Annotated in this window: 47 protein-coding genes and 1 tRNA gene (1 of these 48 running past the window's edge); 32 read left to right on the top strand and 16 right to left on the bottom strand. The window is 58.2% G+C overall.

The features are described 5' to 3' along the window. Positions 1 to 579, top strand: the final stretch of a protein-coding gene (locus EU556_RS08965; protein WP_135433360.1) for a DegT/DnrJ/EryC1/StrS family aminotransferase. The gene continues 579 nt to the left of window position 1, outside the view; 579 of the gene's 1,158 nt are visible here — the last part of the coding sequence; its start codon lies beyond the left edge, outside the window; it ends in the stop codon at positions 577 to 579. Between the two features lie 109 nt (positions 580 to 688). Here the strand turns inward: EU556_RS08965 and EU556_RS08960 are convergent, their stop codons facing one another. From EU556_RS08960 to atpD, 3 genes are all read right to left on the bottom strand, one after another. Continuing rightward, positions 689 to 1,813, bottom strand: coding sequence for a trans-sulfuration enzyme family protein (locus EU556_RS08960; protein ID WP_135433357.1), 1,125 nt, complete (start codon positions 1,811 to 1,813; stop codon positions 689 to 691). A 134-nt stretch (positions 1,814 to 1,947) separates the two neighbouring features. Continuing rightward, the gene (atpC, locus tag EU556_RS08955) at positions 1,948 to 2,193 is read right to left on the bottom strand and encodes an ATP synthase F1 subunit epsilon (protein ID WP_135433355.1); all 246 of its coding nucleotides are present in this window, start codon (positions 2,191 to 2,193) and stop codon (positions 1,948 to 1,950) included. Positions 2,194 to 2,273: 80 nt separating this feature from the next. Beyond that, positions 2,274 to 3,779 carry a F0F1 ATP synthase subunit beta gene (gene atpD / locus EU556_RS08950; RefSeq protein WP_135433353.1) on the bottom strand — a complete coding sequence of 502 codons (1,506 nt, stop codon included), beginning with the start codon at positions 3,777 to 3,779 and terminating at the stop codon, positions 2,274 to 2,276. Positions 3,780 to 4,046: 267 nt separating this feature from the next. On the opposite strand from atpD, the gene EU556_RS08945 reads away from it, so the two are divergent. The 4 genes from EU556_RS08945 to pth all read left to right on the top strand — a co-directional run bounded on the left by EU556_RS08945 (position 4,047) and on the right by pth (position 6,745). Continuing rightward, a tRNA-Gln gene (locus tag EU556_RS08945) sits at positions 4,047 to 4,119 on the top strand. A 177-nt stretch (positions 4,120 to 4,296) separates the two neighbouring features. Next, positions 4,297 to 5,226 (top strand): ribose-phosphate pyrophosphokinase, encoded by a 930-nt coding sequence (locus tag EU556_RS08940; protein ID WP_135433351.1) that lies wholly within the window; start codon positions 4,297 to 4,299, stop codon positions 5,224 to 5,226. A gap of 168 nt (positions 5,227 to 5,394) precedes the next feature. After that, the gene (locus tag EU556_RS08935) at positions 5,395 to 5,967 is read left to right on the top strand and encodes a 50S ribosomal protein L25/general stress protein Ctc (RefSeq protein WP_135433349.1); all 573 of its coding nucleotides are present in this window, start codon (positions 5,395 to 5,397) and stop codon (positions 5,965 to 5,967) included. Between the two features lie 214 nt (positions 5,968 to 6,181). Next, positions 6,182 to 6,745, top strand: a complete 564-nt coding sequence (gene pth / locus EU556_RS08930) for an aminoacyl-tRNA hydrolase (RefSeq protein WP_135433347.1) — start codon at positions 6,182 to 6,184, stop codon at positions 6,743 to 6,745. Positions 6,746 to 6,919: 174 nt separating this feature from the next. On the opposite strand, the gene metG is transcribed toward pth, so the two are convergent. Then, entirely contained in the window at positions 6,920 to 8,965 is a 2,046-nt protein-coding gene (gene metG / locus EU556_RS08925; RefSeq protein WP_135433345.1) for a methionine--tRNA ligase, read from the bottom strand. Between the two features lie 216 nt (positions 8,966 to 9,181). Here metG and EU556_RS08920 point away from each other — a divergent pair, with 216 nt between their 5' ends. From EU556_RS08920 to EU556_RS08875, 10 genes are all read left to right on the top strand, one after another. After that, positions 9,182 to 9,802, top strand: coding sequence for a hypothetical protein (locus tag EU556_RS08920; RefSeq protein WP_135433343.1), 621 nt, complete (start codon positions 9,182 to 9,184; stop codon positions 9,800 to 9,802). A 132-nt stretch (positions 9,803 to 9,934) separates the two neighbouring features. Then, positions 9,935 to 11,287 (top strand): sigma-54-dependent transcriptional regulator, encoded by a 1,353-nt coding sequence (locus tag EU556_RS08915; RefSeq protein ID WP_135433341.1) that lies wholly within the window; start codon positions 9,935 to 9,937, stop codon positions 11,285 to 11,287. Positions 11,288 to 11,414: 127 nt separating this feature from the next. Beyond that, positions 11,415 to 12,542 (top strand): TlpA disulfide reductase family protein, encoded by a 1,128-nt coding sequence (locus tag EU556_RS08910; protein WP_135433339.1) that lies wholly within the window; start codon positions 11,415 to 11,417, stop codon positions 12,540 to 12,542. A gap of 349 nt (positions 12,543 to 12,891) precedes the next feature. Continuing rightward, positions 12,892 to 12,972, top strand: a complete 81-nt coding sequence (gene kdpF, locus EU556_RS26810; RefSeq protein WP_135434718.1) for a K(+)-transporting ATPase subunit F — start codon at positions 12,892 to 12,894, stop codon at positions 12,970 to 12,972. A 17-nt stretch (positions 12,973 to 12,989) separates the two neighbouring features. Next, positions 12,990 to 14,690: a potassium-transporting ATPase subunit KdpA gene (gene kdpA / locus EU556_RS08900; RefSeq protein ID WP_135433337.1), complete on the top strand. Its 1,701-nt coding sequence runs from the start codon at positions 12,990 to 12,992 to the stop codon at positions 14,688 to 14,690. Positions 14,691 to 14,785: 95 nt separating this feature from the next. Further along, positions 14,786 to 16,831, top strand: a complete 2,046-nt coding sequence (kdpB, locus tag EU556_RS08895; protein ID WP_135433335.1) for a potassium-transporting ATPase subunit KdpB — start codon at positions 14,786 to 14,788, stop codon at positions 16,829 to 16,831. 60 nt (positions 16,832 to 16,891) lie between these two features. Then, the gene (locus EU556_RS08890; protein WP_135433333.1) at positions 16,892 to 17,461 is read left to right on the top strand and encodes a K(+)-transporting ATPase subunit C; all 570 of its coding nucleotides are present in this window, start codon (positions 16,892 to 16,894) and stop codon (positions 17,459 to 17,461) included. A 327-nt stretch (positions 17,462 to 17,788) separates the two neighbouring features. After that, the gene (locus EU556_RS08885) at positions 17,789 to 18,922 is read left to right on the top strand and encodes a porin (protein WP_135433331.1); all 1,134 of its coding nucleotides are present in this window, start codon (positions 17,789 to 17,791) and stop codon (positions 18,920 to 18,922) included. Between the two features lie 17 nt (positions 18,923 to 18,939). Beyond that, positions 18,940 to 20,121: a sensor protein KdpD gene (locus EU556_RS08880; protein ID WP_135433329.1), complete on the top strand. Its 1,182-nt coding sequence runs from the start codon at positions 18,940 to 18,942 to the stop codon at positions 20,119 to 20,121. Positions 20,122 to 20,296: 175 nt separating this feature from the next. Then, complete coding sequence (locus EU556_RS08875) at positions 20,297 to 22,063, top strand: HAMP domain-containing sensor histidine kinase (RefSeq protein ID WP_135433327.1); 1,767 nt, start codon at positions 20,297 to 20,299, stop codon at positions 22,061 to 22,063. Here EU556_RS08875 and EU556_RS08870 read toward each other — a convergent pair. The 3 genes from EU556_RS08870 to msrB all read right to left on the bottom strand — a co-directional run bounded on the left by EU556_RS08870 (position 22,056) and on the right by msrB (position 24,159). Continuing rightward, complete coding sequence (locus EU556_RS08870) at positions 22,056 to 22,421, bottom strand: hypothetical protein (protein WP_135433325.1); 366 nt, start codon at positions 22,419 to 22,421, stop codon at positions 22,056 to 22,058. The genes EU556_RS08875 and EU556_RS08870 overlap by 8 nt on opposite strands. A gap of 172 nt (positions 22,422 to 22,593) precedes the next feature. Continuing rightward, on the bottom strand, positions 22,594 to 23,391 hold the full coding sequence (locus EU556_RS08865) for a DUF3050 domain-containing protein (RefSeq protein ID WP_135433323.1): 798 nt from the start codon (positions 23,389 to 23,391) through the stop codon (positions 22,594 to 22,596). Between the two features lie 192 nt (positions 23,392 to 23,583). Next, a complete protein-coding gene (msrB, locus tag EU556_RS08860) occupies positions 23,584 to 24,159 on the bottom strand; it encodes a peptide-methionine (R)-S-oxide reductase MsrB (protein ID WP_135433321.1) in 576 nt (191 codons plus the stop codon). A gap of 258 nt (positions 24,160 to 24,417) precedes the next feature. Here msrB and typA point away from each other — a divergent pair, with 258 nt between their 5' ends. Then, entirely contained in the window at positions 24,418 to 26,226 is a 1,809-nt protein-coding gene (typA, locus tag EU556_RS08855) for a translational GTPase TypA (protein WP_135433319.1), read from the top strand. 68 nt (positions 26,227 to 26,294) lie between these two features. Here typA and EU556_RS08850 read toward each other — a convergent pair whose 3' ends face one another. Then, positions 26,295 to 26,576 (bottom strand): acylphosphatase, encoded by a 282-nt coding sequence (locus EU556_RS08850; protein ID WP_135433317.1) that lies wholly within the window; start codon positions 26,574 to 26,576, stop codon positions 26,295 to 26,297. Positions 26,577 to 26,683: 107 nt separating this feature from the next. Between EU556_RS08850 and nagA the strand changes: the two genes are divergently transcribed. Continuing rightward, on the top strand, positions 26,684 to 27,811 hold the full coding sequence (gene nagA / locus EU556_RS08845; protein ID WP_135433315.1) for an N-acetylglucosamine-6-phosphate deacetylase: 1,128 nt from the start codon (positions 26,684 to 26,686) through the stop codon (positions 27,809 to 27,811). A 99-nt stretch (positions 27,812 to 27,910) separates the two neighbouring features. Continuing rightward, on the top strand, positions 27,911 to 28,654 hold the full coding sequence (locus EU556_RS08840) for a YqjF family protein (protein WP_135433313.1): 744 nt from the start codon (positions 27,911 to 27,913) through the stop codon (positions 28,652 to 28,654). Between the two features lies 1 nt (position 28,655). Here EU556_RS08840 and EU556_RS08835 read toward each other — a convergent pair whose 3' ends face one another. Next, a complete protein-coding gene (locus EU556_RS08835; RefSeq protein ID WP_135433311.1) occupies positions 28,656 to 29,462 on the bottom strand; it encodes a TrmH family RNA methyltransferase in 807 nt (268 codons plus the stop codon). Between the two features lie 186 nt (positions 29,463 to 29,648). Between EU556_RS08835 and EU556_RS08830 the strand changes: the two genes are divergently transcribed. The 10 genes from EU556_RS08830 (at position 29,649) to EU556_RS08785 (ending at position 39,351) form a co-directional block, all read left to right on the top strand. Then, positions 29,649 to 31,163, top strand: coding sequence for a sensor histidine kinase (locus EU556_RS08830; protein ID WP_135433309.1), 1,515 nt, complete (start codon positions 29,649 to 29,651; stop codon positions 31,161 to 31,163). 31 nt (positions 31,164 to 31,194) lie between these two features. Continuing rightward, positions 31,195 to 31,605, top strand: coding sequence for a response regulator (locus EU556_RS08825; RefSeq protein ID WP_135433307.1), 411 nt, complete (start codon positions 31,195 to 31,197; stop codon positions 31,603 to 31,605). Positions 31,606 to 32,125: 520 nt separating this feature from the next. Next, positions 32,126 to 33,118: a hypothetical protein gene (locus EU556_RS26320; protein WP_210116250.1), complete on the top strand. Its 993-nt coding sequence runs from the start codon at positions 32,126 to 32,128 to the stop codon at positions 33,116 to 33,118. Between the two features lie 65 nt (positions 33,119 to 33,183). Continuing rightward, a complete protein-coding gene (locus EU556_RS08815) occupies positions 33,184 to 33,972 on the top strand; it encodes an endonuclease III domain-containing protein (RefSeq protein WP_245327533.1) in 789 nt (262 codons plus the stop codon). A gap of 70 nt (positions 33,973 to 34,042) precedes the next feature. Then, complete coding sequence (locus EU556_RS08810) at positions 34,043 to 34,243, top strand: DUF5683 domain-containing protein (RefSeq protein WP_135433305.1); 201 nt, start codon at positions 34,043 to 34,045, stop codon at positions 34,241 to 34,243. 9 nt (positions 34,244 to 34,252) lie between these two features. Further along, the gene (locus EU556_RS08805) at positions 34,253 to 34,525 is read left to right on the top strand and encodes a DUF167 domain-containing protein (protein WP_135433303.1); all 273 of its coding nucleotides are present in this window, start codon (positions 34,253 to 34,255) and stop codon (positions 34,523 to 34,525) included. 79 nt (positions 34,526 to 34,604) lie between these two features. After that, the gene (locus EU556_RS08800; RefSeq protein ID WP_135433301.1) at positions 34,605 to 35,402 is read left to right on the top strand and encodes a ZIP family metal transporter; all 798 of its coding nucleotides are present in this window, start codon (positions 34,605 to 34,607) and stop codon (positions 35,400 to 35,402) included. 143 nt (positions 35,403 to 35,545) lie between these two features. Beyond that, complete coding sequence (locus tag EU556_RS08795) at positions 35,546 to 36,916, top strand: ATP-binding protein (protein WP_135433299.1); 1,371 nt, start codon at positions 35,546 to 35,548, stop codon at positions 36,914 to 36,916. Positions 36,917 to 37,079: 163 nt separating this feature from the next. Beyond that, a complete protein-coding gene (locus EU556_RS08790; RefSeq protein WP_167855514.1) occupies positions 37,080 to 38,105 on the top strand; it encodes a tetratricopeptide repeat protein in 1,026 nt (341 codons plus the stop codon). A 37-nt stretch (positions 38,106 to 38,142) separates the two neighbouring features. Then, positions 38,143 to 39,351, top strand: a complete 1,209-nt coding sequence (locus EU556_RS08785; RefSeq protein WP_135433295.1) for a tetratricopeptide repeat protein — start codon at positions 38,143 to 38,145, stop codon at positions 39,349 to 39,351. A 124-nt stretch (positions 39,352 to 39,475) separates the two neighbouring features. Here EU556_RS08785 and EU556_RS08780 read toward each other — a convergent pair whose 3' ends face one another. The 4 genes from EU556_RS08780 to EU556_RS08765 all read right to left on the bottom strand — a co-directional run bounded on the left by EU556_RS08780 (position 39,476) and on the right by EU556_RS08765 (position 44,531). Beyond that, complete coding sequence (locus EU556_RS08780) at positions 39,476 to 40,864, bottom strand: ammonium transporter (RefSeq protein ID WP_135433293.1); 1,389 nt, start codon at positions 40,862 to 40,864, stop codon at positions 39,476 to 39,478. Between the two features lie 426 nt (positions 40,865 to 41,290). Further along, on the bottom strand, positions 41,291 to 42,487 hold the full coding sequence (locus EU556_RS08775; protein WP_135433291.1) for a threonine synthase: 1,197 nt from the start codon (positions 42,485 to 42,487) through the stop codon (positions 41,291 to 41,293). Between the two features lie 65 nt (positions 42,488 to 42,552). Next, positions 42,553 to 43,458: a LysR family transcriptional regulator gene (locus EU556_RS08770; protein ID WP_135433289.1), complete on the bottom strand. Its 906-nt coding sequence runs from the start codon at positions 43,456 to 43,458 to the stop codon at positions 42,553 to 42,555. Positions 43,459 to 43,535: 77 nt separating this feature from the next. Continuing rightward, complete coding sequence (locus tag EU556_RS08765) at positions 43,536 to 44,531, bottom strand: M28 family peptidase (RefSeq protein WP_245327532.1); 996 nt, start codon at positions 44,529 to 44,531, stop codon at positions 43,536 to 43,538. Between the two features lie 80 nt (positions 44,532 to 44,611). On the opposite strand from EU556_RS08765, the gene proB reads away from it, so the two are divergent. Both proB and EU556_RS08755 read left to right on the top strand, forming a co-directional pair. Further along, on the top strand, positions 44,612 to 45,703 hold the full coding sequence (proB, locus tag EU556_RS08760) for a glutamate 5-kinase (RefSeq protein WP_135433287.1): 1,092 nt from the start codon (positions 44,612 to 44,614) through the stop codon (positions 45,701 to 45,703). Between the two features lie 18 nt (positions 45,704 to 45,721). After that, on the top strand, positions 45,722 to 46,972 hold the full coding sequence (locus EU556_RS08755; RefSeq protein WP_167855578.1) for a glutamate-5-semialdehyde dehydrogenase: 1,251 nt from the start codon (positions 45,722 to 45,724) through the stop codon (positions 46,970 to 46,972). Positions 46,973 to 47,155: 183 nt separating this feature from the next. Here the strand turns inward: EU556_RS08755 and EU556_RS08750 are convergent, their stop codons facing one another. Beyond that, entirely contained in the window at positions 47,156 to 47,686 is a 531-nt protein-coding gene (locus tag EU556_RS08750; protein ID WP_135433283.1) for an RBBP9/YdeN family alpha/beta hydrolase, read from the bottom strand. Positions 47,687 to 47,813: 127 nt separating this feature from the next. Continuing rightward, positions 47,814 to 48,122 carry a hypothetical protein gene (locus EU556_RS08745; RefSeq protein WP_135433281.1) on the bottom strand — a complete coding sequence of 103 codons (309 nt, stop codon included), beginning with the start codon at positions 48,120 to 48,122 and terminating at the stop codon, positions 47,814 to 47,816. A gap of 130 nt (positions 48,123 to 48,252) precedes the next feature. On the opposite strand from EU556_RS08745, the gene EU556_RS08740 reads away from it, so the two are divergent. Together EU556_RS08740 and EU556_RS08735 are read left to right on the top strand one after the other, a co-directional pair. Beyond that, positions 48,253 to 53,802 carry an alpha-2-macroglobulin family protein gene (locus tag EU556_RS08740; RefSeq protein WP_135433279.1) on the top strand — a complete coding sequence of 1,850 codons (5,550 nt, stop codon included), beginning with the start codon at positions 48,253 to 48,255 and terminating at the stop codon, positions 53,800 to 53,802. Positions 53,803 to 53,944: 142 nt separating this feature from the next. After that, positions 53,945 to 54,721 (top strand): protease inhibitor I42 family protein, encoded by a 777-nt coding sequence (locus EU556_RS08735; RefSeq protein WP_135433277.1) that lies wholly within the window; start codon positions 53,945 to 53,947, stop codon positions 54,719 to 54,721. Positions 54,722 to 54,812: 91 nt separating this feature from the next. Here EU556_RS08735 and EU556_RS08730 read toward each other — a convergent pair whose 3' ends face one another. After that, on the bottom strand, positions 54,813 to 57,563 hold the full coding sequence (locus tag EU556_RS08730; protein ID WP_135433275.1) for a S8/S53 family peptidase: 2,751 nt from the start codon (positions 57,561 to 57,563) through the stop codon (positions 54,813 to 54,815). Positions 57,564 to 57,671 lie beyond the last annotated feature (108 nt).

Raw genomic sequence — 57,671 nt, 5'->3', positions numbered from 1 at the left:
AAAATACTCACCACGAGCGGGGGCGGCGCCTTAGTTACCAACAACTCAGAATGGGCACAAAAAGCACGCTTCTGGGCTACGCAAGCCAAAGATCCAGCCCCATACTACCAGCACTCCGATATCGGCTACAACTACCGCTTAAGTAACCTACTGGCGGGCATCGGCCGCGGACAGATGGAGCTGTTGGAAGACCGGGTAAAAAAGCGCCGCGAGATACACCAGTGGTATAAAATAAACCTGCAGACGGTACCTAGCCTAACCATTAGTCAGACGGAGCCCACGGGAGGCCGCTCTAACCGCTGGCTCACCACCGTAATCCTCGACCCAATTCAAACTGATACTACCCCAGAACAACTGCGCCTGCACCTGGAGTCGCACAACATTGAGAGCCGGCCGCTATGGAAACCCCTGCATTTGCAGCCGCTCTTTGCCGCTGCCCCCATGTATGGCGGCAGTGTGTGTGAGGAGTTATTTACCAACGGCTTATGCCTGCCTTCTGGATCAGCCCTTACCGAAGCCGACTTAAACCGCATTGCCGCCGCAACTAAAGCTGTTATAAGAAGCAAAGAGGCTCAGTAGAACTAGCACAAAATTTGTCTGGTGAGTACATAAGGTTCCCTAGGCAGTACTAGTAGCACAAAGCTTTAAATTGTTAGTACAAGAAAAGTTGCCTTGGTATAAAAAACACTTATGCGTTGAGGGCTTGCTGCAGATCCTTTATTAATTCCTCAGCCGGCTCAATTCCCACTGATAAGCGGATGAGCCCAACCGTAATACCTAGGTCTTGCTGCTGCTCCGGAGTAAGGTAGCGGTGCGAAGTACCCAGGGGGTACGACAGCGACGAATCTACCCCCGCCAACGAGGGAGCAAACGGGAAGCGCTGGCACCGTTGCATGAAGCCGTTAACAACTTCATTATCGTCGGCTAGGCGGAAGGACATCATACCACCAAATAGCCCTTGGCCCTGTTCCTTTGCCAGGGCATGTTGGGGGTGATCTGCTAGGCCAGGGTAGTACACGGCCCGCACAGCAGGCTGCTCCTGCAGAAACTGGGCAATAGCCAACGCATTATAGCTATGTTCCCGCATCCGCAGGCGTAGGGTTTTAAGGCCCCGCACAGCCAGCCAGCTTTCCATGGGGCTTAGCGTGAGGCCGTAGTACATACCTATTTGCTTGAGCCGGGCGGCTACCTCCGCATCGGCGGCCACCACTACCCCTGCTGTCACATCAGAGTGGCCGGAGATATACTTGGTTACGCTGTGTAGCGTGATATCGGCTCCTAGGCCTAGCGGCTTCGTGATGATGGGTGAGGCAAACGTATTATCCACCACCAGCTTCAAGCCATGCTTATGGCACTCAGTAGCAAGCTGGCGCAGATCGGCCACACGCAGCAGTGGGTTACTCAACGTTTCAGCTAGCAACAGGCGCGTAGTCGGCTGCACGTACTGGCCTAGATCGTAGAGCTGCTCAAAGGGCACATACGTAACCGTGATGCCCATGCGGCTCAGCTCCGCGTTTAGCAGGCTGGAAGAGCCCCCATAAATATCAGCGGCGCACAGCACATGGTCGCCAGCCTTGCAGAAAGCCAGCAGGGCCGCAAAAATGGCGGCCATACCCGAGCCCGTAGCAATAGCTCCAGCACCACCTTCCAACCGGTTTACAGCTTCCGCCAGCTCATCGGAGTTAGGGTTGCCGTTGCGTGAATACATATACCGGCTACCCGGCTCCCCAAAGTATTGCTCCAACTCATTTAAGTCATCAAACTTGAAAACAGAGGTCTGATAAATGGGGGTGATTTTGGGGTGGATTTCCATGCGGAGTGAGAAACCGGAGCTAAGATAGAAAACGGGTAGTGGCGGAGCAGTGGGTGCTACTCTAGGCCAGGGCTTAAAAGCAAAAAAGCCTTTCCCGCAAAGGAAAGGCTTTTTATTATGTGTCTGGGCTTAAACTATACCGAAGCGCCTTCAGCCAGCACGATTACGTTGTTGCGAAGCACCTCAACCACGCCGCCCTCAATACGGAACGACTCGCGGCCGGCGCCACCATTCACCACTACTTCACCGGCCTTTAAGGCCGAGATAAGGGGTGCGTGGTTGTTCAGAACTTCAAACAGTCCATCGGTACCCGGAAACTGAGCCGACGAAACTTCGCCTTCAAATACTTTCCGGTCCGGCGTGATGATTTCCAGATGCATATCGTTGGTTGTTGATTGTTGACAGCTGATTGTTGGAAGCTGAATGACAGGCAATCAACTTCCAACAATCAACAACCAAATTACTTGGCTTCCGCCATCAGCTTCTCACCCTTGGCTACGGCATCTTCGATGTTGCCTACCAAGTTGAAAGCAGCCTCGGGCAAGTGGTCGTGCTTGCCGTCGATGATTTCGTTGAAGCCTTTGATGGTGTCTTTAATGTCAACCAGTACGCCTTTCAGACCGGTGAACTGCTCAGCCACGAAGAAGGGCTGCGACAGGAAGCGCTGCACACGACGGGCGCGGCTTACTACCTGCTTGTCCTCCTCGGAGAGTTCGTCCATACCCAAGATGGCGATGATGTCCTGCAGTTCTTTGTAGCGCTGCAGAATCTCTTTCACGCGCTGAGCGGTGTTGTAGTGCTCGTCGCCGAGAACGGCAGCGTCCAGGATGCGCGAGGTCGAGTCCAGCGGGTCAACGGCGGGATAGATACCCAGCTCGGCAATTTTGCGGCTCAATACCGTGGTGGCATCCAAGTGAGCGAAGGTGTTAGCCGGAGCCGGGTCAGTCAAGTCGTCGGCAGGTACGTACACGGCCTGTACCGAGGTGATAGAACCACGCTTGGTAGAAGTGATACGCTCCTGCATGGCACCCATTTCAGTAGCCAGCGTGGGCTGGTAACCTACGGCCGAAGGCATACGGCCCAGCAGAGCCGATACTTCCGAACCAGCCTGGGTGAAGCGGAAGATGTTATCGATGAAGAACAGGATGTCGCGGCCAGCGCCAGTGCCATCACCATCGCGGAAGCTCTCAGCAATCGTCAGACCCGACAGGGCCACACGAGCACGGGCTCCGGGGGGCTCGTTCATCTGACCGAACACGAGGGTAGCCTGCGACTGCTCCAGCTCCTGCTGATCTACTTTCGAGAGGTCCCAGCCGCCTTCTTCCATCGAATGCTTGAACTCCTCGCCGTAGCGAATGATGTTGGCCTCAATGAATTCACGCAGCAAGTCGTTGCCTTCGCGGGTACGCTCGCCTACGCCAGCAAACACCGACAGACCCGAGTAGGCCTTGGCTACGTTGTTGATGAGTTCCTGGATCAGTACGGTTTTGCCTACACCGGCACCACCGAACAAACCAATTTTACCGCCCTTTACATACGGAGCGAGCAAGTCAATTACTTTGATGCCGGTGAAGAACACTTCCGAGGAAGTAGCCAATTCTTCGAAAGCAGGAGCCTGACGGTGAATTGGCAGGCGCGTAGTGCTGTTCGGCTGCGGAATGCCGTCGATGGCATGACCGATTACGTTGAACAAACGGCCCTTGATGCTGTCGCCGGTGGGCATAGAGATGGGGGCGCCTAGGTCGCTCACTTCAGCGCCACGGGTCAGGCCTTCCGTCGAGTCCATGGCGATGGTGCGCACACGGTCTTCGCCGAGGTGTTGCTGGCATTCCAGAATCACCACCTGGCCGTTGTCTTTCGTGACTTGGAGGGCGTCGAGGATGTTGGGAAGCTTGGAGCCTTCACCCGCGAAGCTTACGTCCACGACGGGACCAATAACCTGGGTGATTTTGCCGGTATTCGCCATTGCGTTCTTATATAAGGGATGGGGTGCAACGTTTGAGGCCGCAAAACTACGGCTTAATCCCGGCATTGCCAAAGCTGCGGACGAGCCGCAGCCACCAACTTTTTTTTTAACGCCTGACAGGCTGAAAATCAGAGCAAAAAGGGCTTTTTCGACCGTATTAGCTTAAACTTTCGCAAAAAATTTTTGCAAGAATATTTGCCTTGAAAAAAAGCCTTGGTACATTTGCACACCGAAACGGCACAACCACTTGGTTACCGCAAGGGAAATTGTCCGATGGTGTAACTGGCAACACGCTTGATTTTGATTCAAGAAAGTCCAGGTTCGAGCCCTGGTCGGACAACCGACTAAGTTAAGCGAAAGGCGCTGATTCTTCCTCTTCCGGAAGAGTCGGCGCCTTTCGCTTTTTCAGTTTTATCCATTCTGAGTGCTGCAAGCAACCTCAACAGTTAATTCTGAGCGGTTTAGGCTGCTTACCGCACGCAGAACGGCTACTTTTCCTCCTCTACCCCCTACCCCCATGTCACAGCAGGTAAAAATATTCGCGGGTAATGCCTCCCGCGAACTGGGTGAACAGATTGCTGCCGCCTATGGCACGACCCTCGGCGACCTGAGCATCCAGCGCTTCGCCGATACGGAGCTTGGCCCCAGTTTCAATGAGAGCGTGCGCGGCTGCGCGGTGTTTCTGATTCAGAGCACCAACCCGCCGGCCGAAAACCTGATGGAACTGATGCTGATGGTAGATGCCGCTAAGCGTGCCTCGGCCTACAAGGTGAACATTGTAATGCCGTATATGGGCTACGCCCGCCAAGACCGCAAAGACAAGCCGCGCGTGAGCATCGGGGCCAAAGTAGTGGCGAACATCGTACAGAGCGTGGGCACCGACCGCCTAATGACCTGCGACCTACACGCTGGCCAGATTCAGGGCTTCTTCGACATTCCCGTGGATCATCTGGATGGGGCCACGGTAACGGCACCTTATATTAAGTCACTCAATCTCGACAATCTCATCTTCGCCTCCCCCGACGTAGGGGGCGTGGTGCGCACCCGGGCCTTCGCCAAGAAATTTGGCGCTGAGATTGTTGTCTGCGACAAAATGCGCCTGCGGGCCAATGAAATTGCCTCTATGCAGGTAATTGGTGATGTAGCCGGCATGAACGTCGTCCTCGTCGATGACATTGTGGATACGGCTGGCACCATCTGTAAGGCGGCAGAGCTGCTGATGGAGCGCGGTGCTAAATCAGTACGGGCGGTTATTACCCACGGCTTGTTAAGCGGCCCCGCTCACGAGCGGATTCGTAATTCCGTTTTGGAAGAACTGGTAATTACCGACACCCTTCCGCTAAAAGAAGAAAACCACAAGATCAAGGTTATCTCCGTGGCTGGCCTCTTCGCGCAAGCCATCCGCAATGTGGTGACTCACGAGTCGATTAGCTCACTCTTTATCTAGGCCTCTGGGTAATTAAGTAGTAAGTCAGAACCTCATACAGAGCGCAGTTGGATGTGCTCTGCATGAGGTTCTTTTATATATAGCCTTTTCTTTCCCAAACTATAGGCCTATCTTTGCGGCCCGTTTACCTGCTGTGGGTGAGCGTTATTTCTTCAAAAGCACACTTTTATGAAAAGCCTCGAGATTGTAGGGTTTAAAAGAGCGAATCTCGGTAAGAAGGACGCCAAGGCGCTGCGCCTGGACTCGTACGTTCCTTGCGTACTGTACGGCGGCACCGAGCAAATTCACTTCTCTGCTCCCGCTATCCTCTTCCGCGAACTGTTGTACACTCCTGAAGTTCACATCGTTGAGCTGAACATCGAAGGCGACATCCGTCGCGCTATCGTGCAGGACGCTCAGTTCCACCCCGTGAACGAAATGCTGTTGCACGTTGACTTCCTAGAGCTGCAGGAAGGCAAAGAAGTGAAAATGGAAGTTCCTGTTAAGTTCGTTGGCGTTTCGCCCGGCGTTCTGGCTGGTGGTAAGCTGGTTAGCAAGCTGCGTAAGCTAAAAGTGAAGGCTACTCCCGAAAACCTGCCCGATTCAGTAGAAGTTAACATCTCGGACCTGGAGCTGGGCAAATCGGTGAAGGTGAACAAGGTTGAGCCTCAGGGCTACACCATCCTCACCAACCCGCTGGCTCCTATCGCCACGGTAACCATCCCACGTGCTCTGAAAGGCCAGATGCAGGCCGACAAATAAATCACGGATTCAGACGGATTTTCGGATTACACGATATCGTGCCCGAGTTCTTCCGTCGACCGAAAAAGCCGTTCTGCTCTCGCAGAGCGGCTTTTTTCTTGTCTGCTCATTGGCGCCGTTGCACTGGCCTAGGCCTCTCCCATGCCTTTGCTGCAGCCGTAAGCCGACACCCGAATCCGTGCCATCCGTTTAATCCGTCTAAATCCGTGATTGTATGAAGTTTCTTGTTCTGTGCCTGGGCAACATTGGGCCGGAGTACGCCGATACGCGGCACAACGTGGGCTTTATGGTGGGCGACTACCTGGCCAAGAAGCACGACGCCAGCTTTGAACTGGGCCGCCACGCCTTCACTACCGAAATCAAGCACAAAGGCCACACGTTTGTGCTAGCCAAGCCTACCACGTACATGAACCTGAGCGGCAAAGCTGCCGCGCACTGGCTGAGCACGCTCAAAATCCCGAAGGAGCAGATGCTGGTGGTAACTGATGATCTGGCCCTCCCCTTCGGCAAGCTGCGCCTGAAGGGCAAAGGCTCGGCGGGCGGGCAGAACGGCCTCAAGCACATCCAGGAAACGCTCGGCTCTGACGAGTACGCCCGCCTGCGCTTCGGCATTGATGCCACGTTCAGCAAAGGCCGGCAGGTTGATTACGTGCTCAGCCCATTCTCAGCCGATGAAAAGATTGATCTGGAAGGCCGTTTAGAGAAAGCGGCAGAAGCCGTACTGCTGTTTGGCACCGTAGGCCTAGAGCGCGCCATGAACGTGGTTAATGTAAAATAGGGACCTCTCCCCCTGCCCCCCTCCTCTATGGGAGAGGAGAAGCCAAATACCCATAAAACAAACAAGCCGCTAATGCATCAGCGGCTCGTTTGTTTACACGGATATGCGCAGTACTAGACTTGAGGGCAGGCTCCCCCCTCTATGGGGAGAGGAGGCTGGCAGATGAGGTACCTTCTAGGCCACTCCCGAACCAGGTCGCACGGGGCTGCTGGGCTGCATGAGGCTCAGCACACCATCGGCGTTTTCGGCCATGAGGAGCATGCCTTGGCTTTGTATGCCTTTGATTTCGCGGGGCGCGAGGTTCAGGAGAACTTGCACTTGCTGGCCTACAAGGGCCTCGGGCAGGAAGTGCTCGGCAATGCCCGAGACGATGGTGCGGGGCTCATCGAAACCAAGGTCTACGCTCAGCTTAAGGAGCTTTTTAGTTTTGGCTACTTTTTCGGCAGCTACGATAGTGCCGATACGTAGGTCCATGGTCTGGAACTGCTCGAAGCTGACGTCTTCCTTAGCTGGTGCAGCTTTGGCGGCGGCCAGTTCGTTAGCCTTTTTGGTATCGAGCAGCTTTTGCACCTGGGCTTCCACGGTGGCGTCTTCAATTTTGGTGAAGAGCAGGGCCGCTTCGCCTAGCTGGTGACCGGCAGCCAGCGCGTCGGGGCGGCCGGCGCTAGGCCAGGTACCGGGCGCGAGGTTCAGCATGTGGCCTAGCTTCTGGGCCGAGTACGGCAGGAAGGGCTCCATGAGCGTTACGAGGCTGGCGGCCAGCTGCAGCGCCACGTGCAGGACCGTACCGGTGCGAGCTTCATCCGACTTGATGAGTTTCCAGGGCTCGGTGTCGGCGAGGTACTTGTTGCCGAGGCGGGTCAAATTCATCAGCTCGTTGAGCGCATCACGGAAGCGGTAGGCCTCAATCAGGTCGCCGATGCGCTGCGGGAACTCCCGCAACTGGCCTAGCACATCCTCGTCCTCGGTGGTGAAGCCCACGGCGGCGGGCACCTGCCCTCCGAAGAACTTGTGGGTGAGCACCAGCGCGCGGTTCACGAAGTTGCCGAGGTTGGCTACCAGCTCGTTGTTATTGCGCGCCTGAAAATCCTTCCAAGTAAAGTCGTTGTCCTTGGTTTCGGGGGCGTTGGCGCAGAGTACGTAGCGCAGTACATCGGCCTGGCCGGGGAAATCCTGCAGGTACTCGTGCAGCCACACGGCCCAGTTACGCGAGGTGCTGATCTTGTCGCCTTCCAGATTCAGGAACTCGTTAGCGGGCACGTTATCGGGCAGGATGTAGTCGCCGTGGGCCTTCAGCATCGTGGGGAAGATGATGCAGTGGAAGACGATGTTATCCTTACCGATGAAGTGCACCAGCTTGGTGCCCTGGTCTTTCCAGTAGGTTTCCCAGGTGTCGGGCAGCAGGTCTTTGGTAGCCGAAATGTAGCCAATGGGCGCATCAAACCACACGTAGAGCACTTTACCCTCGGCGCCAGGCACCGGTACGGGTACGCCCCAGTCCAAGTCGCGGGTCACGGCGCGGGGGTGCAGGCCTTGGTCAATCCAGCTCTTGCATTGGCCGTACACGTTGGTTTTCCAGTCCTGCTTGTGGCCTTCCACAATCCACTCGCGCAGCCAGGGCTCGTACTGATCGAGGGGAAGGTACCAGTGCTTGGTTTCGCGCAGCACAGGCTGGTTACCGGAGAGCATGGAGCGTGGGTTAATCAGCTCGGTCGGGCTCAGCGAGGAGCCGCACTTCTCGCACTGGTCACCGTAGGCATTTTCATTGCCGCAGTTGGGGCAAGTGCCCACAATGTAGCGGTCGGCCAAGAACTGGTCGGCCTTCTCATCATAGTACTGCTGCGAGGTTTGCTCAATGAACTTTCCATCCTCATACAGCTTCTTGAAGAAGCCGCTAGCTACCTCGCTGTGGGTTTTGGAGGAAGTGCGCGAATAGATATCGAACGACACGCCGAAATCCTGGAACGAGTCGCGGATGATGGCGTGGTACTTATCAACTACTTGCTGGGGCGTGACGCCTTCTTTCTGGGCCCGGATGGTAATGGGCACGCCGTGCTCATCGGAACCACAGATGAATTTTACGTCGCGTTGCTGGGCGCGCAGGTAGCGCACATAAATATCGGCGGGCAGGTATACGCCGGCTAGGTGGCCGATGTGTACGGGGCCGTTGGCGTACGGCAGGGCCGCCGTAACGGTATAGCGTTGGGGAATGCTGGACATGTGAGAGAATTCGGAAATTCAGAAATGAGCTAGGCCACCGGGAGCAGACTATTCGGGCGCAAAGGAACGAGTAAAAAAGAGGAAAGGTGCGCGGTGAGTATTCTATAAACAAATGAACCTGCAAATCCTTCTATATTTAACAGACTACTGCGGAGTTTACTCGTATCTACTGCAACCATCCCCCGCACCTGACTACCCCCTCACTCTTATTTCGTCATGAAAAACACCGATCAGGAGAAACCCGCCAAAAAGGGCAAAAAGGAGAAGAACGCCGCGGAAAAGGCGGAGCGCAAGGCGGCGAAAAACGCGCAAGCTGGCACTGCCGAGCTTTCTGACCCCCGCACCGGTAAAAAATCAGATCAGAAGAAAGCGCTCAAAACGGCCGCTAAGCAGTTGCAGAAAGAGCTGGATGCGCGCATGAAAGAAATGGTGAAGCGTATCCGGAAGGAAACCAAAGCCAAGCTCGAGGAAGTGGTGAAGGAAGCCACCCGTCGCCTCGACGCCGATACGGAGCGTCTGTTTGAGCAGGCCCTGCATTCTATTGTGCAACACCGCGAAAACGGCACCCTCGCCGCATCCGACAGCATTTCGACCGATGTAGCTGCTCAAGTGGCTCCCACAACGGCGCCCCGCTCCCGGCCGGCGGCTAAACCAGCCGCAGCACCGCCCGTAGTGGCGGCCCCGACGGCGGCACGGCCTAGGCCAGTGGCTAAGCGGCCGACGGCCACCACCACTAACCGCACTCGCCCTGCAAACAGCAAGTCCGCTTCTCCTAACCAAAACAGCAACGGCGTAGCACAAGCAGGCGAAGGTACCACCTCCGATTCGGTGCAATAATCTCTTGTTGCTGCCAATCTGGCCCGCTGCTCTTGTCTTGGAGCAGCGGGCTTTTTTGTGGTTGGTGGGCCTAGCAGTTGCGTTGGGCTACCTACCTTGCCCGCCAATAGCTCACCCCCCTCTCCTTTTTCTATGCCCACCGGCACTTTGCTACTTATCGACGACGAAACAACGCTTCGCCAGGCCATCAGCCGCATGCTGGAACTGGAGGGCTACACGGTGCTGCAAGCCCCCGATGCCCGCCGGGGCCTGGAAACGCTGCGGCAGTACGCGGAGGAAGTGCTGGTTGTGCTATCAGATGTGAAGCTGCCTGACGGCTACGGCCTCGACCTGCTGCCCCGTTACAAGCAGGTCGCACCGCTGGCAGAGGTTATTCTGCTAACCGCTTACGGCACCATTCCCGACGGCGTGCGGGCCATGAAGGAAGGCGCTTTCGACTACCTGACTAAGGGCGACTCTGATGACCAGCTAGTGGTAGTGGTAGACCGGGCCGCCGAGAAAGCGCGGTTGCAGCGGCGGGTGGCCGACCTGGAAAAGAAAGTAGGCGCGCAGTACAGCTTCGAGAGCATGATAGGCCACTCAGCGGCACTGACGCAGGCTAAAAAGCTGGCTCAACGCGCCGCCCCTACCGACAGTACCGTGCTGTTGGAGGGTCCTACCGGCTCGGGAAAGGAGTTGTTTGCCCAGGCCATCCACCAGGCCAGTGCGCGCCGCAGCAAGCCCTTTGTGGCGGTAAACTGCTCGGCCTTCCCCAAAGATTTACTGGAGTCGGAGCTGTTTGGCTACCGCAAGGGTGCCTTTACGGGGGCGCTGGCCGATAAAAAAGGCCTGCTGGAAGAAGCCAACAGCGGCACCTTGTTTCTGGATGAAATTGGGGAGCTGGAGCTGAATGTGCAGGCCAAGTTCCTGCGGGTACTCGAGACTCAACAGTTTACCAAGCTGGGTGATACCAAGCCTACCACTGTAAACGTACGTATTGTGGCTGCCACCAACCGCAACCTGCGCCAAGAAGCCGAGCTAGGCCACTTCCGCCCCGATTTGTACTACCGTCTTTCCGTATTCACGGTGCCGGTGCCGGGCCTGAATGAGCGGCGCGAGGATGTAGATGAGCTGGCCAACTACTTCCTGCAGTTCTTTGCGGCCAAGCTGCGGCGCCGCCTGAGTGGCCTAGAGCCCGAGGCCCTGGACCAGCTGCGCCGCCACGACTGGCGCGGCAACGTGCGGGAACTAAAGAACGTGCTGGAGCGCGCCGCCATCCTCGCCGACGGTGACACCCTTACCACCGACGACCTGCCTGCCGAGTTTCACCATTTCGCCCCAGAGCCCACCACCGACGAAGCCTCCGACCGCACGTTGCGCACGATGGAGAAGCGGCAGATCAGGCTCGTGCTGCACGAAACCGGCGGTAACAAGATGGAAGCGGCCCGCCAGCTCGGCATCGGAACCAAGACGCTCTACCGCAAAATTCAGGAGTACGGACTGTAATTGAGCTAAATGAAGCCTTATATAGACAAGTCGTATATACTATAACTAAATTTTTCGTTATTTAACTGTCAGGCATTTGGTGCTCATATGCCAGCAGTTGTTTCGTTATATCTCTATTCCCATTCCAATGAAAAAGCTTCTATTATGCCTCCTGCTGTCCACACCATGGGTGGCCAGCGCGCAAACATCTACACCCTTCGTTATTAAGGGTAAGCTTGGCACGCTGAATGCGCCCGCCAAAGTGTATCTGGTGCGAGGAATGACTGTAACGGACTCAGCAACATTGAAAAATGGTGCCTTCGAACTCAAGGGTACAACCGAAACGCCTGTTACCGCCGACCTTGTCTTCCGGCGCAAGGGCCGTTTGACTAGCATGTATGGCCCGCTAGACCGTACCCGCGTTTTCCTAGAGCCCGGCACCTTGCTCGTCACTAGCCCCGACTCATTGGCGCACGCTACCCTCAAGGGCGGCCCGGCCACCACGGACTACATGCGCCTCACGGAATCAATAAAGCCTATTATTGCGAATATTCAGGCTTTCGGAGCCGAGACCCAGAAGGCCACCGAACAGCAGCGTCAAGATCCTGCCTTTAAAGAGCAGCTGAGAACTAAGTTCGAGGCCTTCAACAGGCAGATTGCCAATTCTTACTACGCATTTATTAAGGCCAACCCGGACTCCTGGGCCAGCCTAGATGCTCTGCTAGGCATGCAAATGATGGATTTACCGCAGTACAACACGGTAGGCCCACTCTACGAGTCGCTCAGCCCCACCCTTAAGAACAGTCCCCAGGGTCGGGAGTATGGCGAGTTGGTACGCGGTCTGAAAGCCGTAGCTATTGGGGCTCAGGCCCCCGACTTCACCCAGAAAACCCCCGACGGCAAAACCGTATCGTTGCGCGACTACCGAGGCAAGTACGTACTGGTTGATTTCTGGGCCTCGTGGTGTGGCCCCTGCCGCCAAGAAAACCCATCGGTAGCCAAAGCCTACAACGAGTATAAAGGCCGCAACTTTGAGGTACTGGGGGTGTCGCTTGATAACGAAAAAGACAGGGCTAAATGGGTAAAGGCCATTCAAGACGACCAACTGGCCTGGACGCAGGTATCGGATCTGCGCGGGTGGGAGAATGCCGCCGCCAAGTCGTATGCAGTGCGCGCCATCCCGCAGAATTACCTGGTTGACCCCACCGGCAAAATCATAGCCGCTAACCTGAAAGGCGCAGAGCTGAGAGCCGCCTTGGCCCAACACATTAAATAGCAATACTCCTCAGGCCTCCCAGGCCACTGCGCTACTTCTCACTCGCCTATCAAACCGGGTTATTCTGACCGACACACCGAGTCAGAATGACTCGGTTTTTTGCGTCTAGGCCTCTTGCCTCACTCTCCTATTAAAATATTTATCCCTGTCAATCTGCTAGTTACAATTATAAAACCCACTCTACTGCAAAGCCGGGTCGGGATTGGCAGATGGGTCGGCACATGCTTAACCACACCTGCTTATGGCACCTGCCTTATTGATTCCGCTGCTCACAGCCACAGGCTTGGCGGGCTTCTGGCTCTTCTACAAGTCCGTTGATTTTTTCGATCAGATCTAACCCCGCCGCGCCATGATGGTCACCCTCTTTATTCTGTCCCTTGCTACGTTCGGCTACCTCTGCTACGTGCTCCTCCGCCCGGAGAAATTCTAATTCAGCCTCCTACACTCATGACCAACGAACTACTCGGCATCGGCAGCATGTATCTGCTTACGCTGGTGCTGGCCCTGCCCCTGGGCGCTTATCTGGCCCGCGTGTTTCGAGGCGAGAAGAACTTGCTCGACTTCATGCGGCCCGTAGAAAACGGCATTTTTCGGGTTGCCGGCATTGATGCGCAGCGCGAGATGAGCTGGCAGCAGCACATGCTGGCTCTGCTCACCATCAACCTTGTGTGGTTTCTGCTGGCTATGCTCATCCTCTGTACCCAGGGTAGCCTGCCGCTGAACCCCGATGGCAACCCCAGTATGTCGCCGGACCTGGCCTTTAACACGGCCATTTCCTTTCTGGTGAACTGCAACCTGCAGCACTACTCCGGCGAGTCGGGCTTGTCATACCTGTCGCAAATTGTGGTGATTACTTTCCTACAGTTCGTGACGGCCGCTACTGGCCTAGCTGCCGCCGTGGTGGTGTTCAACGCCCTACAATCGCGCACCACCGAGAAGCTGGGCAACTTCTACAATTACTTTGTGAAAAGCCTCACGCGCTTGCTACTGCCCGGCGCTCTGCTGATAGCACTTGTTCTGGCTTTCAACGGCACCCCCATGACTCTGCAGGGCAAGCAGCAGCTCATCACGCTGCAGGGCGACTCGGTGGCCGTGAGTCGGGGGCCAGTGGCTGCCATGGTGGCTATTAAAGAGTTGGGTACCAACGGGGGCGGCTTTTTTGGGGCCAACTCGGCCCACCCCCTCGAAAACCCCAATTACCTGACCAACGCCGTCGAGAACATTGCCCTCTGCATTATTCCCTTTGCCATGGTGTTTGCGCTGGGTTTTTACCTCCAGCGCCGCCGACTGGCCTACATGATTTTTGGGGTCATGACTATCGGGTTTATGGCCCTGCTGGCACCCACGGTGTACTATGAGTTGCACGGCAACCCCGCCATTACCAGCCTGGGCATCAACCAAAACCTGGGGGCGCTGGAGGGCAAGGAAATCCGCTTTGGGGCGGCGGCCTCAGCGTACTGGAGCATTACCAACACGGTTATCAGCTGCGGGTCAATCAACTCCATGCACGACTCCTTCATGCCGCTTTCCGGCATGAACCAGCTACTAGGCATGATGACGAATGCCTTTTACGGGGGCTGCGGCGTAGGCCTGCTCAACTTCTTTGCCTACCTCATTATAGCCGTGTTCATTGCCGGCCTGATGGTGGGCCGCACCCCGGAGTTTTTGGGGAAGAAAATTGAGGCCCGCGAAATGAAGATTGCCGTCATCGTGACGCTGCTCCACCCCCTGCTGATTTTGGCGGGTACAGCTTTGGCCGCCCACACCTATGCCGGCAACCCCACCGAGTACGCGGGCTGGTTGGCTAACCCTGGCTTCCACGGCTTCTCGGAGATGCTCTATGAGTTTACGTCCTCCTCGGCCAACAACGGTTCCGGCTTTGAGGGCCTCGGCGACAATACACCCTTCTGGAACATCAGCACGGGGGTAGTGCTGCTGCTCTCGCGCTACCTGCCCATCATCGGGCCGGTGGCCATTGCCGGGCTGCTGGCTCGCAAAAAGTACATCCCGGAAAGCGCCGGCACCCTGCGCGCCGACACCGCCACCTTCGGGGTGATGGTACTGACCGTCATCATTATTGTGGCTGCCCTAGCCTTCTTCCCAGCCCTGGCCCTAGGCCCCTTAGCCGAGCACTTCGGTCTGTATTAGGGCGTCTTAGGCCCGAGAAGCGCGAAGAAAGCGCTTAGCTCACTTACTATTCAGGCTTCTCAGCGCTCAGTTCACACTCTGAGTTCAACACTCTCATGTCTTCCAAAGAACAATCTCTGTTTCAACCCGCGCTGGTTTCAGAGGCCGTAAAACAGGCCTTCGTGAAGTTGGACCCGCGCGTGATGTTCCGCAACCCGGTGATGTTCACCGTGGAAATCGGGACGGTGGTCATGCTCCTCGTGACCCTAGGCCTGTTGGTGCGCCCCGATGCGGCCCAGGGCTCATTCGGGTACAACTTCACCGTGTTCCTGGTCCTGTTCCTAACCCTGCTATTCGCCAATTTTGCGGAGGCCATTGCGGAGGCCCGCGGCAAAGCCCAGGCCGAAAGCCTACGCAAAACCCGTGAGGAAACGCCCGCCCGCGTCATCGACGAAAAAGGCAACGTCAGTTCGGTTTCTTCCTCGCAGCTGCAGAAAGGCCAGGTGTTTCTGGTAGAAGCCGGCGAAATCATTCCTACTGACGGGGAAATCATTGAGGGACTAGCTACCATTGACGAATCGGCTATTACGGGTGAGTCGGCGCCGGTAATCCGAGAGGCCGGTGGTGATAAGTCGTCGGTGACGGGGGGCACCAAGGTGTTGTCGGACCGCATTAAAGTGGTGGTGACCACGGCCCCCGGCGAGTCGTTTCTGGACAAGATGATTGCGCTGGTAGAGGGTGCTTCGCGGCAAAAAACGCCCAACGAAATTGCCCTCACCATTCTGCTGGCGGGCTTTACGCTGGTATTCGTGATTGTGTGCGTGACCCTGCAGCCCTTCGCAGAGTACTCCAATACGCCCATTGCCATATCGGCTTTCATTGCCTTGTTCGTGTGTCTGATTCCAACTACCATTGGCGGGCTGCTCTCGGCCATTGGTATTGCCGGCATGGACCGCGCACTGCGAGCCAACGTCATCACAAAGAGCGGCAAAGCCGTGGAAACTGCCGGTGACATCGACGTGCTGCTCCTCGACAAAACCGGAACCATCACTATTGGTAACCGCAAAGCCACCCACTTCTGGCCCGCCCCCGGCGTAGATGAGCGCCAGTTCATAGAATTCGCCACCCTCTCTTCCCTCACCGACGAGACGCCGGAAGGCAAAAGCATTGTGGAACTGGCCCGCGAAAAGCAGGTGAGCCCCGAGGTGCTGCAGCCCCGCCTGCAAGGTGCTGAGCTGATCAAGTTCACGGCCGAAACCCGCAGCAGCGGCGTAACGCTGACGGACGGCGTCCGCATCCGCAAGGGCGCTTCTGATGCCATCCGGCAACTGGCTAACCGAGCCAATCAACCCTTCCCGCAGGAAACTACGCAGCGCGTGGAGGCCATTGCCAGCAACGGCGGGACCCCGCTGGTAGTAAGCGAAAACGATCGGGTACTGGGCGTAGTAGAGCTGCAGGATATCATCAAGCCCGGCATCCAGGAGCGGTTTGCGCGCCTGCGCAACATGGGCATCAAAACCGTGATGGTGACTGGCGACAACCCGCTCACAGCCCGCTTCATTGCCGAAAAGGCTGGCGTCGATGACTTCATTGCCGAAGCCAAGCCCGAGGACAAGATGACCTACATTCGGCGGGAGCAGCAGGAAGGCAAGCTGGTAGCCATGATGGGCGACGGCACCAACGACGCCCCCGCCCTAGCCCAGGCAGACGTGGGAGTGGCCATGAACTCAGGTACCCAGGCCGCCAAGGAAGCCGGCAACATGGTCGACCTCGACAACGACCCCACCAAGCTCATTGAGGTGGTGGAAATTGGAAAGCAGCTGCTCATGACCCGCGGCACGCTCACCACCTTTTCCATTGCCAACGACGTGGCCAAGTACTTCGCCATTGTGCCGGCCTTGTTCATGGTGGCCATTCCGAGCCTGCGCGCCCTCAACATTATGGGCCTGCACTCGCCACAGTCAGCTATTCTGTCGGCTGTCATTTTCAACGCCATCATCATCCCGGCGCTGGTGCCGCTGGCCCTGCGCGGAGTGGCCTACAAGCCCATTGGTGCTTCGGCGCTGCTACGCCGCAACCTGCTGGTATATGGCCTGGGCGGGGTACTGGTTCCCTTCATCGGCATCAAGCTGATTGACCTGCTGGTAGGCCTGTTTGTGTAGCTGCCCCCTCAACTCCTTTGCATTCTCGGACAACGTCTGATCAATTTCCTCGAATACCACATGAAAACGCATTTGCTTCCTGCCTTACGCCTCACGCTAGCCCTGTTGCTGGTGTGCTGCGTGGCCTACCCTGCCCTGGTGTGGGCTGGGGCCCAGTTGGCTCCTAATAGCGGCCAGGGCGAAACCATTCGTCATAACGGCCGCGTGGTGGGCTACGCCAACGTTGGCCAGAAGTTCGACCGGCCCGAGTATTTTAACTCTCGCCCTTCGGCCGTCGACTACAATGCAAGCGGCTCGGCTGGCTCCAACAAAGGCCCCAGCAACCCCGAGTATCTGGCCACGGTGCACACCCGGGTGGAGGCGTTTCTGAGTCAGAACCCTACCGTGAAGCGGGCTGATGTACCCGCCGAACTGGTTACGGCCAGCGGCTCCGGCCTCGACCCTCACCTATCCCCGGCCGGCGCCTACGCGCAGGTGGAGCGGGTGGCGCGCTTACGGAAGCTACCCGTGGCTCAGGTGCGGGCCCTGGTGGCAGCCCACATTGAGGAGCCGCTCATTGTGTTCTTCGGCCCCGCCAAGGTAAACGTGCTGCGCCTGAACCTGGCGCTTGATTCTCTGCAAGGCCGGTAGTGGGTTCAGTGGCCTAGATGACCATACTTGCCCGTCATGTCGAGCGCAGCCGAGACATCTCGCGTGCTGATGTTGTATTGTTAATTCAACAATCCAAGCGAGATGGCTCGCTAAGCTCGACATGACGTTATAAGGTAATTGTTTAGCTACAGATCAACCACCCCCTCTTTACTTGAGTAGGAAGCTGGCTTCTATCTCTAGGTCACTTGTAGCGCCTCCCACTCACTGCATTCACTCTTTATTCTGTTGCTTTAGCGCCTGATTACGCTACAGCTATTTCTTACCTCTTCGCGCCCGCCAACAACTCAGTTACGGCGCACTCTCCTCATGAAAGCTCTTTCGCTTCTTGCCCTAGGCCTGTTCAGCACTTCGGCCGCATTGGCCCAGACCACCCCAACCACCGACTCAACCTTGGCGGTACCGCCGGCGGTGGCTCCTGTAGAGGCTAACACCAAACCGCTCACCACGTACGGGTTTGTGGATGGCTATTACGGCTACGACTTCAAGCACGCCGCCACCAACTCCCGCCCCAGCTTCCTGTACTCGCACAACCGGCAAAACGAGTTTACGGTGAACAATGCCGTGCTCGGGATGCGCTACGATAACGGGCAGGTGCGTGGAGCGCTAGGCCTGCACGCGGGCACCTACGTAGCGGCCAACTATGCCAACGAAGATCAGGTATTTAAGCACATTTACGAGGCCTACGCGGGATTTCGGCCATTTGAAAAAGCCTGGCTAGACGTTGGCATCTTTGGCTCCCACATCGGTTTTGAATCAGCCCTGAGCAAGGATAACTGGACCCTTACCCGCTCCTTGATGGCGGAAAACTCGCCCTACTACGAGGCTGGGGCACGTTTTACCTATGAGGTTGACCCAAAGCTGACGCTAACCGCCCTGGTCCTGAACGGCTGGCAGAACATCCGGGAGAACAATCAGAAAAAGGCCGTAGGAACTCAAATTCAGTGGAAGCCTACCGACAAGCTCCTCATCAACAGCAGCACCTTCTACGGCAACGAGCAGCCCCAGGACCTGACGAAGCGCCGCCGCTATTTCCACGATTTTTACGTGAGCTACGCCGCCACCGACCGCCTGAGCGTGGCGGGCGTTTTTGACGTGGGCAAGCAAGAAAAAGCCACCCGCGGCAGCAAGGCCGATACCTGGCACACAGGCGCCGCCTTTGTACGCTACAAGCTGGCCGACAAATGGGCCGCCGCCGCCCGCGCCGAGTATTATTACGCCGACCATGGCGTCATTATTAACTCCATCTCGCCCAACATCACCGATGCCAACTTCAATGTGAAGTCGGCCTCCCTCAACCTCGATTACCTGCCCACCAGCAACGTGGCGTTTCGGGTGGAGGGTCGCGTGTTTCACTCAGGCCAAGATTTCCTCACCGACCGCAACGGCCAGCCCACCAACAGCTACGGCAACATCACCTCCAGCATTGCCCTTTCATTCTAGGCCACTCTTACCCGCTCATGACACCGCCCGACGACCTATCTGCTGACACTACGCGCGACCAATCGGCGGAGCGGTTTCTGCGGCTGGTGCAGCAGAAGCGCCGGGGGCGGCTGAAGGTGTACCTGGGGCTAGCTGCGGGCGTGGGCAAAACCTACCGCATGCTGCAGGAAGCTCACGAGTTGCGGGAGCACGGCGTAGATGTGGTGCTGGGTTACATTGAAACCCACGGCCGCCGCGAAACGGTAGCGCAGCTTCGTGACTTGCCTCAAGTACCGCGCAAGACGCTGTTTTATAAAGGCCGCGCCCTCGAAGAAATGGATGTGGCGGCCATTGTGCAGCGGCGGCCAGCCGTGGTGGTGGTTGATGAGCTGGCCCATTCCAACGTGCCCAGCTCGCAGCATGATAAGCGCTGGCAAGACGTGGAAGCGCTGGTGAAGGCGGGCATTTCAGTGATTACGGCTATGAACGTGCAGCACCTGGAAAGCCTGCACGACCAAGTGCTACGCATCACGGGCATTGATGTGACGGAACGGGTGCCCGACTTGCTCCTCAAGCAGGCCGATGAAGTGGTGAACGTTGACCTGACCGTGGGTGAACTGCGGACCCGCTTGGAGGAAGGTAAAATCTACGACCCTCAAAAAGTGCCTGCGGCCCTGCAGGGCTTTTTCCGGCCCGACAACCTGCTGCAGCTGCGTCAGCTGGCGGTGCGGGAAGTATCGTTGTTGCTAGGCCACCAGATTGAGTCGGAGGCGGGTGGGGCGGCGCCGGTAGCCCCGGAGCGCCGCAACACCGACCGGCTCCTGGCCTGCATCAACTCCAATGCCGCCGCGGCCAAGGAAATCATCCGCAAAACCTCTCGCCTCGCCGACCGTTTTTCCGCGGCGGCCTGGTACGTGCTCTACGTCCAGACTACGCGTGAATCAGCGGACCGGATTGGGCTGGCTACGCAACGGCATTTGCTGGGCAACCTGCAACTGGCCACAGAACTGGGTGCCCAGATTCTGCGCGTGAAGGACGACGATGTGGTAGGCGCTATTCAACGTGTGGCCCGTGAGAAAAACGCCACGCTGCTCGTGTGCGGTGTCACGGGCGAGAAAGACCTGTGGAAGAAAATCAGCCACCGCAGCGTCACGCAGGATGTGGTGCGGGCGGTGGCCCGCTCCGGTCTGGAGCTGGATATTTTTCTGGTCACGTACTGATGAGAGCGAACAGAGGACCAATTAGAACGTCATGTCGAGCTAGTAATGCGGTAAAGATGCTTCGGCAAGCTTAGCATGACTGATCAAGCATGACAGGGGTTTTTGATCCTCTATTCACACCTTCTAGGCCACCATCCTATTCCATACTTAGCCTGACAATCAAGACTTTTGCATCGTGCAACTCAAAACTAAAATCACGCTGGGCTTCGTGGCTATGCTGGCGCTGCTACTGGGCATAGGGGGCTACGCTTATTTCGCGGTGCAGCGTTTAGATGCCAATTCGCGCACTATTCTGCGAGCGAATTTCTACACCATTGAGCTGGGCCAGCAGATGCTGCGTGCTCTCGACCACATGGAAACGGCTCCGGAGGCCCCCGATGCGTTACCTCAGTTTGAGCGCGCCCTTACCCGCGAGGCCGGCAACCTTACCGAGCCCGGCGAACAGGCCTTGGTTGACTCCCTAACGCAAAATCTGGCCACGTACCAGCGTCTGTTAGTGACAGCGCCGGCCGCCGCTCAACTGACCCAGCTGGAGCGGCTTCGGCGGCAGACGCACCGCGTGATTGACCTGAACGTGCAGGCCCTGACCGCTAAAAACTCTGCCTCCAACCAAGCTACTGAGCGCGCCAGCCGCTACCTGTTGGCCTGCATCTCGCTGGCGCTGCTAGTAGGCCTAGGCCTGGTGCTGAGCGTGCCCGAAGCCGCCGTAACCCCGTTGCGCAAAGTCACGGCCGCCATCCGTCACGCCAGCCGGGGCAATTATCATCAGACTATTCCGGTGGAAAGCCACGACGAGTTTGGAACGGTAGCCAGTGCCTTCAACCACTTGCTGATACAATTGCAGGAGTTTCGGGCCTCTACTACCGCCGACCTGATTACTGAGCGCAACCGCATGGAAAGCCTAGTAAACAGCCTCGATGAAGGCCTGCTCCTGATTGACCAACACCGGCGCATTCTGCTGGCCAACCCCACGGCCGCCGAGCTGCTGGGCGTGCCAGCCGCGCAGCTGGTGGGGCAGCCGGCCGATGAGCTGGCTCAGCAGAATGACCTGCTTCGGTCGTTGCTCGCGCCCCTAGAAGCGCCGCGCCGCCAGCAGGCTCTGGCCGAAGCGCCTTTGCTCACCATCACGCAGCACAACGAAGAGGCCTACTTCCGCCTAACCGTCCACGACATCGTTTCTTTCAATAAAGCCGCTGACGAAATGCAGTTTGTAGGCCACATCCTGGCCTTGCGCAACGTGTCGGATTTCAAGCGGCTCGATCAGGTGAAGTCGAACTTCCTGGCCACGGTGTCGCATGAGTTGAAAACGCCGCTGTCGAGCATGAATATCAACCTGCGGCTGCTGCAGGATGAGCGCCTACCCGCCGAGGAACGCCAGCGCATTACGGGCAGCATCCGGCAGGAAACCCAGCGGTTGCAGCGCATGGTCAGTGAGCTGCTGGACGTTTCCCGCCTCGATGCCGGGGCCGGAATTCAGCTCGACGTGCACCCTACTGATATAAGCCAGGTAGTTAGCTACGCCACCGATACCGTGCAGGCCCAACTCAACGACAAAAGGCTCCACCTAGAAATCAACCTTCCTTCCAACCTACCCCAGGCCCTCGCCGACGTTGAGAAAACCACTTGGGTGCTTATCAATCTGCTCGCTAATGCCATCCGATACTCTCCCACGGGCGAAACGCTGCTGGTACGAGCGGCGGTAGTAGGCGCGGCTGTGCAAGTGTGCGTGCAAGACCGCGGCCCCGGCATTGCCGCCGAGCACCACGACCGAATTTTCCAACGCTTCGCCCAAATTCCGGACAAGAGCGGCTACCGCGGCGGCTCCGGGCTGGGCCTTAGTATTGCACGCGAGTTTATTACCAGTCAAGGCGGGCGCCTGTGGGTGGAAAGCGAGTTGGGCATGGGCAGCACCTTCTGCTTCACCCTGCCACTGGCTAGTTAGGTGTAACCGGGAGCCGCACGGTATCTACGGCGGCCCCGTTGAGGCGCTGCAGCCGCGTTTCGGGCGCGGTAGTGTTGTTGTCGTTGGTATTCAGGCTTTCAGGGCGCTTGCGGGAGTTGATACCGCTGGCCTGCTCCCGAATAAGCACGCGGCCGGGCGTGGCATCAGGTACCGAGCCGCCGTAGCCGGCGCCGCTGTTATAAGCCGCTTGCCGGTCGGCATCGGTGCGAATTTGGGCGGGCAGGCGCGCGGGACGTTCTTCGGCGCTTTCCTGCGTGGCGGTGCAGGCCGCCAACCACAGGCCTAGCAGCGGCACTAACGCGACCACCGGACGACGGAATAAAACTTGAAACTTCATCACACTATGCAACAAGAGCCCACCCGGCAGTGGATGAGCTCTTGCTACAACGCGCCGCAGCGTTTGTAAGTTGACTTAGTTTGTCATTCCGAGTGAAGCAAAGAATCTGAGTTAGCCTCTAGGCCAAGTAACCGATTCTTCGCTCCACTCGGAATGACAAGCTAGTGTCTTTCTAGGCCACTTCTGGCTGGCCGAGGGCTTCTCTGATTCCGTCCCAAAGGGCCACGCGGGCCTGCATGCAGCGGGTGGCTACCTCACGACTTTCCTGCCAGCGCTGCGGATCGTTGCCGCACAGGTCGCGCACCATTTGCTGGGCCAGCGGGGTGTGCACCTCCTCATCCAACTGAATGTGGCGGTTAAGGTAATACGTAAACGTATCGAGCTGGCCGGGGAAGCGGCGGCTCAAGTCACCGACCAAGTGACGGAACATGTCGGGAATCACATCTTCGCGGCCGAAAGTGAAGGCGGCGGCCACAGCGTGCGGCTTCCCCGACTCAATAATGCGGAACGTATCCAGCACAAACTCACGCACTGAAGCGGGTGCCTGAGCTTGCTCCAGCGCCTGGCCTACCGAAGCTCCTTCGGCCAAAGCAGACAGCAGACGCTCAATGGGCGTGGTATCGGCGCCGCACTCGCGCATAGAGCGCAGGTACAGCTCGAAGTGGCTGGCAGGGTTGCCCTCGGGGTCTACGTCGGTTTCCTCTTCCAACACAATGTCGTTGATGAGGCGGCGCGTGGCGGGGTTGCCGCGCGGCACCCACGGCACTTCCACACAAGTTAGCTCCCGCTGCAGAGCCTTCAGCAGCGACATAAAATCCCAGACGGCAAATACGTGGTGCTGCATAAACACGCGTAAATCGTCCAGGGAGTGCAGCGACTGGTACACGCCGTGGGCAACAAGCTGCTCGCGCGCCGGGGCTAGGGCGTCCTGCAGCTCGGCAATCGAATCAGAATGAATTTGAGTTGACATAAGGCAAAGAGAAAAATACGGCTGAGCTTGCGCTCTAGGCCACTACAAACGAAACGGCCCGCTGGCTTGGATTGCCAGCAGGCCGCCACAAAAGTACTGTTGAGCTATCATTCCGAGTGAGTCGATGCTTCTCTGAATTAATCATCTAACGACTTGCTCCAGATTCGTCGCTTCACTCGGGATGACCTATGGCTACTTCGTTTTCTCGAAGATCATCCCGTCGGAGTCCATGCAGTAGCGCAGGCCGGTGGGCTTGGGGCCGTCGTCGAAAACGTGGCCTAGGTGGCCGCCGCACTTGGCGCACACTAGCTCGTCGCGGCTCATGCCCAGGGTATTGTCGGCGGTTACTTTCAGGCTGTTCTCCGTGGCTGGTGCCCAGAAGCTAGGCCACCCCGTGCCCGACTCAAACTTGGTTTCGGAGGAAAACAGCAGGTTATGGTCGGCGGCGCAGTAGTAGTTGCCCTTCTCGTGGTTGTTGGCATACTTATTTACGAAGGGCCGCTCGGTGCCTTGCTCCCGCAGAATAAAGTACTGCGCGGGAGTGAGCTGCGCTTTCCACTGCGCATCGGTTTTGCGAATAGGGAATTCGTCGGGCTTACCCGTAACGGGCTTGGGTTTAGGATATGCTTTAGCCGAGGCCGACGGGCTGGTAACGGGGCGCGGCGAATCGGCGAGGTCCATTTTCGCGTCGCGCTTGCTCTTGTTTTGTGAGCAGGCAGAGTTCAGCGTCAGGGCCGAAACCAGCAGAATCAGAAGGGAAGAACGCATGAGTTGTAGTGAAGACAAGGGGGTACAGAGGAAGTGGCCTAGCACCCGCAGGTGAGCCATTTCTACAACATACGGAGGAGGTCTACAGTTCGGCCTTAGCTCAGCAGAAAGTTCTAGGCCAGTCCGTTGGGGAACCTCAGCTACCCAAGTAGTTGTCTGGCTAACCGCGCACCGTTTCTTCCTCTCTCATTAACAATTAATTACCCGCAAGTTTTTGCGGTAAACATTCCGTACCTTTGCGCCCGGAAAACCCTTTGTATGCAGAACATTCGCAATATCGCCATCATCGCGCACGTTGACCACGGCAAGACTACGCTCGTGGACAAGATCATTCACGCTTCCAAGCTGTTCGACGAGCACCAGCAGTTCGACGACCTGATCCTGGACAACAATGACCTGGAGCGTGAGCGCGGCATCACCATCGTTTCGAAGAACGTATCGGTACGTTATAAGGACGTAAAAATCAACATCATCGACACCCCTGGTCACGCCGACTTCGGTGGTGAGGTGGAGCGCGTACTGAAGATGGCCGACGGCGTACTGCTGCTCGTCGATGCCTTCGAAGGTGCCATGCCCCAGACCCGTTTCGTACTGGGCAAAGCCATCGACCTGGGCCTGAAGCCCATCGTGGTGGTAAACAAAGTCGACAAAGAAAACTGCCGCCCCGACGAGGTGCACGAGCAGGTGTTCGACCTCATGTTCAACCTGGGTGCTACCGAGGATCAGCTGGACTTCGTGACGCTGTATGGCTCGTCGAAGCAGGGTTGGATGAGCACCGACTGGAAAGTAAAAACCGACAGCATCATTCCGCTGCTCGACGCAGTAGTAGAGTCTATCCCGGCTGCTCCTCAGCTGGAAGGCACTCCGCAGATGCAGGTTACCTCGCTCGACTATTCGTCGTTCGTGGGCCGTATCGCCATCGGCCGCGTGCACCGCGGTACGCTGAAAGAAGGCGCTAACATGAGCCTGATTAAGCGCGACGGCACCATCAAGAAGGTAAAAATCAAAGAACTGCAGGTATTCGAAGGCCTTGGTAAAAACAAGGTAGCCGAGGTTAGCTCCGGCGAAATCTGCGCCGTAACTGGCATCGAAGGCTTCGACATCGGCGACACTCTCGCTGACGCTGAAAACCCCGAGGCGCTGGCTACCATCAGCATCGACGAGCCGACGATGAACATGCTGTTCACCATCAACAACTCGCCGTTCTTTGGTAAGGAAGGTAAGTTTGTGACCTCGCGCCACCTGCGCGACCGTCTGTTCAAGGAAACGGAGAAAAACCTGGCCCTGCGCGTGAAGGAAACCGACCGCGAAGACACCTTCCTGGTGTACGGCCGCGGTATTCTGCACTTGTCGGTACTCATCGAGACCATGCGTCGCGAAGGGTTCGAGCTGCAGGTAGGCCAGCCCCAGGTACTGTTCCGCGAGGATGAAGATGGCAACCGTCTGGAGCCCATCGAGCACTTGGTAGTAGACGTACCCGAGGAGACTGCCGGTAAGGTTATCGAGTTGGTGACGATGCGCAAAGGTGAGCTGACCATCATGGAGCCCAAGGGCGACCTCCAGCACCTGGAGTTCAACATCCCCGCTCGTGGTCTGATCGGTCTGCGCAACAACGTGCTGACCGCCACCGCTGGTGAGGCCATCATGAACCACCGTTTCTCGGCCTACGAGCCCTACAAAGGCACCATCCCCGGCCGTATCTCTGGTTCGCTGATTTCGATGGAAACGGGTCCCGGCACCGCGTATACCATCGACAAGATGCAGGACCGTGGCGAGTTCTTCGTTGATCCGGGCGAGGAAGTATATGCTGGCCAGGTTATCGGTGAGCACACCCGCCCCAACGACCTGACCATCAACATTCAGAAAGGCAAGAAGCTCACCAACATGCGCGCTTCGGGCTCGGATGAAAACGTGAAAATCGTGCCCAAGCGTCAGTTCTCGCTGGAAGAAGCCATGGAATACATCCAGAAGGATGAGTACCTGGAAGTAACGCCTAAGTCGGTGCGGATGCGTAAAATCCTGCTCGACGAGAACGAGCGTCTGCGCTCAGCCAAGAAAGTAGACTAGGTTTTCTAGTTAAGCATACTGAGAGGAGCACAACCAATGGTTGTGCTCCTTTTTGCTTTATATCAGCACTAAGCCTCTCGCTTTACTTCAAATTCCTGATAGCCCTGCACTGAGCCGGGCTGGGCTTCTACTTTATCCACCCGCGCGGCGGGTGGCCCTTGGTGGCACCACGCTTCCAAGGCATCCAAGGCGTCAGATGGCCCTTCAGCTTCAATCGTGACGGTGCCGTCTTCGTTGTTGCACACGGTGCCTGCTAGGCCTAAGCGGCGGGCTTCGGTGCGGGTGCTTTGGCGGTAGAAAACGCCCTGTACGCGGCCGTGCACGTGAATGGTGCGATGTTGGATGGACATGAAATCGGTAGTTTTGATTGGGTGCTTGTACGAAACAATTAGTGAAACGGGTCGTTTGGCCGCTTGCGTCCGTTCTATTCCACCCTACGCCTCATCTCCCCTTGCTTATGCGCTACCTGCTTCGCAACTGCACATTCTACACCGGCACGGCCGTACTTGCCCATCACGCGCTGCTGATTGAAAACGGCAACATCAGCGCTTTGCTGCCTGATTCTGCTAGCCTGCCGACCGATGTACCCGTAGTGGATGGCCGGGGCCTGAACGTAGCGCCGGGTTTGCTTGATTTGCAGATTTACGGTGCGGGCGGGCTACTCTTCTCGGTGGAACCTGACCTAGAAGCCCTGGAGGCGTTGGCGCACCATACCTTCCGGCACGGCACTACCGGCTTCATGGCTACCATGCCCACTAACTCCTGGGAGATGATGCGCACGGCCCTAGAAGTAGGGCGTGAGTTTCAGCGACGCCACCCGACGCTAGGCCTGTTGGGTATTCATCTGGAAGGGCCTTACATCAACCCCATCAAGAAGGGCGCCCATCAGGAGGAATTCATTCATGTGCCCACCGTAGCTGAGGTCGATGAACTGCTGAAGCTGGCTGATGGCGTATTGAAAATCATGACCCTGGCCCCCGAGGTATCTACGCCCGCGGTAGTAGCACGGCTGCGGGAGGCCGGCGTAATACTGTCGGCGGGACATTCTAACGCTACGTATGCGCAGGCCGCGGCTGGTTTCCGGGAAGGGTTTACGGCCGCCACGCACCTGTTCAATGCTATGTCGGCGCTGCAGGGCCGGGAGCCGGGCATGGTGGGTGCTATTTATGACGCCGCTAATGCGCAGGCCAGCATCATTGCCGACGGGGTGCACTGCGACTTCGCCTCGGTGCGCATCAGCCAGAAAATTCTGCAGGAGCGCCTGTTCCTCATCACCGATGCCGTTACCGACAGCCGCCAGGGCGCCTACCGTTTCCAGCTGCGCGACAATTACTACGTGGACGAGCAAGGCATTTTGGGTGGCTCGGCCCTAACCATGCCCCAGGCCGTGCGCAATTGCGTGGAGCACGTAGGTCTGCCCCTAGAAGAAAGCCTGCGTATGGCCACTCTTTACCCCGCCCGGGTAATTACGCAAGACCAGCAGCTAGGCCAGTTACGCGAAGGGTTTGCCGCCGATTTCTTTCTGTTTGATGCTGGCTTGCAGGTACATGCAACTGCCCGCCGCGGCGAGTTGCACTGGCACTAGGACTAGCAGTTGAGCCTACAATTGGCACTCGCTTTTCTTGTCCACGGCGCTGAATCAGTACTATCGTAGCTGAAAGCCTGCTTGCGTTGTTGACTAGACATGCCCGAAACTCACCCCACTCGCCCCACTCGTATTCCGCTGCTGCATCAGCGGTGGAGCAACTTATTATTTGCCCACTGGCCTACTGCACCGGAGGTGCTGCGGCCCTACCTCCCCCCGCGCCTAGAGCTGGATCTGTTTGAGGGGCAGGCGTGGCTGGGCGTGGTGCCGTTTTCCATGAGTGGGGTGCGACCTCCGGGCGTGCCGGCGGTGCCGGGGCTGCGCTCCTTGCACGAGCTAAACGTGCGCACCTACGCCACCCTTGATGGTGTGCCCGGCGTGTGGTTTCTTTCGCTGGATGCCAACAGCTGGCCGGCCGTGGAGCTAGCCCGCAGCCTGTTTCATCTGCCCTACCTGCACGCCCGCATGTCGTTTAGCGAGCAAGCCGATGGCCTGCAGTTCCAAGCTGTCAGAACGCACCGCCAGATGCCGGCGGCGACGTTTGCCGCCTCCTGGACGCCCGGCGTCGCCTTACCTCCGGCCCAACCCGGCTCCCTGGAATACTTTCTCACCGAGCGTTACCACCTGTATACCTCGGGCCCTAACCTCCTGCACGATATTAAAGGCCCGCAACTCTGGCGCGGCACACTCTGGCACGAGCCCTGGCCCCTGCGCCAGGCCACGCTGCACCAGTGGAACTCTACGCTGGTTGAATCACATGGCTTGCCCACGCCCGTTGGGCCGCCACATTTGCTGGCCGCTGATGGGGTTGATGTGCGGGTGATGAACTTGAAGCGGGTGTAGCTTACCCTTCGCGCTGGCGTACGGCTTCGAAAGTGAGGATAGCAGTAGCCGTACTCACGTTGAGCGAGTCGATGGCGCCGCGCATGGGAATGATGATGGTCTGGTCGCAGGCCTGCATGAGCTCGGGCGTGAGGCCGTCGGCTTCGGTACCCATTACCAGGGCCGTGGGGCCCCGGAAGTCGCAGGTGGTGTAGGCCACAGCCCGGTCGGTGAGGGCGGCGGCGTAGGTCTTGATGCCGTTTTGCTTACACCAGGACAGTAGTTCCTCGCGGGTGGTGGCTACGGTGGGCACCGTAAATGAGCACCCAATGCTGCTCCGGATGGCGTTGGGGTTAAACAAATCGGTGCGTGGGTCGCAGACGATAACGGCCGTAGCCTGGGCCGCATCGGCGGTACGCAGAATGGCGCCCAGGTTGCCAGGCTTTTCCACGGCTTCCAGCACCAACAGCAGGGGCGTGGCGGGCAGCTGTAACTGGCCTAGCGTCCGCAGGGGCGGCTTAGCCAGAGCCAGCACGCCATCGGAACCTTCGCGGTAGGCCACCTTCTCAAACACCGCCTTCGATACCTCAAACCACTCGGTTTCGCCTTTGCCAAATAGGGCCCGCAGTTCCTGCTGGCGCTGCTCGCCGGCTAGCTCGGGGCACACAAACAAGGCTGGCACCGCTACTCCGGCGCCGCGGGCAATGGTTAGCTCCCGCAGGCCCTCGATGATAGTAAGGCCCTGCGCCCGGCGCTCCGAAGACTTTTGCTGCAGCTTCAGCAGGTTCTTGATGCGCGGATTCTGGGGGCTGGTGATGGCGTCGGGCATGGGAGCAGCGGGGTGAGAACAGAAAAGGTGGAGGTGCCCGGCGGGCAAGCAGCGCCCGACTAACCGGGCACGTCGGCGCCGCGAAGATACACAGGCCAACCCGCCAGTGCTGCGCTTCGTTGTAGGCCACTACTGTGCTTCAGCTTGTATCATTGTAGCCAAAGCACTTCTCACCTTACTTCCTGCATGCGTTTACAGCTAAACACCAAGATTATTCTGGGCTTTACCATTGCCGTGAGCATGCTGCTGCTGACGTCTTTGCTGGCTTGGTACAGTATTCAGCAGCTCAGCTACTACACCCAACGAGTAGAGCACACCTACCAGGTGCTGCAGCGCACCTCCGACCTGCGCATGCGCATGCGCGATGCCCAAAGCCAAGTGCGCGGCTACCTGCTCCTGAATGACTCCACGCAGAAAACTACGTTTCAGGCGGTGTTGCAGCAGGCTCGCCTAGACCACGACACCCTCCGCGTCCTGACCTCTGATAACCCCTCCCAGCAGCTACGCCTAGATACCCTGAAAACCATTATTGCCCAGGAAACCGACTATCTGAGCAACTTCCTGCAGGAAAAACCCTCAGTATCGGCGGTGCAACGCCTAGTTATCGGCGACCGGGCAATGCAGGAAAAGCTTCGGCTGTTAGTGGAGCACATGAAGGCCGAGGAAGAGGGGTTGTTAAGCCAGCGCCGCCAGCGCCAAGGCATTTATGAGCACACCACCCCCGCGGCCATTATTGTGTCGGCGGTGCTGGCCGCCATCATTGTGCTGTGGCTTTTCAACAAGATTTTTCAGGAGCTTAAGGCCAATGCTGAGTTGCAGCAACAGCTCACGCAAACCAACGAGGAAGTGGCACGCCGGATTCAACTGATTGAGAGCTTGGCAGAGCGCGTGGTGCAGGGCGACTACAAAGTAAAAATCAAGGACCGAGGTAAGGACAGCCTGGGCAACCTGGCTACTTCCCTCAACCGCATGACCCAAACGCTGGATGAGAACTTCACCATGCTCGAAACCCGCAACAAGGAGCTCGACCAGTTTGCCTATGTAGCCTCTCACGATCTGAAGGCACCGTTGCGGGGCGTGGTAACGGTGGTAAAGTGGATTGAGAGCGAGTTGCCCAACGAACTCAGCGACCAGATGCGCCAGTACCTGGACATGATGAAGGGCCGCCTGCACCGCCTCGAAGACCTGATTAATGGCCTACTGGCCTACGCCCGGGTGGGCCGCACCGAGCAGAAACTGGAGGAAGTGCACGTAGGCCAGTTGGTGCGGGAGGTGCAGGAAATGGTGGTACCCGCCAGCTTCAGGGTAGAAATACCTACCAACATGCCCACGCTAGTTACCGACCGCCTAAGCCTGCAGCAGGTGTTTACCAACCTCATGGGCAACGCCGCCAAGTACCACCACAAGCCCGAGGGCACCATCACGGTGAGCTGCCAGGAGTTGAAGAACGAGTACGAGTTCACCGTCCGCGACGATGGACCCGGCATCGCGCCTCAGTTTCACGAGAAAATCTTCCTGATGTTCCAGACCCTGCGCGACCGAAACACGGCCGAGAGCACGGGCATTGGGCTCAGTATCGTGAAAAAAATTCTCGACGAACAAAAAGCCAGTATTCGGGTAGATTCCGCGGAAGGCGAGGGCACGGCCTTTATCTTTACGTGGCCGAAGCCAGCCCCGGTACCAACTTCGGTCGCCTCGTAACTTTATTCGCTAGGCCACACTTCTTCTTTATATGCGCTCCGTACTACTGGTCGAGGACGATTTTTTTGACACCATGACGGCCCAGAAGGCCTTCGAGCGTTTCAGTGTGCCGCATAAGCTGTACACGGCTTTCAATGGCATTGAGGCTCTGGATTTGCTGCTGGGCCGTAACGATGTAGAGCCCATCCGGCCTCTGCCCGAAGTAATTCTGCTGGACCTGAATATGCCCAAAATGAACGGGCACGAGTTTTTGGCGGAGCTGCGCAGCATGCCTGAGTTCAGCCAGATTCCGGTGTTCATCACTACTACCTCGGGCATGGACGTTGACCGCCTCAATGCCCAAAACCTGGGCGTAAGCGGCTACATTCTTAAGCCCCTCGATTTCGAGACCAGCTCGGATATGGTAGACAGCATGAACCTGCTGGAGCGGTTACTGAAATAGGTTCAGCCCACGTACCATGGCTTGCTACAAACCGGCGCGGCATCTCTTCACCAGGGAGGCCCGCCGGTTTTATAGTTTTTTCCCTTGCGGTAGGCCAGGGGCACTGTGCTTTCGCAGCATTTCCTCTTAAGCAGGTTTCTGACTGAAGAGCGCTAGGCCAGTTGGCTGAGGTGCCGCCTACTGCTCAGTTGTTAGGCGGCCACTCAGTGTGTGGCACCTGACAAGTGGCTGGCACACTACCCTGATGCTCTACTCGTTATGCTTGTCATAAAGCCCCCAGGCTCAGCATACTTACGCGCCACTTGCAACTTTTCACCGCGTGGCACGATCCTGCGGCTAGCGGTGTCTCACCAGTTGAGATACCTTCGCTCGGCGGCGCGCAACTTCTGCTTACATTTTTTATGTTGCGCAGGGCGTACGTATGCCGCCTCGGCGGCTTAGTTTGCGAGCGGTGGGGCAGTCTTCACCTGATTTCCACCTCTCCTGGCTTTTTTAGTTTCTTGCTACTTAAAGTTCCTCTATGCAGCTCCGCTCTCTCCTACTAGCCGCGCTCTGCACTGTCTCGGCTTCGGCCCTGGCCCAACAGACGCCCCGCCAACTTAACACACTGCCCGGTGCCCCCACTCCGGCGCCCACTACCACCCCCGTGGTGCCCCCCGCCACCTCGTCACCGGCCGTACTCCCTTCTTCCACCGCTGCCCCTGCCGATACGGCGCGGCGGGTAAGCCCGGCGCAACGCGCCGTGGCGGTCCCGCCCGTCCTGCCCGATTCAGTGCGCGAGCAACAGCAACAGCGCCGGCAGCAAATGGCCATTCCGCCCGCCAATACTACCCGCTACGCCGTAGGTCTGAAGACGGGCCAAGTAGTGCGGGGGTATGATGTGGAAATCAAACAGCCGGTGTTTGGGCGCAGCTTCCTGCTCGTAGATGGCCAGCAGCGCTTCGACCTAGACCAGGTGCGTTACTATGAGGATGAAACCGGCTTCTACGTGCGTACTACCCTGCCCGGCCGCTCCAACCGCGAGTCTACGCTGCGCCGCGACCGGGTAGGCCGCATCAGCCTGTATTCTATTACGAGCACCCAGTACATGAACAACCCCTACGGGGGACTAGGGGGCTTTGGGTATGGCCGCTACGGCTACGGCGGGTACCCGTATGGTGGCTACCCTTACGGCGGCTACCGCACGGTAAAAACCGACTACTTCAGCAAAGACAACGGCCCCATTGAAAACCTGACCATCAAAAACCTGCAGATAGCCACCTCCGACAACCCCGGCAGTGCGAAGCTGCTGCAGGATGCCCGCCGTTACGGCACATACACCACCCTCAGCTACATAGCGGCTGGTGGCCTGATGCTAGCCGGCACGCTCTCCAGCTTTGGGGGCAGCAACGGCTTCTCTGTGTCGCCGCTGGTATACGCAGCCATTCCGCTGGCCATTGTGCCCCTGGTTATTGGTGGAAAGCAGCAGAACAGCATCAAGCAAGCCATTTTACTTTACAACCGCGGACAGTAGCCCCGTTCTTACGCCTGCACCGTGCCCCCACCTGGCCTAGGCCGGGTGGGGGTTTATTTTAGGATTTGCCTAACCTCAACGGCGGCCTAGTGCGTAGCAAGCACGTGAAGCCTTACCCACCCTCCGTAGCCGAGCTAGACACCCGCCGCGAGTTGGCCCTCTGGACCCACGAGCGGCTGTGCGCCCAGTATGGCGCCCCATTCGCTTTTTTCAGTACCAAAGATCCGCTCAGCGAGCTGATCAGCGCCCTGCTGTCTCACCGCACCCGCAACCAGGAGTCGCACCGGGCCTACCAACAGCTGCGGGCCCGGTTTCAGACCTGGGATGCCGTGCGCGATGCCCCCACGGAGGAAGTGCAAGATGCCATCAGTCCCTGCACCTGGCCCGAGCAGAAGGCGCCCCGCCTGCAGCATGTGCTACGTGAGGTAGGCCACCGCTGCGGCGGCCCATGCAACCTGGAGTTTCTGGCTGATATGCCCATTCCGGAAGCCCGAGCCTGGCTGGAGGCGCTGCCCGGCGTGGGACCCAAAACCAGCGCGGCCGTGCTCCTGTTCAGCACTCTGCGCCGCCCCGCCATGCCCGTCGATAGTCACCACCACCGCGTAGCGCAGCGCCTAGGCCTCATTGGGCCAAAGGTAGGCGAGGCCGCCGCCCACGCGCAGCTGGAGGCTCTGTTACCGCCCGGCTGGGATGCCCAGCAGGTGTACGACCACCACGAGGCATTCATGTTTCACGGGCAGAAGTGCTGCTACTTCCACACGCCCGCCTGTGGGCGCTGCGTGCTACTCGAGCGCTGCCCCACCGGCCAGGTCCGCACCCAGCAAACCCCAGCGCCCGAGCTGTCGTTATTTTAACTAGTTTGCTGGCGGATGGCAGTCCTGCGCCACCTCTAGCCTTTTCCGGCCCCTAGCTCCCTTGTCACGCATGAAGCAGACGTATGGATTGCCCGCTCTTCTTTCCCTGTTCGTACCTGGCCTAGGCCAATTGGTAAAGGGTCAGTTTATCAAAGCGTTTTTGATTTGGGCCGTGGGCGGCGTACTGGGCTTTTTGCTGGCCTGGACGCTGGTGGTGCCCTTCCTGATCTGGGCCTGGAACGTGTACGACGCTTATAACTCGCCGTCCTGACCGCCTTACGTGCCCGTTCTTCACCTCAAAGCCAAGCCTAACGCCCGCGCCAACCACCTTTCGGTAGCGCCCGATGGCACTGTAACCATTCGGCTAAAGGCGCCCGCTCAGGATGGTAAGGCCAACACTTGCTTACTGGCCTACCTGGCCGAGGTATTTGGCGTAGCTAAGTCAGCGCTGACTTTGGTATCAGGGCACACGGCCCCGTTCAAAAAAGTAGACGTCTCGGGCCTGACGGAGGAAGCCTTCCAGGCCACGCTGGAGCGGTTTCGGGAGGCCTAGGCCTAGGGCAAAACTCAGTGGCAACTGGGCCGTACGTGAGGGGCAAGATCTATCTTCTCTCCCCTCAACTTTCTATCGTATGAATTTCCCTACCTGGGCCGTGGCCGGCTTTTGGGGCTTGGTATCGGGCTCGGCGCTGCTAGTGGGCGCAGCTATTGGGTACTTTTTGAAGGTACCGCAACGGCTGGTGGCAGCCATCATGGCATTTGGCAGCGGCGTCCTCATCTCTACTCTCTCCCTAGAGCTCATGGAAGAGGCCTACAAGAAAGGCGGCTTCGATGCCACGGCCATCGGGTTCGTGGGCGGTGCGGCCGCCTACACTTTCGCTAACTGGCTGCTGGCCCGCTACGGCGCCAAGCACCGCAAACGCTCCGGCGACCAGCAAAAAGAAGAACGTACCGCTGTGCAGTCGGGCCAGAAAGAAGCCACTGACACTGGCGACGACAACGGCATGGCGCTGGCCATTGGGGCACTGCTCGATGGCATTCCGGAAAGCATAGTTATTGGCTTGAGCATGCTGGCCGGTGGAGCCGTGAGCATGGTGGCCGTAGTGGCCATTTTCTTGTCTAATCTACCCGAGGGGCTGTCCAGCGCCGCCGGTATGAAAAAAGCCGGCCGCACGCCTCAGTATGTGCTGTTGCTGTGGGCCGGCATCATGGTTATTTCGGGTGTCTCGTCGCTGCTGGGCTACACTATTTTCAGTGGGTTTTCGGCCAATGTAGTAGCCGCTACCATGGCCGTATCGGCGGGTGCCGTGCTGGCCATGATTGCCGACACCATGATTCCCGAAGCCTTCGAGGTGGCCCACAACTTTACCGGCCTGATCACCGTGCTTGGGTTTCTGGTGTCGTTTGTACTGAGCAAGCTGGGCAGCTAGGTTTTGGATGCTTGAAATAAAGTGCTGAGGTAATGTAATGGCCTAGACCTATTGCCCTATTAACACTTTGTCATTTCATCACCTCTTTGCCTCAGTACCTCCTCACTCCTTCGTAGCTTGCGGTATCAGATTATACCCGCGCTATGGCCCTTCCTCCCGATCCTGCTGCTATTCAACCGCTATTAGAAGCCCTGGCTTTCTCTCCCGATAACTTGGCCCTGCGCAAGCACGTGGCTGGTTTGCTGCTGCAAAGCGGGCGCCTACTCGAAGCCGAAGAGCTCTACCGCACCGGCCTACGCCAAGCCCCGCAGGATGCCGACCTGCAGCTAGGCCTAGCCGAAGCCTACGCCGGCCTGCGCAAAACTTCAGCGGCTTTTGTAGTGGTAGAGGAACTGTTAGAGGCCCAGCCCGAGCACGCCCGCGCCCACCTGCTGCACGCCCGCCTGCTGGCCGATACTGATCTGGCGGCCGCCACTGAGGCCTACCAAACAGCGTTGTCCTTTAACCCTACCCTGGAGGATGCGGAGCTTTCTTCCCGCCTGCGAGGACGTGCAACAGCCCAGGGTGGCCCGTCTCCCGCATTTTCCGCCTCGCCCAACGACCACGACCTTATCAACGAGCAGACGCTGTTTGGTGGCCTAGAGCAGCCCAGCATCAACTTCTCAGATGTGGGCGGCATGGAAAGCCTGAAGGAGGAAATTCGCCTGAAGATTATTCACCCTCTGCAGTTTCCGGACTTGTACAAGGCCTACGGTAAGGCCACCGGCGGCGGACTGCTGCTCTACGGTCCGCCCGGCTGCGGCAAAACGTACCTGGCCCGCGCTACGGCCGGCGAGGTGAAGGCCTCCTTTATCCACGTTGGCATCAACGACATACTGGATATGTGGCTGGGCAACAGCGAGCGGAATCTGCACCAGATTTTTGAGCAGGCCCGCCTGCAGGCACCATGCGTGCTGTTTTTTGACGAGGTAGATGCCCTGGCCGCTAACCGCCACGACCTACGCCAGAGCGCCGGCCGCACCGTTATCAACCAGTTTCTCTCGGAGCTCGATGGGGCCACGCGCTCCAACGAGGGCGTGCTCATTATGGCCGCCACCAACGCTCCCTGGCAGCTCGATGGCGCCTTCCGCCGCCCCGGCCGCTTCGACCGAATCCTGCTGGTAACGCCCCCCGACGAGCCCGCCCGCGCGGCCGTGCTGGAGCTGCTGCTGCGCGAGAAGCCCGTAGGCCAGTCCCTCAATTTGCAAAAACTGGCCGCCCAAACTGCCGGGTACTCCGGCGCCGACTTAAAGGCCGTAGTAGACGTGGCCATTGAAAGCTGCCTGCGCGAGTCGATGAAGGCTGGCAAGCCCCTGCCGCTGGAGCAACGCACCCTGCAGGATGCCATCGGGAAAGTGCGCCCCAGCACCCGGGAGTGGTTTGCTACGGCCAAAAACTACGCCCTCTACTCCAACGAAGGCGGCCTCTACGACGACATTCTGGTGTACCTCGGCATCAAGAAGCCCTCGGCCTAGGCGGCTCCCGAGTCACAGCATGAAACACGCTGACAACGAGCAATGGCAGGAGGCCGTACAGCATCTGCTGCGGGTGAACCGCCCGGAACAGGCCGAGCAGCTAGTGCTGCGTAGGTTAACGCAGCACCCCCAAGAGGCTGCCGCGCATGAGATGCTATGCCTAGTGCTGCTCAACCAAAAGTGGCGGGCTCATGAGGCGCTTACTGCAATCCGGCAGGCGTTGGCCCTCGATCCGCAGAGCAGCGATGCGCACTACTTCCACAGCATTGTATCACTGCGGCTTGACTGGCCAAGTGCGGCGCTAGAGGCTATCAACGAGGCCCTGCGCTTAAACAGCTTCAATGCCACGTATGTGGGCTATAAGGCCGTAATCCTTAATGCGCAGCAGCAACCGGAGGCAGCACTAGAAACCGCTGCTCAAGGCCTGTTTCTAGATCCAGGGCATGTAGAATGTCTGTACCAACGCATCCGGGCGCTTAAGCAACTGGGCCGTTATGAGTTGGCCAGAGTAACGCTGCAACAGCTAGTACGCTGGCACCCAAATTTAGCGGTGGCTCATGCCCAACTGGGCGAAGAAGCTCTTCGGACGCAGCAGCTATTAGCCGCAGAAAATCATTTCCGCGAAGCTATTCGCCTAAATCCTACAAATGAGCCCACCCAACGGCGACTCTTGCCGCTGTTAGTGCATCTAGGCCAGGAAGCGCAACGCCAGCGAAATCATCAAGAAGCACGCCGGTATTTTCTGGAGGTGTGGCAGCTGAACTCAGGCAATACAGACGCCCGTCGAGGGCTGGAACAACTAGCGAAAGAAAGCTTCTGGTTGAAGCGCCAATTCATGCGCCTTGATGCTTGGTCGGCAAGCTTACAGAATGAACACGCCTGGATTCTTTATTTTTTAGTGCTAACACCTCTAGTCGCGCTCTTTTGCCTTCCGTTGATTTTTCTTTCTATCTGGGCCGCTATACAGTGGCGGTTTCACCCAGATGTGGTCATGTTAAACCAAGGCACTTTCACTGTAGTAAGGGTAGTTTATACTCTCTTTCTAGGAGTGGCATGCCTAGTTATGTTTGCGGGGCTGCTTTGGTTTGTGGTCTGGGTGCAAACTGCTTCTGGCCTTACCATTGGCCTTCTTTTAGTTGCTATGACGGCAGGCATCGCACTCATCATCAGGCATGAGCAACACAGCTAATCTCCTATCTAAACAGTCAGACGCCTGAGATACTCGCATGGAACAAGCCAACTGGCCCGACCGTATTCTGCTGCTGCTCCGGCAGGGCCGCGCCGCGCAGGCCGAGCAGGAGTTGCACCGCGTGCTGCACGCCGACCCCAACGATGCCCACGCGCATGCTCTTATGGCGTTGGCGCTGCTGGAGCAGCAGCGTGCTGAAGAAGCTCTTACGCATGCGCAAACATCAGTAGGCCTGGCTCCAGAGCACGACTTTGCCTATTACCTGCTGAGCCTAACCCAGCAGCGCCTACAGAACACGGGGGCAGCCCGCGAGGCTATTGAACAAGCCCTTTCCCTCGACCCCACCGACCCTAACTATCACCACACGCTGGGCATTCTGCGCTTCACACAGGGCCAGTGGGCTGCCGCCCTACGCGCCGCAGAAATGGGCCTGGCCTACGACCCCGAGCACGTAGACTGCCTAGGCCTGCGGGCCCGCTGTCTGGCCCGCCTCGGCCGCTCCGAGGATGCCGCCAGTTCCCTCACCCAAGCCCTGCACTACGACCCCGACGATGCTGGCACCCACGCCGATGCCGGTTGGGTAGCCTTGGAAACTGGTCGGCACCAGGAGGCCTTAGAGCACTTCCGAAGTGCGCTACGGCTGGCACCTACTTCGGAATATGCGCGCAGTGGCCTAGTAGAAGCCCTAAAAGCTCGCTACTGGTTGTACCGGGTCTTTCTGCGCTTTAGCGTCTGGAGCGAGAACCTGAATGGCATGGCCCGGCGGCTGCTGTTCATTGGCCTGTATATTTTGGTGCGCTTCGTACCGCTGCTGTTGCCTCTGTACCTGCCGCTGGTATTCATGAGCTGGTTTGCCGATCCCTTGTTCAATGGGTTGTTGCTGCTTAACCCTTATGGGCGCCATGCGCTTTCCGATGGGCAACGCCGCCAGGCGCTTGGCTTCCTGGTGATGCTGGTTGGTGCCACGGCAGCCTTCACAACCGCTGCCCTGGCGCGCCAAGCCTGGCTGGGCTCTATTGGCCTGGGCCTGCTGGCCGCCCTCTTTCCCCTCACGGTAACCCTGCGCCCTCGCGTAGCCAAACGGACTCAGCGTTGGGCCTTAGCCGCTACGGTAGCCCTTGTGCTGCTAGGCCTGTTGGGAGCAGGCCTACAGTTGGTTACCCCTGACTCCCAAGCTGCTACCGGCGCCATGGGCTTGCTATTTATCATCTGGCTCCTGTTTATCTGGACGACGGCCTTGAGCTGACCGGCATTTACCTTAGTCACCGCACACGAAAAGGCCACCGGTTCCCCACCCGGTGGCCTTTTCTTTCCCACGCTACTTTCTATATCTGCGCTTTGCCCTTCAGGGGGGAGCTACTGAATGCTTCTTAAAGCGTCACCTTTTCCGCAATTGGCTCGCGGCGGTAGGTGCGCTCAAATTCTTCATCGATGTGGTAAGTAGATTCTTCGTGCTGGCTGAGGTCGAGGCCTAGTTCTTCCTCCTGCAGCTTCACGCGCAGCCCGAAGATGCGGTCCGTAACTTTCAGCAGTACCCACGCTCCGATGAACGAGTAGGCTACTACAATCACGAGGCCCAGCACGTGGTACCCAAACAGGCTGGTTTTGCCGTAGAATAACCCATCGTTGGCGGCGAAAACACCCGTGAGCAGCATCCCCACAATGCCCCCAAGGCCATGGCAAGGAAATACATCCAGGGTGTCGTCGATGGTGGTACGCGAGTTCTGCCAGTGCACAGCGGCGTGGCTCACCAAGGCGCCAATCACCCCAATCAGGATGCTCTGGCCATAATCAACGTAGCCCGCGGCGGGCGTAATGGCCACTAGGCCTACTACCGCACCAGTGCACGCGCCTACGGCCGTGGGCTTGCCGCCCCGCACTATTTCTACCAAAATCCAGGCAATGAGGGCGGCGCCTGAAGCGAGGTTGGTATTCACGAACGACACGGCCGCCAACTCGTTGGCACCCAGCGCCGAGCCGGCATTAAACCCGAACCAGCCAAACCACAGCAGGCCCGTGCCCAGCATTACGTAAGGCACGTTGGGCGTTGAAAAGGAAGTAGGGCGTAGGTTGGCTGAGCGGCGGCCCAGCACCATGGCGCCGGCCAGCGCTGCAACGCCCGCCGAGATGTGCACCACCGTGCCGCCTGCAAAATCCAACACACCCCACTTATGCAAGAACCCCTCGGGGTGCCACGTCCAGTGGGCCAAAGGGCAGTAAATAAACAGGCTAAACAACACCATAAACGCCAGATACCCTTTGAAGCGCACGCGCTCGGCAAATGAGCCGGTAATCAGGGCAGGCGTGATGATGGCAAACTTGAGCTGAAACGCGAAGTAGAGCACAAACGGGATGCTGGCAGCAAAAGCCGGGTTGGGCGCCGTGCCCACGTTGCGCAGCATGGCAAACGTGAAAGGGTTGCCAATGAGTCCGTGCCAGGAGTCGCCGTAGCAGAGCGAGAACCCTACGAAATAGAACAGCACCGAAATCACACCTAGTGCAACAAAGCTCTGCAGCATGGTGCTGATCACGTTTTTGGGGCGCACCATACCGCCGTAAAAGAACGACAGGCCCGGAGTCATGATCAGGACGAAGGCTGTTGCCGTGAGCATCCAGGCTACATCAGCGGCATTGAGTGAGCCCGGTGCTGCCGCCGGATGCGGTACTTGATAAACTGCGGCCAGAATTGCTAAGCCTAATAAGGCAATGAGCGAAAACAAACTATAGCTAGGCCGGAGAGCAAGTGTGTCAGACTTCATTGTACTACTTTTTTGATACCACCCTTTATTTCATAGGCAAGATAAACCAAAATCATCTACATTCTTCTCATACGCCCTAAATTTTAGGGTCATTTCATATAAACAACCCGTATAATTCAATTACACACCCTATAAACAGCACCTATTCAATCTTGGATAGGCATTACAAACTTTTACTACAGTTATTAGCTACAGGTACCTGTTGTCAGGCATAACGACAGACGCTGCTCGCATAATAAGTCATTTGCCATGTAGGTAATTGATGAATGCCTCCTAGCAGGAAGTGACGTTAGCCTACCTCTATGCCTGATTTACTTACACCTTATCTTATACCAGCATGCCCCAAATACAACGGACTGGCCTACAACATCTGGTGAGATGCCGTAGGCCAGTCCGTGAATGGGGAGGTTGTGGAATTGGGGAGTATTAGTAGCGGCCCTCCACGTTGTCGAGGTACTTCTGGCCGGAGCCAGTGTTGAGCAGCAAGATTTGTTCCTCGGGACGCAGCCAGCCCGTTTCTAATAGCTGGCGGGCGGCCATCCAGACGGCAGCCCCTTCGGGAGCGACGAACATGCCCTCTAAGCGGGCAAGCTCGCGCATGCCTTCCAGCATTTGCTCATCGGTGATGGCAATGGCTAGGCCATTTGATTCTTCGAGAACCTGCAGCATTAGCGGCTCACCGAGGGGGCGGGGCACGGCCAGGCCATTCGCAATAGTGGGCTGGCCTACGTAGCTGTGGCAGTTGGCTTGACGGCCAGCGCGGGTTTCCACTAGCGGGCAGCAGTTGGCCGACTGCACTGCCACCATGCGAGGCAGCTTGGCATCAGCGGGGAGCCAGCCCAGGGCCTGCATTTCGCGCAATGCTTTCCAGATGCCAATAAGGCCGGTGCCGCCGCCAGCGGGGTAGAGCAGCACGTCAGGGAGCGTCCAGTTGAGTTGCTCAGCCAGCTCATAGCCCATGGTCTTCTTGCCCTCCAGGCGGTAAGGCTCCTTCAAGGTCGATACATCAAGTAGGGAGTTGTCGGCATTGAGTTCCCGTACTCGGGCGGCGCAATCGTTGATCAGGCCATCTACTAGGTGCACCTCGGCCCCGTACCAGTAGCACTCTTCTTTAAAAGCTTTGGGCGTATGACTGGGCATGGCCACCACGGCGCGCATGCCCGCCCGAGCGCAATAGGCGGCCATGGCCACGCCCGCGTTACCAGCGGTCGGGATGATGCAGCCCGTCACGCCCAGCTCCTTAGCTTTGGAAATGGCCATACTCAGCCCCCGAGCCTTAAAGGAGCCAGTTGGGTTTAAGCCTTCGTCCTTCAGCCGCAGGTCGCGGAGGCCGTAACGGCTGCCCAGACGCTGGAGTTGCAGCATGGGCGTCCAGCCTTCACCCAAACTCACGCGGTTGGCATCGTCGAGGAGGGGCAGCAAGGCATGATAGCGCCACATGGAGTTTTCCGCCTGGTCTATGCCTGAGGCGCGAGTTAGTGGCTCGTGCAGATCGTAACGGGCTACCAGCGGCTGGCCGCAGCAGGCCGATACCCGCTGAAGCTGGTAGGCAGAGTACGGAGTATCGCAGGCGGCGCAGTGCAGATCCTGCAGGCGCGTTTGGGTGTCGAGAAGAGTGTGCATAACGGAGAGTTCAACGCAAAACTCCTCGGCTGCTATTCCTGAAACAAACGGCTATTTGGAATAGGCTATTCCTTTCTGGAATAATATCGTCGCGCGAACTGCACGAAGTCTTTATAAGGCATATTGTTCTCCGTGCCTTTGCGCTGCACAAAATCAAAGTGGCGCATAAGGTTTAGGTCGCGCACTTTCACTTCCATCAGCTCCCCCGAAGCCAGCTCCTTCATTACCGACTGGCGCGGTAGAAACGCTAGACACGTATCTACCCGCACAAAGTTTTTAAGCGCTTCGGTGCCACCCAGCCTCACCTTCACCGGCAGATCAGTGACCTTGATGTGTTTTTCAGCAAGGGCTTCTTCCAGCACCGCCAGCGTACCGGAGCCAGTTTCACGTAGCGCTACTGGCACGCGCAGCAGGTCCCGCGCCTCCAGCTCCTGCCGATACAGCGGGTTGCGGCCCGAGCAAACCGCCACTACTTCATCAGTCAGCAAAGGCGTGTAGGTGACGTTGCTGACTTTATGGATTCCTTCGATGATGCCGAGGTCAATCTCATGCTCCAGCAGCGCTTTCAGGATATTCTCGGAGTTGCGGTTTTTAAGGGTGAGTTGGGTATTTGGGAACTGGCCTAGGTACGCCGACAGCACCGGCGGAATCACGTAGAGTGAGATGGTGGTACTGGCCCCAATGACCATGTGCACCTGAGGCGAAAAGTCGGGGCTGAGTTCGGTAAACTCTTGGTGCAGCTCATGCTGTAGCTGCTTTGCCACCAGCAGTTTGCGGTAGAGTAACTCGCCGGCGGGCGTAAGCACCACACTATTGCCCAAGCGCTCAAACAGGCCGGTTTTGTAGTGCTCTTCCAAGGCTTTTACTTGCTTGCTCACCGCCGACTGGCTCAGGAACAGCGCTTGCCCCGCCTTGGTAAAGCTGAGCTGGCGAGCTACTTCCAGGAATATTTCGTGCGGATGGGAAAGCATGCCTAGGCCAGTTCGGGAGATACAGGAGCGTGAACGTAGGCAAAGGAACAGGATTTATGCGTAGCGCAGCAAGTGGCCTAGAGGCCCAGAATGGCGGCATACGCACCGTTCACCACTTCCGCCATGCGCTTGAAATCGAGCGTTTCGATGGTGTCGGAGGGTTGGTGGTAGTTGGGGTTGCGCAGGAAAGAGGTGTCGTTGATCATGAGGGCCTCATAGCCATACTTCCAGTAGTTGCGGTGGTCGGAGAGGCCGGCTAGGCCCATTTCGGCAGGCAGATTGATACGCTGCACGTCTACGTTGGCCTTGGTTTGCATCAACTCCTGCACTTTCTGCGTGAAACCCTCTTGGCCGGTGCGGCCCACTACCGTGATGAAGTTGCCGGTGTTGGGGTACAGCGCCGCCAGTTGCTCATTGGGGAAGCGCTGGGAGCCAGGCTCATCCCGGAAGTAGCCAATCATCTCGTAGCAGAGCATGGCCCGCACGGGCACACCCGCATCGTGCAGGGACTTGGCGTGTACCGCGCTGCCCATGTATTGGGTGGCGAAGTAGGGTGGCTCCTCGTTGGGGTAGGCCACTAGCTCAACACGGTACTTCAGGTTAGAGCCATAGATGTGCAGCAGGCGCGCGGTTTCCAGCAGGCCCGCTACGGCGCTGGCGTTGTCGTCGGCACCGGGCTGCTCGCCGCACACATCGTAGTGGGCGCCTACCACTAGGCGCGGCGCATCACGCGAGCCAAACGCCAGAATGATGTTGCGGTACTGCCGCCCATCGGCCTTGAACGTTTGCTCCTCCACCCCGCCATCTTCAACTTCCAGCTTCTCAAACTCCGCTTTTATGTAGTCGGCGGCTTCATTCAGCGACCGTAGGTTGCGGTAATGGCGGGCAGGTTTGAGGGACGTTAGAAACTTCACGTCGGCGTAGAGGCGGTTTTGATCGGCACCCATAGTGGTATCAGATTGGGAAGAAAGAGCCCTGGCATGCGGACTGCGCTGCGAGCTGTTGTGCTCGCAGGCCAGGAGCGGTAGCAGTGCTACCAGCAGCCCGTATCCATAGCTTCGGAGAAGATGCATACCTAGTAAACGGGCAGCGGGCTGATATGGCTAACCCATTCTCTCTGCCTACCTTACGGCCCAGACCCTACTGATCAGCTATGGCGCTTCCTTACCACCGGATCATTGTCAAAATCGGTTCTAACGTCCTGACCCAGGCAAACGGCCTGCCTGATCAGGCTCGCATTGGCCACTTAGTAGAGCAGATTGCAGGCCTGAAAAAGCAGGGCAAAGAGGTTATTGTGGTGTCGTCGGGAGCAGTGGCTTCGGGCCGCAGCTTGGTGCAAGTGCCGGAAAAGGCCGATGCCGTAACCAGCCGGCAGGTGCTGGCCGCTGTGGGGCAGGTGAAGCTGCTGGCTACCTACGCCGAGCTGCTAGGCCACCACGAGCTGCTCTGCGCCCAGGTGCTGGTGACCAAGGAAGATTTCCGCGACCGGCAGCACTATCTGAACATGCAGAACTGCTTCAGGGCCTTACTGCAGAACAGTATCATTCCCATTGTAAATGAGAACGACGTGATTTCCGTCACGGAGCTCATGTTCACTGATAACGACGAGCTGGCGGGCCTGGTGGCCTCCATGCTCAATGCCGATGCCCTGCTGATTTTGAGCAACGTGGACGGCATTTTCAACGGCAGCCCCCAAGACCCGGCCGCCGAGCTCATCCCAGAAATTGAGCCGACTACCACCAGCTTCTCGTCGTTCGTGACTACGCAACGGTCGCAGTTCGGGCGCGGTGGCATGATTACCAAGTGCCACATGGCCCACAAGGTGGCGCAGCTGGGCATTGCGGTGCACATTGCCAACGGCAAAACCGAGAACGTGCTGCCCCGCCTGCTGGCGCAGGAGGTGGCAAACACGCGCTTCCTGCCCAACAAAACGGCTTCTAATAAGAAGAAGTGGATTGCCCACTCCGACTTGGCTGCCAAAGGTGCTGTGCAGATCAACGCCGGGGCCAAGGCTGCCCTCACGGAGCCACACAAAGCTACCAGCCTACTGCCCGTGGGCATTCTGGGCATTCTGGGCACTTTTCAGAAGGGCGACATCATCCGCATTCTGGACGAAGCCGGCAAACCACTGGGCTTGGGCTTGGCTGAGTACGGCTCCGACAAGGCCTTAGAGCGGCTAGGCCACCAAAACCAAAAGCCCTTAGTGCACTACGACTACCTGTTTCTGTCGGCCGATATCAGCTAGCCCTTGACTTTTATGCCCATGCACCTCGAAGAAACTTTCCGGGCCACGCAGGTTGCCAGCCGCACGCTAGGCCAGGTCTCGACCGAAACCATCCGAGCGGTACTGCTGGATGTGGCCGCGGCAGCAATAGCTGAAACCCCGTTCATCCTGGCGGAAAACGAGAAGGATCTGGCACGCATGAATCTGCACGACCCCAAGTACGACCGGTTGCGCCTGACCGCGGACCGCGTGGCGGCTATAGCCGAGGATATCCGAACTGTGGCCGCGCTGCCCTCGCCGCTAGGCCAAGTACTGCAGCAGCAAACGTTGCCCAACGGGCTGCATCTGTCTAAAATCAGGGTACCGCTGGGGGTAGTGGGGGTTATTTACGAAGCTCGCCCCAACGTGACCTTCGATGTGGCGGCGCTGTGCCTGAAAACCGGCAACGCCTGCCTGCTCAAGGGTGGCTCTGATGCGGCCCACTCCAACCAGGCTATCAGCACCATACTCCAGCGGGTGCTAGGCCACCACGGCCTCGATGCCAACTGCGTCACCCTCCTCCCCCCCGACCGCCAGGCCACGGAAGCCTTGCTGCATGCCGTTGGGTACGTAGACGTGCTGATTCCGCGCGGCAGTCAGCAACTCATCGACTACGTCCGCCAACACGCCAAAGTACCGGTCATCGAAACCGGCGCCGGTATCGTGCACACCTACTTCGATGAAACCGCCAACCTGCAGAAAGGCCAGGCCATCATTCATAACGCCAAAACCCGCCGCGTCAGCGTCTGCAATGCCCTCGACTGCTTGTTGGTACACGAGGCTCGTGTAGCTGATTTGCCCAGGCTACTGGCCCCGCTAGGCCAGTCGGGAGTACTGCTCTACGCCGATACCCAGGCCTACGAAGCCCTAACTGGCACTTACCCCACCGAACTGCTGCACCCCGCCACCGAGGAGCACTTTGGCACTGAGTTTCTGTCACTGAAGCTCGCCGTGAAAACAGTAACAGGCCTAGCCGACGCCCTAGGCCACATTGCCGCCCACAGCTCTAAACACAGCGAAGCCATCATTTCAGAAGATGCCACTCACATTGAGCAATTCCTAAACCAAGTAGATGCCGCCGCCGTGTACGCCAACGCCTCCACCGCCTTCACCGACGGCGCTCAGTTTGGTCTCGGCGCCGAAATTGGCATCAGCACCCAAAAGCTCCACGCTCGCGGCCCCATGGGCCTGGAAGAACTCACCAGCTACAAATGGCAGGTACGCGGTAATGGTCAGGTGCGCAACAATTAACAAGCTAAGACTAGGATTATAGCTAGGCTCCCCTCCTCAGATGAGGAGGGGCTGGGGGTGGTTGAAAAATTAGAATTAGAAACTAGAGCTAGTGGATGTTCATCAATTAATCAACCACCCCCAGCCCCTCCTCATCTGAGGAGGGGAGCCTAGCTGAGACTCTAGCTTAGCCTGCACTAATTTCTACCCTACCAACTCTCGCAACAGGGCATGGCCTTGCGGCCACAGGCCCAAGCCAGAATCGGAGTTGATGTGGCCTAGTGCCCCCATATTCACGAATTGGCTTCCCCATGCCTGCGCCAGCACCTGTGCCCGCTCCAGCGTCATATACTCGTCGTTTGTGCTAGCCACCACGATGCCTGGAAAAGGCAGCCGCGCCAGCGGTATGGGCGCAAAATTCATTACTTCCGCGGGCATGTCAGGGCGGTCAACATCGGCAGGCGCCACCAATAGTGCCCCTTTAATGCGGTGCGACGCAGTGCTGGCCAAGTGCGCAATAGTGATACACCCTAGACTGTGCCCGACTAATATCACGTCGGGGCCGGCCGCTTTCACGGCGTCTGATAACGTCTGCACCCAATCGGCGAGAACCGGATTATCCCAATTGCCCTGCTGGACGCGCGGGTAACCGTAATGCTGTGTCCAGTAAGTTTGCCAATGCTCAGGACCAGAATTGCCCAAGCCGGGCACGATAAGAATATTAGGTGAGGGCATAGGCACAAAAAGTAACGAGGCGCGTTGCGAGCTTTATACGCTCGGCCTCAGTTTGATGCACACTCTGCCCAGTTTGGTATTGAGCAGACGAAAGTGTTAGAAGGGGGTATAACAGAAGCCAGGACTACTATTGCTCTTCTGGAAACACGTCAATTATTCGAAACTTTGATTCCCATTGCTTTAGAACAATTAGCTGCACGTCTTCTGGATTTTCCCATTCCATAGCACGCATAAATTCAATCAGAGACTTAAGATGTAGATGATTATAAGCCCCAATCAAGATAGAACACTCTAGATTTTTTGATCCACCATACCAGCCTTTTGGCAACTGTTCATCTTCTACAGAAACGATATGAAACGATAAGCCTCTATGCTTGTATTCACGCAGGCTTTTTATAATTCCTACTTCATCTTCACTAGAGCTGAACGTTATCATCAGGTTAGTTACATCACTCATCCAGGCAGGTCTTATTTTATAGATTTATTCCCTCTCAAACCTATACAAAACATAGCAAAAACGCCGTTTTTCTATACCTTCCGGCGTCTATTTAAGCTCCTCCCTATCCATGCTATTCCGTTCCGTTTCTCGCCTGCCGCTGCTGGTGCTGCTGGCTTTGGTGTGCGCCTGCTCTAAGTCGGGCTCCGATGCCAGCCAGGACCCTAATGGTGAGGAAATAGACCCGTACCAGAACTTGGTGTTTCAGTTTGCTGATGCCGTGGCCAGCCCAGAGCAGCAGGACCGCTGGGATACGGTGCAGGTGGTGAAGTTTGAGCCGGCCGTGCGCGGCAAGTTCAAGTGGACTTCGGATAGAGAGTTGATCTTCTCCCCCAGCACGCCCTTCCGGCCTAGCACCGCCTTTACGGCCACGCTGCGCAAAGAGGCCCTGCCGGAAGACAAGCAAGGCGTGGAGTTGCCCGAGAACCGCCAGAAGTTTTACACCCCCTACCTGCAGTTGCAGGAGCCGCAGGCCTTCTGGGGTCGCTCGGAGCGGGCCGCCGGCACGGCCGAAATGCGCGTGGAGCTACCCTTCAACTACAGCGTGAAGCCTTCTGACGTGAAGCCTCTGCTGCGCGTAACCCAGGATGGGCAGCCCGTAGCCTTCGAAGTAGCCAGCACCGAGCCGGGCCAAGTGGTGCGCGTGAGCCTCAACCAGCAGGTGCGGCCCGGCAGCCCCCTCACGGTGGCGCTAGGCCAGGGCCTGCGTGCCCAGGGCAGCGACCAAGCCTCTACTTCCGACTACGAAAAGCAGGTGGAGGTACCCGACCCGGAGGAACTGGAAATACGCTCCATCACCGGCACCCTGCAAGCGGCTGACCCGGTCATCACCATCCTGACCAGCCAGCCGGTCACCACGGGCGACTTGCAGAATGCTCTGTCGGTGTCGCCGCAGGTGGCCTACGAGGTGGAGGAGCTGGAAAGTGGCTTCCGGCTCAAGGGTGGCTTCGAGGTAGGCAAAAGCTACCAGGTGAGCTTGCGCCAGGGGTTGCGGGGTGGCCTAGGCGGACATCTCAGCGAGGATTTCACCCAAACAGTAAGCTTCTCCGATGAGCGCCCGACCATCAGCTTCGCCAGCGCCGAGAAAGCCATGTACCTCGACGCGCTGGGTTCGCGCAATTTGGGCGTGCGCATCAACGAGGTGGATAAGGTGAAGGTGACCATTGCCAAGGTCTACGCCAACAACATCCAGCAACTTCTCCGCGGCGGCACCCAGTACGGCTACCCCGGCTACGATGGGGAAGAATCTGGTGATGAGGAAGAAAGTGAGGAAGGCGGATACGTGGACCGCTCCTACCAGTACTACGATGTAGAAAACCTGGGCAACGTGCTCACAGAACGCACCTACACCGTGTCGGGGCTGCCGAAGGCGCAAGGGCTGCGGCTGCTGAACCTGAACCTCAAGGACCTGGAGTTTTCCGGTGGCCTGAAGGGTCTCTACATCATCAGGGTGCAGGACACGGAGCGCCAGTGGCTGCAGGTGAGCAAGCTGGTGGCCGTGTCGGATATCGGGCTGATTGTGAAGCAAGGCAAGGCCGGCAGCACGCTGGTATTTGCCAACTCTATCCGCAACGCCAAGGCCTTGAGCGGCGTGGAAATGCGCTTTATCAGCACCAACAACCAGGTGATGGGCACCGGCCTCACCAACGGCGAGGGGGTAGCGAAATTTGACAGCACCGCCCAGAATGGCCGCTTCCGGTTGGGCATGGTGATGGCCCAGCAGGGCAATGATTTCACCTTCCTCGATCTGAGCCGCAGCCGCGTAGAAACCTCCCGCTTCGAGGTGGGTGGCCTACAAAGCAATGCCGCCCGCTACCAGGCCTTCCTCTACGGCGACCGGGACCTGTACCGCCCCGGCGACACCATCCAGACCAACACTGTCATCCGGACCGAGGATTGGCAGGCACCGCCCAAGGGCCTCCCGGTGAAAATCAGGCTGCTGCTGCCCACCGGCAAGGAGTACGCCAGCCTGCAAAAAACGCTAAACGCGGCCGGCTCCTTCGAGGCCCGCTTCCTCCTACCCCCGGCCGTAATGACCGGTCTCTACACTCTGGAAGTGCTGACTGGGAACGACGTGCTGCTGACCTCACGCAAGCTCTCAGTGGAGGAGTTCATTCCGGACCGCCTGAAGGTGACCGTGAAGGCCTCTAGGCCAGTTGTGAAGCCCGGCCAGACGGTGGATGCCCAGATTACGGCCCAGAACCTGTTCGGCCCTCCCGCCGCTGACCGCAAGTTTGAGGTGGAGTTTTCGCTCAAGGAAAAAGCTTTCAATCCGAAAAACTACGCCGACTACACCTTCGCCATCAATAGCGGGGACAAGCAGCGCGGCCAATATGGCGACCAGGTTTCCACGCCCATTTCCGACCGGTTCGAGAAGACTACCCGCGAAGGCACTACCGACGCCGCCGGCCGTGGCACCGCCACCTACGAGGTGCCCGATTACAGTGACCTAGGCATTCTGGAAGGCGCCGCTTTCACCACGGTATTCGATGAAACCGGCCGCCCGGTAAACCGCCTCGCCACCTTTGAGGTGCAGACTCAGCCGGTGCTGTTTGGGGTGAGAAATATGGAAGAGCTGGTGCAAACCCGCCAGGCCCTGCCGGTGCGGCTGGTGGCCCTCACACCGGCCGGCCAGCCTACCTCGGCCCAGGCCACGGTGCGCGTGGTGCGCCTGCTCTGGGAAACGGTTATTGAGCGCCAGGGCGGCCGCTACATCTACAACTCGCAGAAGCGCGAGCAGGTGGTCTTGAGCCGCACCGTGACGGTAGCCAGCGGCGGCTCCGATGCGGGTCTGGGCTTCACGCCCACCTACTCCGGCGAGTACGAAATCCGGGTTTCTAGGCCAGGGGCCGTGACCTATGTGGCCCAGCGCGTGTACGCCTACGGCTACGGCGACACCCAGAGCAACTCCTTCGAGGTGAACAACGAGGGCGAGGTGACCATTGAGGCCGACAAGCCCAAATATCAGCCCGGCGAAACGGCCAACCTCCTACTGAAAACGCCCTTCCCCGGCCGCGTGCTCGTGACCGTGGAGCGAGACCGGGTGCTGGACCACTTCTACGTGAACACCGACGAGAAATCGGCCCGCGTGAGCATTCCCATCCGTACCGGCCACGTGCCCAACGTCTACGTGACGGCCACCGCCATCCGCGAAATCAAGGACAACCGCTTACCCCTCACGGTGGCCCGCGGCTTCGTGCCGCTCACGGTAGAAAAGCCTGGCGCCAAGCTGCAAGTGGCTATTAAAGCCCCCGCGCAAAGCCGCTCCCAGACTACCCAAACCATTGAGGTAACCACCGCCCCCGGCGCCCAGGTGACGCTGGCGATGGTGGACGAGGGCATTCTGCAGATGAAGGACTTCCGCACGCCCGACCCCTACAGCTACTTTTACCAGAAGCGCGCCTTGGAAGTACAGGCCTACGACGTCTACCCCTTCCTGCTGCCCGAACTCGGGACCAGCAGCACTGGCGGCGACGGCTACGACCTCTCGCGCCGCACCACGCCCGTGCCCAACCGCCGCGTGAAACTGCTTGCCAAATGGAGCGGCGTGCTCACCGCCGATGCCAGCGGCAAAGTGCGCTACAAACTGCAAGTGCCCCAGTTCAGCGGGGCCGTGCGCATCATGGCCGTGGCCTACAAGAACGACGCCTTCGGTTCCGCCGAGCACACCATGCGCGTCGCCGACCCAGTAGTAATCAGCACCGCCCTCCCCCGCTTCCTCAGCCCCGGCGACACAATTGACGTGCCCGTAACGCTGACTAATACGACTAATCAGGAAATGTTGGTAGAGGTAAAGCCTATACTATCTGGCCCAATCGTTTCAGCTGAGCAAGACCACATTCTTCCTCATACAGAGGGCGGCGTCACTGAGAAAGACGAAAACTATGCAGTTAAGCTTAAGCCTAACAATGAACAACGAGTGACCTTGCATTTCAAAGCCACCTCGGCTATTGGTAATGGGATTGTCAAGATTAATGTCAGGGGTATCAAAGGCATCACCGAAACCTTCACCGAAACCATCGAGCTGCCTATCCGTCCTGCTTCGCCGCTGCAGAAGCGCACGGGGGCGGGGGTGGTGGCGGGCGGTGCGGCTCAGCAGCTGAACCTGCGCACTGACTTTCTGCCTTCGTCGTTGCGGAGCCAGTTGGTGGTGAGCCGCTCGCCCATGACGGAGTTTGCCAAGGACCTGCGCTACCTGCTGCAATACCCCTACGGCTGCCTGGAGCAAACCGTGTCGGCCGCTTTCCCGCAGTTGTATTACGGTGACTTAGCCGCCACGCTAGGCCAGAAATCAGGCAAGCCCGGTAAGGCGGGCCTGTTCAACCCCAACTACCACGTGCAAGAAGCCATCCGGAAGGTGGAAGCCCAACAGATGTACAACGGCTCCTTGAGCTACTGGCCCGGCGGCGACTACGACAACTGGTGGGCCACCACCTACGCCGCCCACTTCCTGCTGGAAGCCCAGCAAGCCGGCTTTGATGTGAACAAGAACGTCCTCGATAGAGTCCTGCGCTACCTGCAGGCCCGGGTGCGCAAGCGCGAAACCGACACCTACAACATCATCCAGACCGGCGGCGTGATTCAGCTCGTTACGCTGGCCAAGAAGGAAGTGGCCTACTCGCTCTACGTGCTGGCCCTTGCCGGCCGCCCCGATGCTGTAGGCCTCAACTACTACAAAGCCAACCGCCCCCAGCTGGCCGAGGATTCGCGCTACCTGCTGGCGGCGGCCTTCGCCCTGAGCGGCAACCAGCGCGGCTACCAAAGCACCGTGCCCACCCGCTTCGGAGCCGCGCCCAGCATTGCCGGCCGCCAGCTCGATGGCGCCTTCTCCTCCCCTATCCGCGACGAGGCCTTAGTGCTCAATGCCCTGCTCGCCGCTGACCCCGCCAACCCCCAGGTAAGCACGTTGGCTCGTCAGCTCAGCCGCCAGGTAAAGCAGGCTGGTTGGCTCAACACCCAGGAACGGTCATTTGCCTTGCTAGCCCTAGGTAAGCTGGCGAAGAAAAACGCGGGTAGCACTGTAGTGGCTAGTTTGCTGGCCGATGGCAAGGCAATTGGCAACTTCTCAGGCAAGGACCTTACGGTAAGCAACGTGGCTAACCGCCAGCTGGCCCTACGCACCAGCGGCAAAGGCAGCCTCTACTACTTCTGGGAAACCGAAGGCATTTCGCCCATCGGCCAGGTGCGCGAGGAGGACGCCTACCTGCAAGTGCGCCGCCAGTTCCTGGACCGCAACGGTAACCCGGTGGGCTCTACCACCTTCAAGCAAAACGACCTGGTAGTAGTTAAAATCACCATCCAGTCGGCTGAAACTGCGGGTGAAGTCAAGAACGTGGCCATCACGGACCTACTGCCCGCCGGCCTGGAAATCGAAAACCCGCGCATCGGGGCCATGCGGGAGCTGACCTGGGCTAAGGACGCCGCCCAACCCGACTACCTCGACGTGCGCGACGACCGGATTAACCTGTTTACTACCGCTACGCCCAAGGCCAAGTCTTTCTACTACCTCTGCCGGGCCGTGAGCAAGGGCACGTTTAAGCTCGGCCCCGTCAGCGCCGATGCCATGTACAACGCCGAGTATCACAGTTACGCAGGCAGCGGCATAGTGCGGGTGCGATAGAGACGCAACAGTTTGCGTCACTGCATCCTGCAAAGCTCAACTGCAGCTTTTTACCCTCACATCCGTAGAATTTCTACCGCAGCCGGCGCTTTCTAAGTAGCCGGCTGTGTTGCTGTTTACACACTATTTCGAGCACCGCGCTATGAAACTGGCATCTCATTTCTCCCTCACTCTGCGCCTAGCGACGGTATTGCTCCTAGTATGCGGCGGGCTTGGTTTTTCTACTCCCGCCCAGGCCGACATTGTAACCCTCAACGCCAATGACAATGGCAAGCAGGTGCAGCTGAACGTAGGCGACCAACTAATTATTCGGCTGCCAACTATTTCGCCGCGGTTTGGTTGGCGCCTGACGCAGGCGTACCCAGGGCAGTTGGCGGTATCAACTGTGCACAGCTTGCCAGGGCTCAGCAGCGGCGTGCCGGGCGCGCCAGCAACGTTCGAGATTCACTTTCAGGCAGTAGGCACGGGTGGCTTAGACCTGGCCTTGGTGTCGGCGCAGCCGGGCACCAGCTATTCTACCTTGAATGGCTTCTTCCACGTATTTGTCACCATCGACAAGCCCGGCGTAGCTAAAAACGTGAACGTTACGGAGTACGGCAACCATAGCCGGGTGAAAGTAAACAAGGGCGACCAACTGGCTATTCGGCTTGATAATACGGCAGGCTCACAATACCAATGGGAGGTGATGCCGATTGCCGATAACGTGATACAGCTGATAACGCCTCCGCCCGCCCAGGCTGGCAAAAAGCCCAAGAAGAAAGTAAAAGCAGGCCGTGAGGAGGACGTAACGTTTCAGTTTCAGGCCCTGAACCCCGGCAAAACCACGCTCCGCTTCCTCTACCGCAACGCCGCCAACAACGAAGCCCCACCCAAGCGCGACTTCGAGCTGGAGGTGGAGGTGCCCGAGCCACCTAAATAAGCACTAGCCAGCCCGAGTGGCCTAGGCCCCTACCACGAAAAAGGCCCGCTTTATGGAGCGGGCCTTTTGTTTGTTGCCAGGTAAGTTTGACTTATTGAAGCACCAGACGTTGGGTAGTAACGGCGGCACCGCTCGTTACTTTGAACAGGTAAGTGCCGCGGGCCAGGTTGGCGGCATCAAACCGCACTTGGTGGTTGCCAGCCGCTTCCACCCCCGATACCAGCGTTTGCACTTTGCGGCCGAGCGTGTTGTATACCTCTACGCTAACGGGGCCGGGCTGAGCTAGGTGGTAGCTGATGGTAGTAGCGCCGCTGAATGGGTTGGGGTAAGCGCCCGTGCTTTGCGCCAGCACCGTTGCGGCAGATGGCGTAGCAACAGCAGTAGCCGAGCTAGCAGTGCCACGCGCAGCAGTGGGTTGCGTTACGGCATCATACTGCGGGAATGTCCGGCTTACGATGACGGCAAAATCAGCGCGCGACACGTTCTGGTTTGGCTTGAAGGTAGCGTGTAGCGTGGGCTGCTGGTCGTAGGCGCCTTGGGTGAGCGAGTAGTAGGCATTGATCAGATTCAGCTCCAGCGCAATGCTGACGTAGCCCTTCAGGGCGGCCGGCACGTTGGCGGCATCATCTACTGGAATGGTTTGCCCATTTACCTGCACCGTCAGGGGCTGGCTGTTGCGGGCCAGCGCCTGCTCCTGGAAGCCCAGGCTCTGCACCAGCGAGTAAGCCAGGGAAGCGCGGTTTACTAGGCCATTTGGGGAGAAGATGCCGGTAGCCGTGGGCTGCATTACACCGCCAGCCACGTTGTACCGGTCGCGCAGGGCGGCTCCTTTGGCCACTACCGATTCGGTTAGCAGTATTTCAGCCGGCGTAGATACATCGGTGAACGTGCGAGCACTGCTGAAGGGAAGCAGTTGCCGGATGCCCTGGCCCATGAGCAGATAGTCGGCGAGCTGAATGCGGGTGAGCGGGGCATCGGGGCGGAAGCCGTTGCTCAGGCCATCTACCAAGCGGTTAGCAACGGCCATCTTGATGGAAGCCTCTGCGGGGTGGCCTACGATGTCGTTAAGGTTGGAGGTGCCGGCGGCCGTCAGCATGGTAATATTACCGCTGATGGTTTCGGGCAGAGCCACACCCTGCAGGCCATCTACTTTCAGCGTCCAGGTGCCGGCTACGGGCGAGGCCACCGCCACGCTGCGGTCGGTGGAGAGTGTGAAGGTGACGGGAATACCCGAGCGGTATTCCACGCCGTTGGGGTCAACCAGAATCAGGTTGGTGAGGTTACCTGTTTGCCCTAGCAGGCCCGTGGAGGATATTTTAACTTCTATGCTATTGGTGCCGGCTCCTACCGGGAAGGTAAACTGGTTGCCAGCGGCCAGCGCGGGGTTGTAGTTGATGGTAAAGGGCACGGCCGTGGTGCGGGCATCTACGCTGCTGTTGAAGCGGCGGCTGGCATTTACGGTAGAGCCATAGGTAGAAGCGCGGAAGGCCATATCTACGGCGGCATAGGCGTTCACGTAGCCAGATCCTACCTCCCACGACTCGCGGCCGGGCATATTGGTAGCCGTTTTTTGCAGTATCTCTTTTATCTGTGCCGGGTTCAGCGTGGGTTTGGCTTCCAGCAACAAGGCCACAATACCTGCTACGTGCGGAGTAGCCATGGAGGTACCGCTGCTGTGAGTATAGAAGGGAACCTCGCCTGGCTGCAACACCTCAATGTCTTGTTGAGCGCCAAGCGACGATACTGGTGCAATAGCGCGAGTAGAAATTACATCAACGCCGGGTGCCACAATTGCGGGCTCGTTCTTAAAGGTCCAGGTTTCGCCATCTACCGTGAAGGTGCCCTGCTCGCCCCGCACACCGCGCGAGGAAAACTCTGCCAGCAGCCCGTTTCGGTCGCCAGCGCCTACGGAAATGGTCCAGGGGGCAATAGCGTAGGGGTTGTGGGTATCAGCCCCGGGACCTTCGTTGCCGGCGGCAAACACTACCACCATGCCGCGGTCGTAGCACTTTTTGGTAGCTACGTTCAGCGGGTCGTTGGGGTCAAAGTCGCCGCTGCTGCCAAACGAATTACTGATTACCCGGATGTTGTACTGAAACTGATGGGTAAGGGCATAGTCGAAGCCGCCCATGGCATCGAGCACCAACAGCGCGCCACCAGAGCCATAGCCCAGCAACGAGGCGCCCGGTGCTACACCTTCATACTTCCCGCCCGAGCGGGCCCCCGTGCCACCTACCGTGCCAGCGCAGTGCGTTCCGTGGCCAGAGTTAGTATCCGTGTTCGGCACTCCTTCCAGGTACGTAACGGGCAGCATGGTGCTCAGGGAGTTCAGATTGGTGGAGCCGAGCGTGTTTTGCACGAGGTGGGTACCAAACTTTAAATCTTCGTGCGTGCCATCTACGCCGCTGTCGTTGATAAGTACGCCAACGCCCTTGCCCGAAACCGGCATCCCGCCATTACGGGCTGTCATTTGCTGGTCGGTGCGCAGGCGCTTCACGCCGGTTAGGTGCGTGTCTTCGTAGTTGTAGTACTCCAGCCGCTTATTGATGTAGAGGGAACGTACCTCCGGGCTTTGCGCCAGCGCATTTACCTGGGCCGCCGTAGCAATAACGCCGGCTACGGGTAGGGCCTGCAGGGTAATGCCGCGCGTAATGCCAAGCCGTTGCAACAGGCTCCGCTGGGTGAGGCCGGGAGCTCCATTGCCCTTGAAAGTGACGATTACCTGTGCCGTAGGATTGGTGGCCAAGGCCGCCCGCAACTCGGGGTCGACGGTAGCTTGCCCAAACGATACACTGATGCTGGCACCGGCCAGCACGAGGGAGAGGAAAAGTTTACGTTTCATGTAGCGGTTGTGGAATAAGGAGAGGGTAAGGGTGAAAGGATGACCGCAGCGCGGCGTACGTATCGTTGACTGAGTTGCGGAAGGCAATCAACGGCAGCTGATACTGGC

The sequence above is a fragment of the Hymenobacter fodinae genome (assembly GCF_004745825.1).
GTDB lineage: Bacteria > Bacteroidota > Bacteroidia > Cytophagales > Hymenobacteraceae > Hymenobacter > Hymenobacter fodinae.
Note: the sequence above shows the minus strand (reverse complement) of the source record. Positions and strands in the feature narration are given on the sequence as shown.

Bases quoted from the DNA above. Each gene is read 5' to 3' on its own strand.
- EU556_RS08960 (WP_135433357.1), bottom strand. From the start codon at position 1,813: ATGGAAATCCACCCCAAAATCACCCCCATTTATCAGACCTCTGTTTTC.
- atpC (WP_135433355.1), bottom strand. From the start codon at position 2,193: ATGCATCTGGAAATCATCACGCCGGACCGGAAAGTATTTGAAGGCGAA.
- atpD (WP_135433353.1), bottom strand. From the start codon at position 3,779: ATGGCGAATACCGGCAAAATCACCCAGGTTATTGGTCCCGTCGTGGAC.
- EU556_RS08940 (WP_135433351.1), top strand. From the start codon at position 4,297: ATGTCACAGCAGGTAAAAATATTCGCGGGTAATGCCTCCCGCGAACTG.
- EU556_RS08935 (WP_135433349.1), top strand. From the start codon at position 5,395: ATGAAAAGCCTCGAGATTGTAGGGTTTAAAAGAGCGAATCTCGGTAAG.
- pth (WP_135433347.1), top strand. From the start codon at position 6,182: ATGAAGTTTCTTGTTCTGTGCCTGGGCAACATTGGGCCGGAGTACGCC.
- metG (WP_135433345.1), bottom strand. From the start codon at position 8,965: ATGTCCAGCATTCCCCAACGCTATACCGTTACGGCGGCCCTGCCGTAC.
- EU556_RS08920 (WP_135433343.1), top strand. From the start codon at position 9,182: ATGAAAAACACCGATCAGGAGAAACCCGCCAAAAAGGGCAAAAAGGAG.
- EU556_RS08915 (WP_135433341.1), top strand. From the start codon at position 9,935: ATGCCCACCGGCACTTTGCTACTTATCGACGACGAAACAACGCTTCGC.
- EU556_RS08910 (WP_135433339.1), top strand. From the start codon at position 11,415: ATGAAAAAGCTTCTATTATGCCTCCTGCTGTCCACACCATGGGTGGCC.
- kdpF (WP_135434718.1), top strand. From the start codon at position 12,892: ATGATGGTCACCCTCTTTATTCTGTCCCTTGCTACGTTCGGCTACCTC.
- kdpA (WP_135433337.1), top strand. From the start codon at position 12,990: ATGACCAACGAACTACTCGGCATCGGCAGCATGTATCTGCTTACGCTG.
- kdpB (WP_135433335.1), top strand. From the start codon at position 14,786: ATGTCTTCCAAAGAACAATCTCTGTTTCAACCCGCGCTGGTTTCAGAG.
- EU556_RS08890 (WP_135433333.1), top strand. From the start codon at position 16,892: ATGAAAACGCATTTGCTTCCTGCCTTACGCCTCACGCTAGCCCTGTTG.
- EU556_RS08885 (WP_135433331.1), top strand. From the start codon at position 17,789: ATGAAAGCTCTTTCGCTTCTTGCCCTAGGCCTGTTCAGCACTTCGGCC.
- EU556_RS08880 (WP_135433329.1), top strand. From the start codon at position 18,940: ATGACACCGCCCGACGACCTATCTGCTGACACTACGCGCGACCAATCG.
- EU556_RS08870 (WP_135433325.1), bottom strand. From the start codon at position 22,421: ATGAAGTTTCAAGTTTTATTCCGTCGTCCGGTGGTCGCGTTAGTGCCG.
- EU556_RS08865 (WP_135433323.1), bottom strand. From the start codon at position 23,391: ATGTCAACTCAAATTCATTCTGATTCGATTGCCGAGCTGCAGGACGCC.
- msrB (WP_135433321.1), bottom strand. From the start codon at position 24,159: ATGCGTTCTTCCCTTCTGATTCTGCTGGTTTCGGCCCTGACGCTGAAC.
- typA (WP_135433319.1), top strand. From the start codon at position 24,418: ATGCAGAACATTCGCAATATCGCCATCATCGCGCACGTTGACCACGGC.
- EU556_RS08850 (WP_135433317.1), bottom strand. From the start codon at position 26,576: ATGTCCATCCAACATCGCACCATTCACGTGCACGGCCGCGTACAGGGC.
- nagA (WP_135433315.1), top strand. From the start codon at position 26,684: ATGCGCTACCTGCTTCGCAACTGCACATTCTACACCGGCACGGCCGTA.
- EU556_RS08840 (WP_135433313.1), top strand. From the start codon at position 27,911: ATGCCCGAAACTCACCCCACTCGCCCCACTCGTATTCCGCTGCTGCAT.
- EU556_RS08835 (WP_135433311.1), bottom strand. From the start codon at position 29,462: ATGCCCGACGCCATCACCAGCCCCCAGAATCCGCGCATCAAGAACCTG.
- EU556_RS08830 (WP_135433309.1), top strand. From the start codon at position 29,649: ATGCGTTTACAGCTAAACACCAAGATTATTCTGGGCTTTACCATTGCC.
- EU556_RS08825 (WP_135433307.1), top strand. From the start codon at position 31,195: ATGCGCTCCGTACTACTGGTCGAGGACGATTTTTTTGACACCATGACG.
- EU556_RS26320 (WP_210116250.1), top strand. From the start codon at position 32,126: ATGCAGCTCCGCTCTCTCCTACTAGCCGCGCTCTGCACTGTCTCGGCT.
- EU556_RS08810 (WP_135433305.1), top strand. From the start codon at position 34,043: ATGAAGCAGACGTATGGATTGCCCGCTCTTCTTTCCCTGTTCGTACCT.
- EU556_RS08800 (WP_135433301.1), top strand. From the start codon at position 34,605: ATGAATTTCCCTACCTGGGCCGTGGCCGGCTTTTGGGGCTTGGTATCG.
- EU556_RS08795 (WP_135433299.1), top strand. From the start codon at position 35,546: ATGGCCCTTCCTCCCGATCCTGCTGCTATTCAACCGCTATTAGAAGCC.
- EU556_RS08785 (WP_135433295.1), top strand. From the start codon at position 38,143: ATGGAACAAGCCAACTGGCCCGACCGTATTCTGCTGCTGCTCCGGCAG.
- EU556_RS08780 (WP_135433293.1), bottom strand. From the start codon at position 40,864: ATGAAGTCTGACACACTTGCTCTCCGGCCTAGCTATAGTTTGTTTTCG.
- EU556_RS08775 (WP_135433291.1), bottom strand. From the start codon at position 42,487: ATGCACACTCTTCTCGACACCCAAACGCGCCTGCAGGATCTGCACTGC.
- EU556_RS08770 (WP_135433289.1), bottom strand. From the start codon at position 43,458: ATGCTTTCCCATCCGCACGAAATATTCCTGGAAGTAGCTCGCCAGCTC.
- EU556_RS08765 (WP_245327532.1), bottom strand. From the start codon at position 44,531: ATGCATCTTCTCCGAAGCTATGGATACGGGCTGCTGGTAGCACTGCTA.
- proB (WP_135433287.1), top strand. From the start codon at position 44,612: ATGGCGCTTCCTTACCACCGGATCATTGTCAAAATCGGTTCTAACGTC.
- EU556_RS08755 (WP_167855578.1), top strand. From the start codon at position 45,722: ATGCACCTCGAAGAAACTTTCCGGGCCACGCAGGTTGCCAGCCGCACG.
- EU556_RS08750 (WP_135433283.1), bottom strand. From the start codon at position 47,686: ATGCCCTCACCTAATATTCTTATCGTGCCCGGCTTGGGCAATTCTGGT.
- EU556_RS08745 (WP_135433281.1), bottom strand. From the start codon at position 48,122: ATGATAACGTTCAGCTCTAGTGAAGATGAAGTAGGAATTATAAAAAGC.
- EU556_RS08740 (WP_135433279.1), top strand. From the start codon at position 48,253: ATGCTATTCCGTTCCGTTTCTCGCCTGCCGCTGCTGGTGCTGCTGGCT.
- EU556_RS08735 (WP_135433277.1), top strand. From the start codon at position 53,945: ATGAAACTGGCATCTCATTTCTCCCTCACTCTGCGCCTAGCGACGGTA.
- EU556_RS08730 (WP_135433275.1), bottom strand. From the start codon at position 57,563: ATGAAACGTAAACTTTTCCTCTCCCTCGTGCTGGCCGGTGCCAGCATC.